Source organism: Nonomuraea sp. NPDC049378 (assembly GCF_055586745.1).
Window position 1 is genome coordinate 227273 of sequence record NZ_JBVJHP010000011.1, and the last position, 55889, is coordinate 283161.

Consider the following 55889-nt stretch of genomic DNA (forward strand, 5'->3'; position numbering starts at 1 on the left):
CCTGTTCCTATCACCGGGGTCTGACAGATTCCCATTGTTTTTCGTCGCGCTTGACATAAACCTACAACTGTAGTTACATGTTTTATAAAGCCACACATAGAAGAATCGACCTACATGTACGGAGGTGGCAGACGATGCGGCTCGCGTCGATCGGCTCGGCTCTCCGCGAGCTGGAGCGGCAGTTCGGCCGGCTGACCCGGCCCGCGCCAGGCGCGTGGGCGGCGATGCCGATGGGCGCCGTCCGACGCCGGGACGAGATCGTGCTCCGCTTCGACCTTCCCGGCATCGACCCGGACTCGATCGAGGTCACGGCCGGCCGCGGCGTCCTGGCGGTGCACGCCAGGCGCGAGGAGACGTACACCGAGGACGAGAGCGCGTTCGTCCAGGGGCACTCGACCGGCACCTGCACCCGGCAGATCCGCCTGCCCGACCGTTTCGACGCCGACGGCGCCCGGGCGGCATACGACGACGGCGTGCTCACCGTGCGCGTGCCGGCGCGGGAGCCGGCCCGGCCGCGCAGGGTCGAGATCGCCAGGGCGCCCACGAAGTGACCCGTGGGCGTGGCGGTTTCGCCAGGCCCACCACGGAGAAAGGGGAACCACGATGTTCAAGACGGCACCGACGGTCATCCTGCCGGCAGCGGAAGACCGCCCGGTGATCGGCACCTACACCACCGCCGAGCAGGCCAAGAAGGCCGTCGGCTTCCTGGCCGCGAACGGTTTCCCCGTGGAACGATCCGCGATCGTCGGCCACGATCTGCGCCTGGTCGAAACCGTCATGGGCCGCGCCACCGCGGGACGCGCCGCGGCCGCGGGCGCCGCGACCGGCCTCTGGTTCGGCCTCATGATCGGCCTGCTCATGCCGCTCTTCACCAACTCGGCGGGCTCGACGGGGACGCTCGTGCTCGGCGGCATCGCGTACGGCGCTCTCTTCGGCGGCGTCTTCGGACTGGTCTCCTACCTGGTCAACAAGGGCCCCGGGTTCGTCTCCCAGCAGGCCGTCATCGCCGACCGTTACGACGTCGTGGCCGACGCGGCGGTCGCCGACGACGCCCGCAACCTGCTGATCAAACACAACTGGCGCTCGTAGCCGGAATCTGGGCGACAGCGACATATCACCACAAAGAGTATCCTTCCATGTGCCCACAGCTACATGTCAGTGAGCATGATGTGGGCGTGGGCCAGGAGGCGGCGATGCTTGACGAGGAGCTTTCCGAAAATCGTCGAGAACCTTCGCACCTTGGGTCGTGACGTCTCGGATATCGAGGTCAAGAAAGCCCACCGTGAGTTGCCAAAGGCGGTCCCAGGCTTTCGCAGGCCGGCTGCGCGTGAGCAGGCCATACGCCTTCAAGGACTGTGATCGCGATGACATGCTCAGGCGAGCCAGAACGCTCGTGACCGGACACGACGGCGCGGAAACACTTTCCCTGGCTGCGCTTCTTGCGCTCGGCTCCTACCCGCGGGAGCACTTCGTTTTCTCCTCCCAAGGCGCACGGGAACGGCTTGGGGGCGCTCATACGGCATGGCCGTGTCCCAGTGCCGGTGCGGTTGTCGTATTCATGACATGGCGTGATGTTGCCTCAGGTTGTGCTTGAAGGTCGCGCAGGTCGTGGGCCAGGCTGCTCGACGGCGTTCGTGGCGCTCGTCGACATCGATGGCCGGGCGCCGCGAGTGGAGGCTCCCCGTTGCGACAGCACGTCTTTCCCGCCCGGCCACCGCGCCGCACCGCCGCCGCGATCTCGGTCGCGATGACGGCGCTGCTCGTCCTGACCGGGATGACGGTCCCCGCGCAGGCTCAGGCCGAACCGGCTCGGACCCCGTTCCGCCAGGCGGCGGCCGGCGACACGCCTGGTGACCCCCTTGGTGACAGGGCCGGCGACCCACCTGGTGACACTGGCGGCGACACTGGCGGCGACACTGGCGGCGACACTGGCGGTACGAAGATCGAGGCGGAGCTGGCCGGACGGCTGGCGGGTGGGGACTCCGCGTTCTGGGTGGAGTTCAAGGCACGGGCAGCGCTGAAACGGGCCCCGGCGATCAAGGACTGGACCGCGCGCGGGGCCGCCGTGGTGGACGAGCTGCGCTCGACCGCGGAGTCCAGCCAGGCCAGGGCGCGGGAGCTGCTGAAGCGGTCGGGGGCGCGGTACACCTCCCTGTTCATCGACAACTCGATCTACGTGCACAGCGGCTCGGCCGCGCTGGCGCGTGAGCTGGCGCAGGATCCGGCGGTCGAGCGCGTACGGACGCCGCGCACCTACCGGCTGCCCGAGCGGAAGCCGGGCGAGCGCGTGGCCGCCGCGGGGGCGGTGGAGTGGGGTGTGGCCGCCGTCCACGCCGACAAGGTGTGGAGCGACTACGGCAGCGACGGGCACGGCGTCGTGGTGGGCAACATCGACTCGGGCGTGGACGTGGCCCACCCGGCGCTGGCCGGGGCGTACCGGGGCGCGGGCGGGACGCACGACCACAACTGGTACGACCCCACGAACCTGTGCGCCGAGCCCGGCCCGTGCGACTCCTACGGCCACGGCACGCACACCATGGGGACCATGGTGGGCTCCGGGGGCATCGGCGTCGCGCCCGGCGCCCGGTGGATCGCGGCGAGGGGCTGCCAGGACTACCGGTGCGGCGAGCTGACGCTGGCGCTGTCCGCGCAGTGGATGCTGGCCCCCACGGCGGCCGACGGTTCCGCGCCCGACCCGGCCAAGCGGCCGAACATCCTCAACAACTCCTGGTCCTCGGCGCCGGGTGACGAGTGGTACCGCGACTACGTGCGCCAGTGGGTGGCGGCCGGCATCTTCCCGGCCTTCGCGGTGGGTAACGACGGGTCCGACTGCGGCACCCAGCACTCCCCCGGCGAGTACCCGGAGTCGTACGCCGTCGGAGCCGTCGACCAGAACGGCGCGGTGGCCTGGTTCTCCTCGCGCGGCGCGGAAGGGGCCGACGACAGCAAGCCGGACATCGCCGCGCCCGGCCAGAACGTACGGTCCAGCGCTCCCGGCGGCGGCTTCGAGGTGCAGAGCGGCACGTCGATGGCCGCGCCGCACGTGAGCGGCGCGGTGGCGCTCATGTGGTCCGCCGCGCCGGAGCTGGCCGGGAACATCGCCGCGACCAGGGACATCCTCGACCGCACCGCGCAGGACCGCGCCGACACGACCTGCGGCGGCACCGCGGGCGACAACAACGTGTACGGCGAGGGCATGCTGGACGCCTACCGGGCCGTCGGCGCGTCGCCGAGAAAGGGGGCCGGCACGCTGACCGGCACGGTCACCGACGAGCGCACCGGCGAGCCGGTGGCGGGCGTGCGGGTGTCCGCCACCGGGCCGCGCACGCTGGACACCACGACCGCCGCCGACGGGACGTACCGGCTCTATCTGGACGAGGGCGGCTACGACGTCAGCCTGTCGTTCTTCGGCTACCGGACGCACGACCTCAAGGACGTGCAGGTGAGCGGCGGCGAGACGCGGACCCTCGACATCGGGCTCTCAGCCGCGCCCACGGGGCGCGTGACGGTCCGGGTCGTGGACGGGTCGGGGCAGGGCTGGCCGGTGTACGCGGCGGTCACCGTGGCCGGGGCAGGGCGCACGTGGTTCGGCGACCCCGGCGACGGGCGGGCGGTTCTCGACCTGCCCCTGGACGGCACGTACGAGATCACCGCCACCCCGCGCCACCCCGGCTACGCCCCGGTGACCGGCCAGGTCACGGTCGGCGGCGACGTCACGCTGGACCTGTCCGCGCGGATCGACGCGACCGCCTGCGCCGCCCCCGGCTACGCCGCCGCGAACGGCGTGTGCGCGCCGGTGCCCGGCACGCTCGTGTACGGCGCCGTCACCGACGCGAACACCGGCGACCCGGTCGACACCGCCACCGTCACGAGCGGGGCGATGGAGAGCGAGACGGCGCCCACCCCTGACGACGACGCTCTGCCTGACGGCTTCTACTGGGTGTTCGCGCCCATGTCGGGCGAGCGTTTGCTCACCGCCGCCCAGCGCGGTTACCGGCCGGCCTCCGCCCGCGTGACCGCGAAGGCCGGCGAGGTGGCGAGGACCGACTTCACGCTGAAGGCCGGCCGGCTCTCGGTCAAGGAGGACGACGTCTCGGAGCGGGCCAGGCTCGGCCAGAAGGTCAGAACCCGCCTGACCCTCACCAACCGGGGCACCGCGCCGCTGACCTACGACCTCGCCGACTCGCGTCGGGACGTCGGGCCCGCGCTGCGGGGCGCGCCCGTGCGCCGGGTCGAGACGGACGGCCTCAGCCCTGCCGCGATCACCACGGCCGCGCCCGGACCAGCCACCACCGAGCAGGCCGCGGCTGCGGGGCCGTGGACGGGCGTCGCCGACTACCCGACCACGATCAGGGACAACGCCGCCGGATTCCACGACGGCAAGGTGTACTCCTTCGGCGGCTCCCTGCGCGGCGAGGGCGGCACGCCCGCCTCGTACGTCTATGACCCGATCACGACCTCCTGGACCCCTGTCGCGGACATGCCGGAAGCCCGGCAGAAGGCCGCCTCGGGGTTCGTGGACGGCAGGTTCTACGTCGTCACCGGCTGGGACGCGCAGGGCGAGCCGGCCGCGCGTACCCTCATCTACGACCCCGCGACCGACGGCTGGAGCACCGGCGCGGACAACCCGCACCCGTGGGGCGCGGTCGGCTCGGCCGTGCTCGACGGCAGGATCTACGCCGTCGGCGGCTGCGCCGGCGAGTGCCAGACGGCGACGACCCAGGTCACGGTCTACGACGTGGCGGGCGACCGCTTCACCACCGCCGCCCCCTACCCCGAGCCGATCTCGTGGGCGGCCTGCGGCGGCCTGGACGGCAAGGTCTACTGCGCGGGCGGGCTGGCCGAGGGACCGCGCGGCACGCAGCGCTCCTACGTGTACGACCCGGCCGGCGACGCCTGGGACCGGATCGCCGACCTGCCGTTCGACCTGTGGGGCAGCAGCTACGCGGTGGCGAACGGCAGGCTGGTCGTCGCCGGCGGGGTCACGAAGGGCGGCACCACCCTCACCAACGAGGCGTTCGCGTACGACCCCGACGCCGACACCTGGACGCCGCTGCCGAACTCCCGCTACGCCCTCTTCCGGGGCGCCGCCGCCTGCGGCCTCTACAAGGTGGGCGGCGCGGACGGCCCGCGTGTCACCCCGTTCACGGAGTTGCTGCCCGGCCATGACGGTTGCGACGCGGCCGGCACGGACGCTCCCTGGCTGAGCGCGAAGCCGGCGCGCGGCACGCTCGCTCCCGGCGCCAGCGCCCGGGTCACCCTCACGCTGGACGCCCGCGAGCTCTCCAGGCCGGGTACGTACGAGGCGGACCTGGTGGTGAACGAGGACACGCCGTACCCGGCGCCGCGCCTCGGCGTGACCCTGGAGGCGCGGGCGCCGTGGCACTGGGCGCGGCTGTCCGGCCAGGTGCGCTCGAAGGCGTGCGACGGGACGGTGACCCCGCTGGCGGGGGCGACGGTCACGGTCGAGCGCCACCGCGAGTCGTGGACCGTGGGCACCGGCTCCGAGGGCCGCTACGAGCAGTGGCTGGGAGGCGGTCTGCCGAAGGCGAGGATCACCGTCACCGCCGGCGGGCACAGGACGTCCGCCTTCGACGTCCGGCCGCTGCCGCACGCCGACGTGCGGCGCGACGTCACGCTGGCCCGCGAGGGCTGTTGACCGCCTGGTTCGGATCACCGTTCGCCGTGGAGTCCCGCCCATTCGGGGCAGAGATGATGGTGTGAAGAACCTCAAGCTTGGTCGGGAGCCCCTGTGGGGGCTGGTGCCGCCGCTGCTGGCCAGGATGGCCGCGTGGAGCGCGTGCCTGATCCTCATCGGCGTGGTGGCCAACTACCTGATCGGCGTGGTGGCGGCGATGCGCCTCATCGCGCTGCCCGTGGCGGTCGCGCTGCTGCTCACGGCGCTGCTCTTCCCGCTGACCAAGCGCCTGGGCGAGGCGGGCATGCGACCGATCTACGCCACGTGGGTGACGATGCTCGTCGCGCTCGCCGTGCTGGCCGCGACGGGCTGGATCATCGGTGTACGCGGCAACGAGGAGTTCCCCGGCCTGGTCAGGCAGGTCCAGGAGACCGCGAAGACCGTGGAGGGCTGGCTCTACAGCGGCCCGCTGCGCCTGGAGCCCAACCAGCTCAGCCAGTGGGTCGAGGACGTCGCGGCCCTGATCAGGGCGCAGCAGCAGCAGATCACCACCACGGTGCTCCAGGGCACCATGGTGGTGCTCGAGGTGCTGGCCTCCATCGTGCTGCTGCTGTTCGTGACGTTCTTCCTGCTGAAGGACGGCGACCGGATCTGGGGCTGGTTCCTCAAGGGGTTCGGTACGGCGGCGCCGCGGGTCGACAGGGCGGGACGGACGGCCTGGGCGACGCTCTCGCATTACGTGCACGGCACGGTGGCCGTGGCGGCGGTGCACGGCATCGTCATGGGCATCGTGCTGGCGGTCATGAGGGTTCCGCTCTGGCCGGCGCTCGCCCTGCTGATCTTCCTGGCGAGCTTCGTCCCCATCGTCGGCATCTTCTTCGCCGGGGCGGTCGCGACGCTGGTCACGCTCGGATCCAGGGGCCCCGTCTATGCGCTGATCTTCGTCGGCATCCTGGTGGTGGAGCAGCAGCTCGAGAACCACGTGCTGCAGCCGCTGATCGTCGGCAGGGTGCTGCGCTTCCACCCGCTGGCCATCATCATCGTGCTGGCCGTCGGCGGCATCCTGGCGGGCATCGCGGGCGCGGTCGTCGCCGTGCCGATCGCCGCGATCCTCTACCGGTCGGTACCCGAGCTCTTCCGTGACCCGCCGCCCGAGCCGCCGCCTCCCAAGCCGGAGGGGAAGGAGCCGTCGCATCTCAGGCCTGCCGTGCCGGGGGACGGCGAACCGCCCGCCGGCAAGAACTAGGGTCTACCGCGTGATCGCCGACATCTGGTTCGACCCGTCCTGCCCCTACACCTGGGTGACCTCCCGCTGGTTGCTGGAGGTGCGGAAGGTCCGGCAAGTCGAGGTGCGCTGGCACGTCATGAGCCTGTCCGTGCTCAACGAGGGCCGCGACGACGACCCCGAGGGCGACCCCGAGGGTTACCTGTGGGTCCCGGTGCGCGTGTGCGCGGCGGTCCGGCGGCATCACGGCCAGGAGGCGCTGGGCCGGTTCTACACCGCGCTGTGGACCACCGGCGACGGCGGCGACTGGATCGGCGACCTGCGCGCGGCGCTGGAGAGCGCGGGGCTTCCGGCCGGGCTGGCCGAAGCCGGCTTGTCCACCGACTACGACGACGACGTGCGGGCCTCGCACGCCGAGGGCATCGCCCTGGTCGGCGAGCACGTGGGCACGCCGATCGTGGCCGTCACGGGCACGGGCGACGGCCCGGGCGGCGGCGGGCGGATCGCGTTCTTCGGCCCGGTCGTGTCGCGCGTCCCGCGCGGCGAGGACGCCGGCCGGCTGTGGGACGGCACGCTGCTGGTGGCGGGCACCCCGGGCTTCCACGAGCTGAAGGGCGGGCCGCACCAGGAGCCGGTGCTCGGCTGAAGCCTCCGCGGGCCCTGTGATCAGGGTTGATAACGTGTGTCTCCGGCGGTCCTGTCACCGACTCTGGAGTTCGTTTGACCGTTACGGCCTGGGTGGCGGTGGCCGCGTTCCTGTGTGCGTACACGTTGATCGCCACCGAGAAGGTGCACCGGGTCACGGCGGCGCTCGGCGGCGCGGCGATCATGCTGGCGATCCACGCCACCGACGCGGGCTCGGCGTTCTTCAGCGAACATTCCGGCATCGACTGGAACGTGATCTTCCTGCTCCTCGGCATGATGATCATCGTTGGGGTGCTGAAACAGACCGGCGTCTTCGAGTTCCTGGCCATCTGGGCGGCCAAACGGGCCAAGGGCCGGCCGTTCCGCCTCATGGCGCTGCTGATCGTGATCACGGCGTGCGCGTCGGCGCTGCTCGACAACGTGACCACCGTGCTGCTGATCGCGCCCGTGACGTTCCTGGTGTGCGAGCGGCTGGCGCTGCCCGTGGCCCCCTACCTGATCGCCGAGGCGCTGGCGTCGAACATCGGGGGCGCGTCCACGCTCGTCGGCGACCCGCCGAACATCATCATCGCCAGCCGCGGCGGCCTGACCTTCAACGACTTCCTCGTCCACATGGCGCCGCTCATCGTGGTGCTGGTGGCGGTGTTCATCGGGCTGTGCAGGTGGTTGTTCAGGTCGGCGTTCACGTACGACCCCGAGCGGGCCGCGGAGATCATGACGTTGAACGAGCGGGAGGCCATCGCCGACCACCGGCTCCTGCGGCAGTCGCTGGCCGTGCTGGTGCTGGTGATGGCGGCGTTCGTGCTCCATCCCGTGCTGCACTACGAGCCGTCCGTGGTCGCGTTGCTCGGCGCGGGCGTGCTGGTCGCGGCCACCCGGGTGACGACCGAGGAGGCCATCCGCGAGGTCGAGTGGCCGACGCTGGTGTTCTTCGCGGGGTTGTTCGTCATGGTCGGGGCCCTGGTGGAGACCGGGGTCATCGGGATGGTCTCGGAGGCGGCGGCGCAGGCCACCGGCGGGCGGCTGGCGCTGTCGGCGATGGTGCTGCTGTGGGGTTCGGCCGTGCTGTCGGCCGTCGTGGACAACATCCCGTACGTCGCCACCATGAGCCCCATCGTGGCCGAGCTCGTCCAGGCCGCGGGCGGCGGCGAGTCGGCGCAGGTGTTGTGGTGGGCCCTGGCCATCGGCGCCGACCTGGGCGGCAACGCGACGGCCGTCGGGGCGGCGGCCAACGTCGTCATCCTCGGCATCGCCGCCCGCAACGGCACCCCGATCAGCTTCTGGCAGTTCACGAAGTACGGGCTGGTCGTCACGTTCGTGACCGTGGCGCTGTCGACGCCGTACCTGTGGCTGCGTTACCTCACCTGAGCGGGCCTCGCCCGCGCGGGCCCTCACCTGCGCGGGCGCGCCCTCACTGGAGCGGCAGGACGTCCACGCCGTGCTCGGCCTCGCCGCGCGGGCCGAAGATGCGCCGCTCGGCCTCCGTGATGCGCACGTCGTTGATGCTGGCCTCCCTGCGCCGCATCAGGCCCGACGCGTCGAACTCCCACTGCTCGTTGCCGTAGCTGCGCCACCACTGCCCGGTGGCGTCGCGCGACTCGTACTGGAAGCGCACCGCGATGCGGTCGCCCAGCACCGCCCACAACTCCTTGCGCAGCGCGTAGTCGAGCTCCCTCGCCCACTTGCGGCGCAGGAACTCGACGATCTGGTCGCGGCCGGTCACGAACTCGTCGCGGTTGCGCCACACCGAGTCCTCGGTGTAGGCGCCCGCGACCTTCTCGGGGTCGCGGGTGTTCCAGGCGTCCTCGGCGGCCTGCACCTTGACGCGGGCGCTCTCCTCGGTGAACGGCGGGACGGGCGGGCGGGACATGGGCGCCTCCTTCTCCACGGAAGCCTAGCCTGGGCGGCCCGGCGAACCGTGGACCTCCAGCAGCTTGTCGAGGGTGATGGGCAGGTCGACGACCCGCCTGCCGGTGGCGTGCCTGACGGCGTTCGCGACCGCGGCGGCGACCCCGGTGATGCCCACCTCCCCGATCCCGAGCAGCCCCAGAGGCGTCGTCGGGTCGGGCACGTCCAGCCACTGCACGTCGATGCGGGGGATGTCGGCGTGCACGGGCACGAGGTACTCGGACAGGCTCGGGTTCATGACGCGGCCGGTGCGCGGGTCCACCTGGGTCGCCTCCGACAGCGCCATGCCGATGCCCATCACGATGCCGCCGCGCAGCTGCGCCGCCGCGGTCTTCGCGTTGATCACCCGGCCGACGTCGAACACTCCCAGCCAGCGCGACACGCGTACCTCTCCGGTGTCCCGGTCGACGCGCACCTCGCAGAAGTGGGCGCCGCTCGCGCCCTTCACCCAGCGCCTGCGCTCGTTCAGGGTCCTCGCCAGGAACTTCAGCATGCCCGTCCCCCCACCCGCCTCCAGGTGGTCGCGTCCCGCGCGGGCCAGGATCGCCGTGTACGTCTCGCCGCGCCCGCCGTGGTGGAGACCGCCGTCGCGGGCCTCCAGCTCGGCCAGCCTGCGCCCGCGCAACGGCGAGTCGGGGGCCCGCCGCGCCAGGGCGAGCGCCGACTCCTTGAGCTTGCGGCAGGCGTCCAGCACCCCGGCCGCGGCGCTGGCCGTCTGCGCCGACCCGCCCGCCCCCGGCCCGGCGGGCAGCTCGGAGTCGCCGATCTCCACGCGTACCGCCTCCAGCGGAACGCCCAGCTCGTCCGCGGCGATCTGGGCCTGCACGGTGGCCGCGCCGACGCCGATCTCCTGGAGGGCGCACCGCACCACGACCGTGCCGTCCGCGGCGAGCCGCACTGTGACACTGGCCGGCATCGTCAACGACGAGTGGTACGCCGTGGCGACCCCCATGCCGACCAGCCAGCGGCCGTCCCGCATGGAGCCCGGCCGGGGGTCGCGCTCCCGCCACCCGAACCGCTCCGCCCCCAGCTCGTACGCCTCGCGCAACATCCGGTGCGTGAACCGCTTGCCGTCCATCGGGTTGCGCGCGGGCTCGTTGCGCCTGCGCAGCTCGATCGGGTCGATGCCCAGCTCGCAGGCCAGCTCGTCCATGGCCGACTCCAGCGCGAAGGAGCCGACGGAGTCGCCGGGGGCGCGCATGGCCGTGTTGGCGAGCAGATCGAGCTGGACGATGCGCTGCCGCAGGTGGATGGTGGCGGCGTCGTAGAGGTGCTGGGAGGACGAGATCACCCCTTCCGGCATGCCGCCGATCCGTCCGGTCGTGGCGACGCTGGTGTGGATCAGCGCGGTCAGGTCACCGTTGGCGCCGGCCCCCAGCGCGACCCGCTGCACGGTGGGGGTGCGGCCGCCCACCGTGCGGTAGACGCCCTCCCTGGTGAGGGCGAGCCGTACGGGGCGGGCGGTCGCGCGGGCGGCCAGCACGGCGAGCAGCGTGCCCGCCCACACGAAGCCCTTGCCGCCGAACCCGCCGCCCACGTAGGGGGAGAGCACCCTGATCGCCCGCTCGGGGATGCCGAACCTCAGCGCAAGGTGGGCGCGCAGCCAGGCGATGTTCTGCGTGCTCTCGTGCACCGTCAGGTGGTCGCCGTCCCACACGGCGATCGTGGCGTGCGGCTCCATCGCGTTGTGGTGCTCCGGCGGCGTGGTGAAGCGCAGGTCCACCGAGACCGGGGCGGCGGCGAGCGCGGCCACCGCGTCGCCCTTGTCGCCGCCGGCCGGCTGCAGCACGTTGCCCTTCTGCGGCTGCGCGTTCGGCTCCTCGGCCGCGAAGTCCACCACGGCGGGCAGCTCGCGGTACGCGACCCGCACCAGGGACGCCGCGTGCCTGGCGGTCTCGGGCGTCTCGGCCACCACGACCGCCACCGGCTGGCCGTTCCAGTGCACCTCGTCCGTGCCCAGGTAGGGGACCGACGTGCCGGAGGCCAGCGAGCTGGGGTTCATCAGGCTGGTCTTCGGCGCCGGCTTCATGGGCGGGGCGTTCTCGTGGGTGAGCACCTCGATGACGCCGGGCACGGCCCGCGCGGCCTCGGTGTCGATGGCCTCGATGCGGCCCCTGGCGATCGTGGCGTGGACGAGCGCGGCGTGGGCCATTCCCGGATAGCGGTGCTCGGCCGCGTAGCGGGCCTCGCCGGTGGTCTTGGCCCGGCCGTCGACCCGGTCGACCGGGCGTCCGACGTGCTTGACGGTGTCCTGCCGCTGCTCGGTCTCGGCGAATTTCGTGGTCATGCCCTGTCCTTTCCCGGGCCCTCTCCGGTGTTCAGCTCGCGCAGCGTGGCCACGATCGTGGCGCGCGCCAGGTGGACCTTGAACGCGTTGCCCGGCCGGACGTCGGCCCCGGCGAGCTCGGCCTCGGCCGCGCGGGTGAAGGACTCCTCGCTCGCCGGCCCGCCGAGCAGGATCCGCTCCGCCTCGTGCGCCCGCCACGGCTTGGCCGCGAGCCCGCCCAGCGCCAGCCGCGCCGCCGTCACCGTGCCGTCCCGCACCTCCAGCGCCGCCGCCACGGAGACCAGGGCGAACGCGTACGACGCCCGGTCGCGCACCTTGCGGTAACGGGAGCGGGCCGCGACCGGGGCGGGCGGCAGCTCCACCGCCGTGACCAGCTCGTCGGGGGCCAGCTCCGTCTCGATCTCCGGTGTGTCACCGGGCAACCGGTGGAAGTCCGTCATGGGGATGCGCCGCGTCCCGCGTACGCTCTCCACCTCGATCACGGCGTCGAGCGCGGCCAGCGCCACGCACATGTCGGAGGGGTGCGCGGCGATGCAGCTGCCGCTGACGCCGAGGACGGCGTGCGACCGGTTGAACCCGCCGAGCGCGTCGCAGCCGCCGCCCGGCTCGCGCTTGTTGCAGGCGGCGGCGTGGTCGTAGAAGTAGGGGCAGCGGGTGCGCTGGAGCAGGTTGCCGCCGACGGTCGCCATGTTGCGGAGCTGGGCCGAGGCCCCGGAGAGGAGCGCCTGTGACAACACCGGGAAGCGGGCGCGCACCCGCTCGTCGGCCGCGAGCGTGCTGTTGCGCACCAGCGCGCCGATCCGCAGCCCGCCGCCGGGCAGCTCACCGACCGTGTCGAGGGGCAGGCCGGTGACGTCGACGACGGTGTCCGGCTGCTCGACGCCCTCGCGCATGAGGTCGACCAGGTTGGTGCCGCCGCCGAGGAACTTCGCGCCCGGCTCGTCGGAGATCGCGCGGACGGCGCCGGTGACGTCGGCGGGCTTGACGTACGCGAACGGCTTCACCGTGCCTCCTGACCCGCGACGTCCTTGATGGCGTCGACGATGCCGTTGTAGGCGCCGCAGCGGCACAGGTTGCCGCTCATGCGCTCCCTGATCTCGGCCTCGCTGAGCTCTCCCGGCCGCTCGGTCACGGCGCTGGGCATGCCCGCGCGGTGTTCGGCCAGCATGGCGACCGCCGAGCAGATCTGGCCGGGTGTGCAGTAGCCGCACTGGAGCCCGTCGTGCCGGATGAACGCCGCCTGCATCGGGTGCAGGTCATCGCCGGTCGCCAGGCCCTCGATCGTGGTGATCTCCTTGCCGTCGTATTGGACGGCCAGGGCCAGGCAGGCGTTGATGCGCACGCCGTCGGCGAGCACCGTGCAGGCGCCGCAGGCGCCCTGGTCGCAGCCCTTCTTGGGGCCGGTGACGCCGAGCCGGTCGCGCAGGGCGTCGAGCAGGCTGACCCACGGCTCGACGTCGAGGGACTCGGCGGCGCCGTTCACCCGCATCCGTATCTCGGTCACGCGCTTCCTTCCGTCGGAACCGTTGTCCCGGCGACGCTAACAGAACGACGTTTCGTTAACAAGAGAACGACGTTCTTTTAAGCAGGCGTATGCTGGGCGACGATGACGCGGACCTTCATGCGGGCCAGGCGGCCGGAGCACAAGCAGCAGCGGCGCGAGGCGATCCTCGCCGCCGCGCGCGAGCTCGCCGCCGCGTCCGGCGTGCGCAACGTCAGCCTGGGGGCGGTCGCGGAGGCGGTCGGGCTGGCCAAGTCCAACGTCGTACGCTATTTCGGCACCCGGGAGGAGATCTACCTCGTCCTCGCCTGCGAGGAGTGGCAGCGGTGGGCGGACGCGGCCACCGACCGGCTGCGCACGGCCCGCGACACGGCCGACGTGGCGGCGGCGCTGGCCGACACCATCATCGACCAGCCGCTCTTCTGCGACCTGCTCAGCCATTCGAGCACCAGCCTGGAGCACAACGTGTCGGTCGCCGCGGCCCGCGAGTTCAAGATCACGGCGCTGCGCACGGCCGCCGACCTGGGCGCGCAGGTCGGCCGCGCCACGGGGCTGACCGACCGCGAGGGCATGGAGCTCGTCTCCGCCGCCGCGGGGCTGGCCGGCATGCTCTATCCCGCCGCCAACCCGCCCCCCACGATGGCCGAGCTCTACGCCCAGGATCCCGAGCTCGCCGCGCACTGCCCCCAGCTGCGGCCCAGCCTCCTCCGCGCCCTCATGGCGCTGGCCGCCGGGCTGCCCACGCTCAGATGAAACTTTCAGCCCAGGACCGCCGGCGCGCGCCGGGCCGGGCGCGGCGTCTTCCCATGTAGGGGCCCTTCCCCCGCGCCCGGGAGTGCGTGCCGCCTCCCGGCCACCGCTGTACACGAGGACCGGATCCGCAGACCATGCCGGTTACATAACCGGTTAACCCCAGCGGAAAGGCACCCTCATGACCAACCGGCTCGGGCTCGTGGCCGCGGCGTTCCTGTCGCTCCTCGTCTCGATGATCGTCGCCCCCGTTCCCGCGCACGCCGCGACCGGGCTCCGGGTCAGCGGCACCAGGATCGTGGAGGCCAACGGGAACCCGTTCGTCATGCGCGGCGTCAGCCACGCGCACACCTGGTTCACCAGCCAGACCGGCTCCTTCGCCGGCATCAAGTCGCTGCGGGCCAACACGGTCCGGGTGGTGCTGAGCGGCGGCAGATGGACCCCCAACGACGCCACCGACGTGGCCAACGTCGTCTCCCTGTGCAGACAGAACCGGTTAATATGCGTGCTCGAAAACCACGACACGACCGGCTACGGCGAGCAGGGCGGCGCGTACACGCTCAGCCAGGCCGTCGACTACTGGAGCAGCGTCAGGAGCGCGCTCACCGGGACCGAAGACTTCATCGTCATCAACATCGGCAACGAGCCCTACGGCAACTCCAACGTCTCCGCCTGGACCAGCGCGACCACCGACGCGATCACCCGGATGCGCGGCCTCGGCTTCGACCACCTGCTCATGGTGGACGCGCCCAACTGGGGCCAGGACTGGCAGTTCACCATGCGTGACAACGCCGCGACCGTCGCCGCCGCCGACCCCCAGGACAACACGGTCTTCTCCATCCACATGTACGGCGTCTTCGACACGGCCGCCGAGATCACCGCCTACCTCGGCGCCTTCCAGTCGGCCGGCCTGCCGCTGGTGATCGGCGAGTTCGGGCACGACCACTCCGACGGCAACCCGGACGAGGACACGATCATGTCCGAGGCCCGGTCGCGCGGCGTCGGCTACATCGGCTGGTCGTGGAGCGGCAACGGCGGCGGCGTCGAATACCTCGACATGGTGAACAACTTCAACGCCTCCAGCCTGACCTCCTGGGGCGAGCGCATCTTCAACGGCGCCGACGGCATCGGGCAGACCTCACGCGAGGCGACGTTCTTCGGCGGCGGCACCGGCGACGACACCACCGCGCCGACCACCCCCGGCACCCCGTCGGCCACGAACGTGACCGCGAGCGGCGCCACCCTCCGCTGGACGGCCGCCACCGACTCCGGCGGCTCCGGCCTGGCCGGCTACGACGTCTACCGCGAGCAGGGCGGCACCGACGCCCTGCTCGGCAGGACCACCACGAACACGATCACGCTGACCGGGCTCAGCGCCGCGACGGAGTACCAGGTGTACGTGCGCGCCCGCGACGGCGCGGGCAACCTGTCCGGCAACTCCCCCACGACCACGTTCACCACGTCGTCCGGCGGCGGCCCCGGCGGCGGCTGCACGGCCACCGGCACCGTCCAGAGCCAGTGGGGCGGCGGCTACGTCACGCAGGTCGCCGTCACCAACGGCGGCTCCTCCGCCATCAGCGGCTGGGCCGTCACCTTCACGCTGCCCGCCGGGCACACCGTCACCGGCTCGTGGAACGCCACGCTGAGCGTCAGCGGGCAGACCGTCACGGCGCGGAACGCCGGCTACAACGGCAGCCTGGCCGCCGGCGGCTCCACCAGCTTCGGCTTCCAGGCCGGCCGTCCCGGCGGCGACACGGCCACGGCGGGCTCCTACACCTGCACCGCCTCCTGACCGCCGACCGCGCCCTCTTCCCGTCGCCGATCGTGTCCCCGCCGCGTTTCCGCCCGGCGGGGACACGATCGGCGACACCGCGATTGACGAACCATTCAACAATGCAAAGATAATTGAAATTTCGCGATGTATCACTATTGTATCGGCGGTCGCTAGCATGCCGAATCCACCCGCACATCGGGTTTCGAGTTCAATACCGCTGGCAACCCCTCACACACGAGAGACATCTTTATGGATGCTGCGCTCGCCGATATCACTGACGGCTTGTGGACATATTTTCTCATTCCCGTGGTCGTCCTCCTGGGGCTTTTCTTCACCATCCAGTCCAAGGGTGTGCAGTTCCGTATGTTCCCGGAGATGTTCCGGGCGGTCGCGCGAAAATCGGCGCCAGACCGGGAAGGCGCAAAACCGGTGTCGTCCTTCGGCGCCTTCACCATCTCCGCGGCGAGCTCGAGCGCGGCCAGCGGGCTGCCGCGCCACAGGTCGTCCGCAAGGCGGAACAGCTTCAGGGCGATCTCCGGGCGGCGCCGCTCAAGTGAGGACTCCGCCTGCCGTATCAGCTCGGTGAAGGTCAGCATGTCCAGCTCGTGCGGGCTGACCCTGTCGTTTTCCCGCGGCCAGCCGGACGGCCCGTCCACCCGCCCGTATGATCAGCGGCCCGAGGATGCCGAAACGCAATCCATCATCCCACATAAGGCAAAGACTACATAAACCTTGACAATTCCTATGTTCACGTGTCAGTTCTCCACATCCAGCACATCTCCAGGTCAGATCGGTAGCCAGACCCGCATGGTCGCGGGGCCGCGGTTGCCCCACCGGTGGTAGGGCACGAGCCGCAGCGTGACGTACGCGCCGCCCGCCCGGCCGCCGGCGACCGGCGCGTACGGCCAGCCGCCGTCGCCCCCCGAGCCGAGCGCCGCCGCCACCTCCAGCTCGACCACGCCGTCCATCTCGCGCTCCACGGGCGGCCCGACCCGCGCGGCCAGGTCGCCGAGCGGCGGCTCGTCGGCCACCGACTCCGCGCAGTAGACCAGTGGCCCTCGCTCGACCGCGGCGCTCCCCCGCAGCGCGTCGATCCGCCGGTCGGGGAACGTCCACCGGGGCGCCATCGGCAGCTCCAGCCGGATCTCGTCGCCGGCCCGGCACGGCCCCTCCACGGAGACGTAGCCGGGAGAGGCCGGCCTGACCGCGGGGTCGCCGGGAGGCGGCGCTCCGGGAGCCGGCGCGGGCACGTGCACGATCGTCGCGCCCGAAGCCCAGGCCGGCACGCGCAGCGTGATGCCTCCAGGACCGCCCTCCAGCACCCGCACGCGCACCGAGCCGGTCCACGGGTAGCCGGTCTCGACCCTGACCGCCAGCCGCCCGTGCCGGATCTCCGACGGCGTGAGGTGGTGGATCTGGATCCCGCCGGCCGAGGAGGTCGCGATGTAGGCGGGCAACGACGCCATCGTGCGGGCGATGTTGTTCGGGCAGCAGGACACGTCGAACCACGGCGAGCGCAGCCCGCCTTCGGGAGCGTGGTTGACGCCCTCCAGCGGTACCGCGGGCACCCGCACCTGCAGCGGGTTGGCGTAGAAGAACGACCGGCCGTCCAGGGCGACCCCCGTGGCCAGCATGTTGTACAGCGTGCGCTCGGCCAGGTCGGCGTACCGGGCGTCGCCGGTGGCCAGCAGCAGCCGGTGCGACAGCATGATGGAGGCGATGCTCGCGCACGTCTCGTTGTAGGCCCGGTCCGGCGGCAGCTCGTAGTCCTCGCCGAACGACTCGTCGGCGTGCCGCGACCCCATCCCGCCGGTCAGGTGGGTGCGCCGCGCGACCGTGCGCTCCCACTGCGCCTCGACCGCCTTGAGCAGCTCCTCGTCGCCGGTCTCGACGGCCACGTCCACCACGCCCGAGGCGAGGTAGAGCGCGCGGACCGCATGGCCGCGGAACACCTGCGCCCGCCTGACGGGCAGGTCGTCCTGGTAGTAGGCGCGGCCGAAGGGGATGTCCGCCAGCGAGGGCAGGCCGCGCCGCTCGACGAAGCGGCGGGCCATCTCCAGGTAACGCTCGGTCCCGGTCGCGCGGTAGAGCTCGACGAGGGCCATCTCGATCACGGGGTGCCCGCACGTCTCCGTGCCCTCCATGAAGCGGCGGCACACGTGGTCGGCGGCCCTGACGGCGACCTCCGTGAGCCGGTCCTCGCCATGCACGCGCAGCCGGGCGACCCCGGCCTGGATGAGGTGGCCGTAGCAGTAGAGCTCGTGCCCCCACGCGAAGTCGGTGTAGCGGCTGCCGGACCAGCGGGTGTTGAGGTAGCCGTCGCCCTCCTGGGCCCGGGCCACGGTCTCCGCCAGCGCGGGCAGCCCCGGATGGTCCGCCCAGGCCATGGCCTCCAGCAGCTTGTAGATCTCCGAGTCGCTGAACTCCCGGCCCCGGCGGGGGCGCTCGCCGCGGAAGTTGCCGATCCAGCCTTCGCGTTCCTCCCATTCCTGGCAGTGGGCGATGGTGACCTCGCGGTTCAGCGCGACCCGGTCACCCCAGAAACCGGGCGACAGCCGAACCGCGTCGAGGCCGAGCGGGGAGAGGACGCCCGATGAGGGCACGACGGGGTCAGCCACGCAGAGCTCCTGACATGAATCCGCGCACGTAGTGGCGCTGCAGCACGATGAAGAGGATGAGACAGGGGATCGCCATGACCATGACGCCCGACTGGAGCATGCCGTAGTCGATCGCGCCCATGGTCTGCGACGTCATGCTGACCACGGCCACCGGCAGGGTGAACGACGCGCCGTCGTTCAGCAGGATGAGCGGTGCGAAGAAGTCGTTCCACGAGGCGAGGAACGCGAACAGGCCCACCGTGACCAGCGCGGGCCGCACGGCGTGCAGCAGAATTCTGGAGAAGGCCGTGAACGTGCCGCAGCCGTCCACCAGCGCGGCCTCCTCCAGCTCGCGCGGCACCGCCTCGAACGCGTTGCGCATCATGAACAGCGCGAACGGCAGCTGGAACATCACGAAGACCAGCGAGAGCCCGGCCAGGGAGTTCTGCAGGCCGAGATAGCCGAGCAGGACGTAGAGCGGGATCAGGATCGTCGCGTACGGCACCATGAGGATCGCCAGCGTGGCCAGGAACAACAGGTTCTTGCCCGGGAAGTCGAAGCGGGCGAAACCGTAGCCGCCGAGCGCCGAGACGGCCAGCGTGCCCGCCACCGTCATGAACGACACCAGCACGCTGTTGGTCGCGTACGTGCCGACGCCCTCGCCGAAGCGGGCCATCTCCAGGTAGTTGGACGGCTCCTCCAGCGACGCGTACCCGCTCCACACCAGCGGGAACAGGAACAGCACCGCCAGGGCGGACAGCGTGAGATACCGGCTCACCGAAGCCTCCGCATCATCAGCGTGTTGAGCCCGACGAGGGCCACGAGCAGCACGACCGACATCGCCGCCGCGCCGCCGAGGTCGAAGCGGAAGAACGCGGCCCGGTAGATGACCATGACCATGGAGACCGTGCTGTTGTCGGGGCCGCCGTTGGTGAAGACGAAGAACTGGTCGAAGGCCAGCAGCGAGCCCGTGACGCTGAGGATCAGCATGAGCGCCAGCGTCGGGCGCAGCAGCGGCAGGGTGATCTTGGTGAAGATCTGCCCGCGGCCGGCCCCGTCGCTCCTCGCGGCCTCGTAGACCTCGACGGGGATCGCCTGCAGGCCGGTCAGCAGGATGAGCATGTTGAACCCGGCGAAGCGCCAGAGCACCAGCGCGATCGTGGAGAACAGCGCCATGTCGGGCGTGCCGATCCACCTGACGGGCTCGCTGGTGATGCCCAGCGCCTGCAGCATGGGGTCGATGGGGCCGAAGTCGTTGTTCAGCATGCCGTAGAACAGCAGCCCGGCGGCGGCGAAGCCGACGGCCCCCGGCAGGAAGAACGCGGTCCTGAAGAAGCCGATGCCCGGCCCGCGCTCCTGCACGAGCAGGGCGAGGCCGAGCGCGACGGCCGACAGCAGGACCGTGGTGATCGCGGTGTACTTGAGCGTGAAGAACACCGCGTCGACGAAGAGCGCGTTGTCGGCGATCTTGAGGTAGTTGCCGGGGGCGTTGAACCGGGCAGGGCCGAGCAGCGGCCAGCGGTTCAGCGACATCCAGACGACCAGCACCAGGGGGGCGACGAACAGCACGCCCACGATGGCGGCGGTCGGGGCCGCGTAGAGCCAGCCCTGCGCCTTCCTGCTCCGCCACCGTGCGGGCGGAGCCGGGCGGGCCGGCCGCCGCAGGGATCGGGCGCTCGTCAACGTCATTGTTGCAGCGACTTCGTGATCTCGGCGTTGAGCTGGGAGATCTTCGAGGCGTCACCGAACACCGCCTCGCGGGCCAGCCGCAGCCACGGCCCCTGCGGGTCGTTGAAGGTCTGGCCGAAGCGCAGCGCGTACGGCGTCCGGCCCTTGGCGACCAGCGAGTTGATCAGCTCCACGCGCGGGTCCTCGGCGGAGTACTTGTTGCCGGCCAGGTCCGTGCGGGCGACCACGTCCTTGTTCTTGGCCATGATCTCGACCTGCGCCTCGTCGGAGACCGTCCAGGACAGGAACTCCCAGGCCGCGTCCGCGTGCTCGGAGGTGGCGGAGACGCCGATGGAGTCGCCGCCGACGAACGTCGACTCGCCGCCGTCGGGCCCGGCGATCGCGGTGACGCCGATCTTCATGTCCTCGGGCATCAGGCCGAGCATGGTCGAGGGCATCGGCATGACGCCTATCTCGCCCTTGGGGAAGAAGCCGGTCCAGGTCGGCCCCTGCTCCTCCTTGGTCGTCGGGCCCGTGACCTTGTTCTCGTACAGCTCGCGGTAGATCTTGAAGACCTCGGTCATGGCCGGCCGGTCGTTGAGGGAGGTGGTGCCCTCGGGGTTCATGACCTGCCCGCCTGCCGCCCACACCGACGGCCAGAACGTGAACACGTAGCAGCCGCCGCAGTTGCCGCCGAAGAAGGTGCCGTGCACCTTGCCGTCCTTGCCGAGCTTGTCCTGGATGGTGGTGGCGTGCTCGGCGAACTCCTTCAGGGTCGCGGGCCCCTTCTCCGGATCGAGCCCGGCCTTGGTGTAGAGGTCCTTGTTCCAGAACCAGACCGACAGGTCGAGCGTGTGCGGGAGGGTGTACTGCCGGCCGTCGAGGGTGCCGAGCCTCATGTGCGAGGGCGCGAGATCGTCCTTGTAGGGCAGGGCCGCGATCCTGTCGGTGACGTCCATGAACAGGCCCTGGGAGGTGTAGTTCGGGACGAAGATGACGTCGGCCGCGAAGACGTCGGGAAGCTGCTTGGCGCCGGCCGCGGCGGCGATGCGTGGCTGGTAGTTGTCGGTCGGTATGACGGTGAGCTTGACCTGGTTCTTGTGACTGCTGTTGTAGGCCTTGACCAGGCGCTCGCTCTGCGCCTGGGTGGCCGCGCGGGTCCACATGGTGATCGTCACGGGACCGTCCGCCGGTTGCGAGCCGCCGCCGCTGCCGCAGGCCGCTGCTGTGAGCGCTAACACGCCGAGGAGTGAGATCCCGGCCAGCCTTCGTCTCATGATGTGCTCCTGGACTTAAAGGTTTTCGGAAACGTAGAAGAAACATGACCCCATGTCAATGGGTGTTAGGGTGCTATGCAGTTCACAGGTGACGAAAAGGGTTTCGAAACATGGCGGGTAAGCGGGCGACCATCAATGATGTGGCCTCGCTGGCGGGGGTTTCGATCGCCACGGCGTCCAAGGCGCTCAACGGGCGCCAGGATGTGCGGGCGGCGACGCGCGAGCGCGTGCTCGCCGCCGCGGCGGAGCTCTCCTTCCAGCCGAACGCCCTGGCCAGAGGGCTGCTGTCCGGGCAGACCCGCACGGTCGGGCTGCTGACCTCCGACAGCGTCGGACGGTTCGGCATCCCGGTGCTGCTCGGCGCGGAGGACGCGTTCGGGGCCGGCGAGATGGCCGTGCTGCTCTGCGACGCGCGCGGCGACGCGATCAGGGAGCAGCACCACGTGCGCGCGCTGCTGTCACGCCGGGTCGACGGGCTGATCGTGGTGGGCGAGAGCACCGACCCGCGCCCCTCGGTGAGCAAGGACCTGCCGGTCCCCGTCGTCTACGCCTACGGCCCGTCGGAGGACCCCGCCGACGTGTCGTTCGTGCCCGACGACGTGGGGGCGGCGGCGATGGCCGTCAACCACCTGCTGGCACTGGGCCGCCGCCGCATCGCGCACGTCACGGGCCCCGCGCACTACAAGGCGGCCCGCGACCGCGAGGAGGGGCTGCGCCTGGCGCTCGCGGAGGCCGGCCTTGAGCAGGCCGGGCAGACGCTGTCCGGGGCGTGGTCCCAGCGGTGGGGGCGGCACGCGGCCGAGATGTTGCTGATGGCCGAGCCGGAGATCGACGCGGTGTTCTGCGGCAGCGACCAGATCGCGGCCGGCTTCGTGGAGACCGCCCGCGAGCGCGGGCGGCGGGTGCCCGACGACATCGCGGTGGTGGGCTACGACAACTGGGAGGTGTTGTCCACGGAGACCCGGCCGGCGCTGACGACGGTCGACATGAATCTGGAGCTGCTCGGGCGGACGGCGGCGCAGCACCTGTTCGCGGCCATCGACGGCAGGGCCACGCCCGGGGTGCACAAGATGCCCTGCCAGCTCGTGATCAGAGACTCCACCTCCCCGCCCGGCGTCTCCTGACCTCCGCCGGCGACAGCGCATGTGACGTACCTGGCTTAAACGGTTAATGTCTCCTCCGGAGGCACACAGGGCAGCTGGATGCCGGTGGCCTACAGTGGAGAGGGTTATCCGGTTCAGGAGAGGACGTCCGTGAAGCGACCGACGATCGCCGACATCGCCAGCCGGGCGGGAGTGTCCAAGGTGGCGGTCTCCTACGCGCTCAACGGGCAGCCCGGGGTGTCGGAGGCGACGCGGGCCAGGATCATCGCCATCGCCGACGAGATCGGCTGGCGGCCCAACAGCGCGGCCCGGGCGCTCAACGGCGCCAGGGCCAACTGCGTCGGCCTCGCGCTCTGCAGGCCCGCCCGCATCCTGGGCGTCGAGCCGTTCTTCATGGAGCTGATCTCCGGCATCGAGGGCGTGCTCGCCGACCGCTCCTACGCGCTGCTGCTCCAGGTCGTCACCAGCCACCAGCAGGAAAGCGAGGTCTACCGGCACTGGTGGGGCGAGAGCCGCATCGACGGCGCGTTCCTCGTCGACCTGCACTATGCCGACACCCGCGTGGCCGAGCTCGAGCGGCTCGGCATGCCGGTCGTGGTGATCGGCCACCCCTCGGAGTCCGGCTCGCTGTCGGCCGTCTGGTCCGACGACGGCGAGGCCGTCCGCGAGACCGTGGGCTACCTGCGGGCGCTCGGCCACCACCGCCTCGCGCGGGTCGCCGGGCTGCCCGAGCTCGTCCACACGACCGTGCGCGACCAGGCGTTCGCGCAGGCCTGCGAGGGCGTGGCCGAGCACGTCGTCGTGCACACCGACTACACCGGCGAGGAGGGCGCCAGGGCCACCAGGCGGCTGCTCAGCTCGCCCGACCGGCCGACGGCGATCGTCTACGACAACGACATCATGGCCGTGGCCGGCCTGTCGGTGGCGCAGGAGATGCGGGTGGAGGTGCCGCGCGACCTGTCCATCGTGGCCTGGGACGACTCGCCGCTGGCGCAGGTCGTCCGGCCGCCGCTGACCGCGCTCACCCGCGACATCCCCGCCTACGGCGCACACGCCGCCCAGCGGCTGCTCGCCCTCATCTCCGGCGAGAGCGTGCCCCCCTACCAGGATCAGGCGGCCGCGCTCACGCCGCGCGGCAGCACCGGGCCCGCGCGCGCCTGACCGGCGCGAGTCCCATTCCCGCGATCCGGCGCGCCCGTCCCGCACGCCCCTGATCCGGACGCGCGGGCCCGCGCTCTCCGGCGCGGGCCCTCGTGCGCTTCCTGCCTGCGCGGGCCCCGTGCGCGCAGGTCCGCGGCGCGTGCCGCGGGTGCCAGGTGCGTGGCTGGCAGACCGCGCATTCCCGCCGCGGCACGCGCCGTCCCCTCCTTCGCGGCACATCCCGTCCGTACGGAGCGCCGGGCGGCGTTCCTGAATACGCCCGTGCCCGACCGAGATACGACCGTGACCTGCCTTGACAAATTTTTTTGTCGGCTCTACGTTCGACGCATGAGCACAGCACGTTCGGCCGACGGCACCACCATCGCCTACACCCGCGCCGGCCAGGGCCCCGCCGTCATCCTCGTGGACGGCGCGCTCAGCTTCCGCGCGCAGAGCATCAACACCGGCCTGGCCACCGCCCTGGCCGGCGACTTCACGGTCTACACCTACGACAGGCGCGGGCGAGGCGAGAGCGGCGACACCCCGCCGTACACGACGGAGCGCGAGATCGAGGACCTCGCCGCGCTCGCCGAGCTCGCCGCAGGGACGGGCGGCCCGGTGCGGCTGTACGGCACGTCGTCAGGGGCCGCCCTCGCGCTGGCCGCCGCCGACGCGGGAGTGCCGGTCGAGAAGCTGGCGCTGTACGAACCGCCCTTCATCGTCGACGGCACCCGCCCCGCCATCCCCGCCGGCTACGAGCGCACGCTGAACGATCTGGTGGCCGCCGGCCGCCGCGCCGACGCGGTGCGCTACTTCATGCGCACGGGCGTCGGGCTGCCGGGCATGGTCGTGACCATGATGCGGTTCATGCCGGCCTGGTCCACGCTCAAGTCGGTGGCGCACACGCTGCCGTACGACGCGGCGTTCGTGGCGCCGTACGAGAAGGGCGAGCCCTACCCCGAGTCGAGCTGGGCCGCGGTCAAGACGCCCACGCTCGTCATGGACGGCGGCAAGAGCAAGCCGTGGATCCGCAACGCCGCCAGGTCGCTGGCCGACCTGCTGCCCAGCGCCGAGCACCGCACGCTCGACGGCCAGACCCACATCGTCAAGCCGGCGGCGCTGGCGCCCGTGTTGACGGAGTTCTTCCGCTGACCTGCTCCCCCGCCCCTTTTCCGGAGGTATGTGATGAGGTTCCGCACCAGGATCGAGCTGGCCGGCAAGACCGCCACGGGCTTCGAGGTCCCGGCCGAGGTCGTCGAAGAACTCGGCGGCGGCCGGCGGCCCGCCGTGACCGTCACCATCGGCTCCCACTCCTACCGCAGCACGGTGGCGACGATGGGCGGGCGGTTCATGGTGCCCCTGAGCGCCGAGAACCGGCAGGGCGCCGGGCTGTCCGCCGGCGACGAGGCCGAGGTGGACATCGCGCTCGACACCGCGCCCAGGCAGGTGTCGGTGCCGGCCGACCTGGCGGAGGCGCTCGGCCGAGCTCCCGAGGCCAGGGCGTTCTTCGAAAGCCTGTCGTACTCACGGCAGAGGCGTTACGTGCTCCTCGTCGAGGGCGCGAAGAAGCCGGAGACCCGGCGGAGGCGCGTGGCCGACTCCGTCGCCAGGCTCGCCGACGGGGTGGCGTGACCGCACTCCCACGGGCCGCATGACCACCGCCCGACAGTGGCCTTGAGCAGGGGCGTAACGCGCGGGCTCGCGGGTAGGCGGGGCTCCATGACTGAGGGTTTCGACACCGAGATGTTGTGGGAAGAGTTCCACCGGACGGTCAACATGAACTCCGAGGAACTGCGCGCGCATCTGCTCGCCGACGCCTCCGACGAGGAGGGCTTCCCGCCCGACCCTGACCTGGGCATCGACGAGCTCGGCCGGGGTGTGCTGCACGTCCTGAGCAAGCGCAAGGGCGACCTGACCAGCGCCGATCTCGACGTGATGCGGCAGGTCGTCGACCTCGTCGAGACGATGGGTGACCGGACGGACGACGAGTCGCGGCGCGAGCTCATGTCCGTGGGTCACGATCCGTTGAGGGGATAGCACATGGTCGCGCCGCGCGCGTGGATCGAGGGGTACGTACGAGCCTGGAACTCCAACGATCCCGGCGACATCTCCGCGCTGTTCACCGAGGACGCCGTCTACTACACCGAGCCGTACAGCTCGCCCTGGCAGGGGCACGACGCGATCGTCTCGGGATGGCTGGCGCAGCAGGACAAGCCGGGCGATGCCACGTTCGAGTGGCATCCGGTGTGCGTGACGGACGACATGAGCATCATCCAAGGAGTCACGACATATCCGGATAAAACGTATAGCAACCTCTGGGTCATCCGTTTCGCGCCGGACGGGCGGTGCCGGGAATTCACCGAATGGTGGATGCTGCACGATGTCAAATGATGCAATGGCCCGAGCCGCCTTCACCCGAGGAGATCCGTTGAAAGACAACCTCGACCTCGCCGCGAGCGCCCAGCAGCTGGCCGACGCCGCCCCGACGGGATCGATCGACCGCGCCGCCGCCTCGTCCGTGGCCATCACACTCGCCACGACCCGCGACATCACCGACGCCAGGAAGACGCTGGACGGGCTCACCCCGGCAGAGGTGCGCACGGCGGCGCTCGCGATCTTCGACCGGTTGTCGGCGGACTAGTCCGGCAGGTTCACCACCCGAGGCCGGCCGTCGAGAGGACACCGGCCCGCGATGCCCGCTGCCCCCGTCCGCAGCCGGGCCCCGGTCGAAGCCCTTCGTGTCGCTCCGCGGAGGCGGGAGCTATAGTCCGCCCCATGACTGGATCACGACTCGTCGCCACAGGTCACTACCAGCCCGCACAAATCCTTACTAATGGGGATCTAGCGACCATGGTGGACACCAACGACGAGTGGATCACCCAGCGGGTGGGGATCCGCACCAGGCACGTCGCCGGTCCCGACGAGAGCGTGTCCGACCTCGCCGCCCACGCCGCCGCCAAAGCCCTGGCCGGCAGCGGGCTCGACGCGTCCGACATCGACCTCGTACTCGTCGCCACCTGCACGCAGACCGAGCGCGCCCCCAACGTCGCCTCCCGCGTCGCCGCCGCGCTGGGAGTGCCCTCCCCCGCCCTGATGGACGTCGGCGTCTCGTGCTCGGGCTTCACCCACGCCCTGGCCGTCGCCGACCACACGATCCGCGCGGGCGCCGCGACGAACGCCCTGGTCGTGGGCGCCGAGAAGATGACCGCGGTCACCGACTGGACCGACAGGACCACGTGCGTGCTGACGGGTGACGGCGCGGGCGCGGCCGTGGTCAGCGCCGCTCCCGACGCGGAGATCGGACCGGTCGTGTGGGGGTCGGTCCCGGAGCTCGGCAGGTCCGTACGGATCGAGGGCACGCCCACACGCTTCTCCCAGGACGGCCAGAGCGTCTACCGCTGGGCCACCACCCGGCTCCCCGCGATCGCGCGGCAGGCGTGCGAACGCGGCGGCGTGACCCCCGAGGAACTGGCCGCTGTGGTGCTGCACCAGGCGAACCTGCGCATCATCGAGCCCATCGCCAAGAAGCTCGGCGCGGTCAACGCGATCATCGCGCGTGACGTGGTGGAATCGGGCAACACCTCTGCCGCGAGCGTACCGCTGGCGCTGTCGAAGCTCCTCGAACGCGGTGAGGTCCGCCGCGGGGCGCCGATCTTGCTGTTCGGCTTCGGCGGCAACCTGTCCTATGCGGGAATGATCGTCCGCTGCCCCTGACCTCACCCCGGCCTCGGCCGCACCCGCACACCCGGCGCCTGAGCGATGTGCCCGTCGAGCCGGTGAGAGGATCATCGATCCACCGCCCGCGCGCGGCGAGGGTCTTATGGAGCGGGAACGGTGCGCAGGTGGCCGACCAGTTTCCGGATCTCCCGCGCGTAACGCTCGGCGAACTCCGGTGAGGCCGGGTCGTCGTCCCAGACGGCGCGGATGAGCTGGGGGAAGGAGATGCCGGCCGCGGCCATGGAGAACAGCGCAACCAGGACGGCACCGGGGTCCAGGTCTGCGGGGAACTCGCCGTCCTGCTGGCGCCGGCGCAGGTGCTCGAGGTCGCGGCGGACGTCGGCCACGAACGCCGGGTCGGGCGGGCCGTCGTCCGTGAGCCCCTGCCAGAGCATCAGCCTGCCGTAGTCGCGGCGGGAGGAGTTGGCCCGCACGTAGCCGGCGACCAGTTCGGCGAGCTCGGACGCGGGGTCCGCGAAGGTGCTCTCCTCCACGTGCCATCGTGCGTTCAGCGCCTGGTAGAGGCCCTCTTTGCCGCCGAAATAGTACGAGATCAGCTGCTTGTTGACGCCGGCTCTGGCGGCGATCTCGCCGACCCGCGCCCCCGCGAACCCCTTCGCGGCGAACTCCTCGAGCGCCGCCTGCAGGATGCGGGCCTTCGTGCGCTCGGGGTCGCGCTGCTTCTCCTCCGGTGCTCGTCTCATGGTCGGCAGATTATCATCCATCCGTTTGGTTGACAGAATCAGCCAAACGGATGACTATTGCTCGCATGACACCTCACATCGCGATCATCGGTGGCGGGATCGGCGGGCTCTGCCTGGCCCAGGGGCTGCGCAAAGCCGGTCTCGACGTGACCGTTCACGAGCGGGACCGCACCCCCTCCGACCGGCTGCAGGGCTACCGCGTGCACATCGACCCGCACGGCGCCCGCGCGCTGCATGACTGCCTGCCCTCCCACCTGTGGGAGGCCTTTCTGGCCACGACCGGACGGGGCGGCCAGGACTTCGGCTTCCTCACCGAACGGCTGAACCTGGTCGCACTGCTCGAAACGCCCAAGGCCGGCGACCCCGCCGACGACCACCACTCGGTCAGCCGCATCACGCTCAGGCAGGTGCTGCTGTCCGGCCTGGACGACGTCGTACGGTTCGGGAAGACGTACGAGCGGTACGAAAGGCTGCCTGACGGGCGGATCCGGCTCTTCTTCGCCGACGGCACCAGCGAGGACGCGGACATCGTGGTCGCCGCGGACGGCGGCAACTCGCGGGTCCGTGAGCAGCACCTGCCGCACGCCAGACGGGTGGACACCGGGATCACCACGGTCGCGGGCAAGTTCCCGCTCACCGACGCGACCAGGAGGCTCGTGGCCCCGCGACTGGCCGACGGGCCGAACACCGTCATCCCGCCCAGGGGCATGGGCCTGTTCACGGCCCCGCACGACCTGGGCGAGGCCGTGACGTACGGCGGGATCGGGGTGACCGAGCAGGAGAGCGCGCTGATGGACAACACCAGCAGCTACATCCTGTGGGCGTTCGGCGCGACCGCCGGCCGCTTCCCGATGGATATTACGGAGATGTCGGGCTCACAACTTCAGGGCACCGTAGCCGGCATGATCAGCTCCTGGCACCCCGACCTGCGCAGGCTGGTCGACATGACCGACCCCGGCACCGTCACCCTCCTGCCGATCCGCACCTCGATCCCGATCGACCCGTGGCCGGCCTCCACCATCACCCTCATCGGCGACGCCATCCACAGCATGACCCCGATGCGTGGCATCGGCGCGAACACCGCCCTCCGCGACGCCCGCCTGCTCCGCGCCGAGCTGACGCGCGCGCTCGCGGGCTCGCGCACGGGCGCGACCTCCCGCGGGCCCACGAGCGGTGGCGACCCTGTCGCGGCCATCGCCCGCTACGAGGCCCGAATGCGCGAGTACGGCTTCGCCGCCGTACGCGACTCGTTGCGCTCGGCCGAGCAGTTCATCGGCGACAGCCGGGTGGCGCGCATGGGGTTCAAGGGCTTCCTGCGCCTGGTCCAGCGATTCCCCTCGCTCAAGGCCAAGGTCTTCTCCTGACCGCTGTTGCGCGGACGGGCCGGTGCGCGGAATGTGGAGGCATGCCCGGCATCGACACGCTGGAAGGCCTGCTGAAGGCCGTGACCGAGTTCGACACGGACGCGTACGAGCTGGCCGTCGACACCCCCGCGCTCGACCGGGCCAGGCGCTCGATCGACGAGGCCGGGCTGCTGCTGCTCGGCGAGATGCACGGCGTCAAGGAGAACCCGCTGATCATCCTCGGTCTCATGCGGGCCCTCGGCCTGACCGATCTGGCCCTGGAATGGCCGGCCGGCCTGCAACCGCAGCTCAACGCCTTTCTCAGCAGCGGGACGGGGCTCGACCATCCGCTGTGGTGGATCGGCGACGGGCGCGTGACGGCCGGGCACTTCGCGACGTTCATGGCGATCCCGGGGCTGCGGGTCACGCTCTTCGACGGGGGGATGTTCACCGGCGACTGGTCGCAGCGGGACGCCTCGATGGCGCGGGGGGTGCTGGAGGCGCGCGTCGAGCCCGCGCTCGTCGTGGCGGGCCACGCCCACACGAGGACGTCATGGACCGACCTGGGGCTGCCCATGGGAGCGTGCCTGGCCAGCGCGCGGCCATCGCTGGAGAGCGTGCGGATCGACTACGGCACCGGCACGTTCTACACCATCGGGCCGCGGCGCAGCAGGGGCTATTCGGAGCGGGCAGGGCTGCGGATCGCCGAGGGCGAGCTGGTCGTGGGGCTGCCGGAGTTCGGCGAGGCCACGGTGCCGCACCTGTCCGTCGAGCTGCTGCGGGAGCGGCTGGGCCCTTGAGCCCGCCGCTGTCAGGGGCGCAGGCGGTGGAACAGCTCGACCCTGGCGCGGTGGTAGTCGAGATCGTCCTGGTCGTGCTCGACCCCGGAGCGGGCGGCCTTGTGGAAGTAGGCGTACTCCCTGCGCAGTTTGTGGCGGACGAGCTGGGCCAGCGACTCCCCGTCGAGCCGGGAGGCCGTGCCGCCCGCCTCGTGGTAGGCGTCGACGAACTCCTTGCTCGGACCCGCCAGGTCGTCTCCCCATTCGAGCGCGGCCGCCGCCAGGTCGATCTCGGGTGCCCCGACGAAGCACTCGTCCCAGTCGAGCACCGCCACGATCGTGCCGTCTCTGGCGAGCGTGTTGCCGGCGTAGAAGTCGCCGTGCAGCGGGTGGCGCAGCGGATGCCGGGCGTGGAAGCCGGCCAGCCAGCGGTCGAGCTGCGGGTCGTCCAGCCCGGCGGCGTCGTGGGGCGGGTCGCCGTACAGGCCGGACTCCTGAAAGGCGGGCACCGGGCGCGGGCCGGGCCGGCAGCCGGCCAGCGACCGGTGCAGCCGGGCCAGCAGGCGGGCGCCGGCCACGCGCTGCGCGGGCACCCCGGAGTCGGGCCAGGCCCCGTCGACGTGCGGCCAGCAGGAGATCGGGCGGCCCTCGACCGTGATGACCGTCGTCCCGCCGGGGGTGGGAACGGGGGCGAGCGCCTCCCGCAGCGTGGCGGCGGCATGCCTGGCGATCGCGTGGCACCACTCGGATTCGGCGGGGTCGCGCCCGGCGGGGCCGACCCTGATCACATGGCCGTCGAGGCGGTAGGCGGCGGACTCCTCGCCACCGTGCAGTCGCTCGCCCTCACCGGTTAAGCCCCAGGTCAGGGCCACGGCTTCGCGTATTGCGGGGGTCAGTGGCGCAGTGGCGTAGATCACCTCTCCAGGCTACGGCAACGTCACGCTTCCGGTTTGGCGGCGGATGCGCGATGGTTTAGGCAACTTGCACCGCGAGGTAAGGAGACCTGTGGTCAGTCCTGGCACGCTCGACACTCGGGGCAGCGATTTCGCCCGACTCGCCCATCGGATCATGGACGCGGGTCTCCTTGACCGGCGTCCCCTTTATTACGCCGTCAGGATGAGCATCGCAGCCGTGATCTATCTCGGCTGCTGGGCACTGTTCGCCTGGGTGGGCGACTCCTGGTTGCAGCTTCTGGTCGCGGCCGCGATGGCCGTGGTCTTCGCGCAACTCGGCTTTCTCGCCCACGACCTCGGGCACCGGCAGGTCTTCAAGAAGCGGCGACCGAGCGACGTCGCCGGGCTGGTGATCGGCAATTTCGGCCTCGGGCTCGGCTGGGGATGGTGGACCAGCAAGCACAACCGGCACCACGCCAACCCCAACCACGAGGACCACGATCCGGACGTGTCGCCCGCCGTGATCGTCTGGTCGGAGGACCAGGTCGCCAAAAGCAGCGGCCTTCCCCGTTTTGTGGCGAAATATCAGGCTTTCTGGTTTCTTCCGCTGCTCACCCTGGAGGCCTGGCACCTGCACGTGGCCAGCGTCAAGGCGCTGCTCAAGCCGGGCGCCAAGCGGCGTACGACCGAGCTCAGCCTGATCGTCGTGCACTTCGTGCTCTATTTCGGCCTGGTCTTCACCGTCCTGCCGCTCGGCAAGGCGCTGGCGTTCCTGATCGTGCACCAGGGGCTGTTCGGGATCTATCTGGGCCTCTCGTTCGCGCCCAACCACAAGGGCATGCCCGTGCTGACCAAGGAGGACAAGCTCGACTTCCTCCGCAAGCAGGTGCTGACCTCGCGCAACGTCAAGGGCGGCTGGTTCACCGACGTGGCACTCGGCCAGCTCAACTACCAGATCGAGCACCATCTGTTCCCGAACATGCCGGCGCCCAACCTGCGCAGGGCGCAGCCGATCGTCCAGGCGTACTGCGCCGAGATCGGCGTCGACTACCTGCAGACCGGGCTCGTCACGTCGTACGGGCAGGCGCTTCGGCACCTGCACGAGGTCGGGGCCGCGCTGCGATGACCGGCCGGGCGCCCGGAGAGGGCGCCCGGTCAGCCCTCGCCCTCCTCCAGCCGCCTGCGCAGGTTGTCGCGGCGGCGTTCGAGCCCGGCGATGAGCTCGACCTGCTCGTCCGCCTGGCTGATCATGGCGGAGATCTCCACCTGGTCGGTCGCGCCCATGTCGCGGATCTGGTCGCGGATGTCCTGGTTCTCGGCGCGCAACCGGGCCAGATCCTCTTCGACCTGCCGGAGCTCGTCCTTAGTGCTCATTCACCGGCTCTACCCACAGGAACGGCGGCGATTACCCGGCTTTGACGGGGACGTACAGAATGGAAGCCATGCGGAGGCCGTCGAAGAGCACACTCGTGTCGCTCGCCATGATCGCCGCGGTGCTGGCAGGAGTCGTCCTCACCCTGCTGCTGAGCGGCTCCGGCCGGCTCAACGCTTCCGACGTCGTGCTGCCGGTCATCGCCTCGGCCGGCCTGCTGCTGCGGGAGCGTTACCCCGTCGCGGCGCTGATCATCGTGATCGCGGCGACGGGCGCCTACTACCCGTGGGCGTCGGCAGACGGGCCGCTCATCGCGCTGCCGCTGTTCGCCCTCTACACCGCCGCGGACAAGGGGCATCTCACCGCGGCCATCGTCGCGGGGGCGGCGGCGCTGCTCGGCATGGGGCTCGGCGAGACCGGCGGGGTCAGGCACGTGGACGACGGCGCGTTCCTGATGATCACCGGATGGGTGGTGGCGGCCATCGCCTTCGGCGGCGTCACCCGCAACCGGCGCGCCTACCTCATGGAGGCGCGCCGGCACGCGCTCGACGCCCTGCGCAGCAGGGACGAGGAGGCCAGGCGGCGGGCGGGAGAAGAACGCCTGCGCATCGCCAGAGAGCTGCACGACGTGCTCGGCCACAACATCTCCATGATCAACGTGCAGGCCGCGGCGGCGCTGCACGGGCTGAGGAAGCGGCCCGAGGACGCCGAGACGGCACTGCGGACGATCAAGGACACCAGCAAGGAGACGCTGCGCGAGCTGCGCACCACCCTGGGCGTGCTGCGCCAGGTCGACGAGGACGCGCCGACCGCGCCGGCCGACAGCCTGGCGCGGGTGGACGCGCTGGTCGAGGCGTCCGGGCTGAAGGTACGCACCGAGCTGTCCGGGCCGCTCGACGCGCTCCCGACCGAGGTCGACCTGGCGGCCGCCCGCATCGTCAGGGAAGCCCTGACGAACGTATCCCGCCATTCAGGCACGAACGAGGCAAACTTGAAGATCAGCAATAGATTCGGAAAGATCGAGATCTGCGTGGAGGATGACGGGCCGGGCGCCTCCTACGACGGTGGCAGCGGCTTCGGCCTGACGGGCATGCGCGAGCGCGCGACCGTGCTGGGCGGCACCCTGGAGGCGGGGCCACGATCCGAAGGCGGCTTCCGCGTCCTCGCCCGGCTGCCGGCGAAGGGGCTGTGATGATCCGCGTGCTGCTCGCCGACGACCAGACCCTGGTGCGTGCCGGGTTCCGGTCGATACTCAGCGACGAGGACGACATCGAGGTCGTGGGCGAGGCGCCCAACGGCACGGCGGCCGTCCATGGCGCCCGCGAGCTCCAGCCCGACGTGGTCCTCATGGACATCCGCATGCCCGAACTCGACGGCCTGGAAGCCACCCGCCGGATCGCCGGCGACCCCCGGCTCGAAGGCGTCAAGGTGATCATCCTGACCACGTTCGACCTGGACGACTACGTCTACGGCGCGCTGCGGGCCGGCGCGAGCGGCTTCCTCGTCAAGGACACCGAGCCGGCCGAGCTGATCCACGCCGTCCGGGTCGTGGCCAGGGGCGACGCGCTGATCGCACCGTCCATCACGCGGCGGCTGATCGCCGAGTTCGCCGGCCGGGTCAAGCGCCCCGAGCCCGGCCCCGAGCTCAACGCGCTCACCGATCGCGAGCGCGAGGTCATGGGGCTGGTGGCGGCCGGGCTGTCCAACGACGAGATCGCCGCCCGGCTCGTGCTCAGCCCCGCCACGGCGAAGACGCACGTCAGCCGCATCATGACCAAGCTGTCCGTACGCGACAGGGCCCAGCTCGTCATCATCGCGTACGAAGCCGGCATGATCACCCCGGGCTGGCTCACCTCCTGACCCTGCGGGGACACCCCGATACCCCCGAGCGGCGGAGGTGGCTTACGCCCTGAGGGGTACGCCCGGCGGGTCCATGCGACCCGGGGTGTAAACCAGGTGCCCGCCGCAGCATGACGCCGCCGCCCAGGCCGTACGCGCAGGCTTTCGGCATGGACACCGTTGACCTCGCCCGCCTGCAGTTCGCGATCACCGCGGGCTCGCACTTCCTCTTCGTGGCGCTGACCCTCGGCCTGGCGACCCTGCTGGCGGTCGTCCAGACGCGGGCCACCTTCGGCAACAGCCCCGTACACCTGCGGATGACGCGGTTCTGGGGCCAGCTCTACATCATCAACTACGCGATGGGCATCGTCACCGGCCTGGTGATGGAGTTCCAGCTCGGGCTGTCCTGGAGCGGGCTGACGGAGTACGCGGGTGACGTGTTCGGCTCGGCTCTGGCGATCGAGACGCTGGTGGCGTTCTTCATCGAGTCCACGTTCCTGGGATTGTGGATCTTCGGCTGGAACAAGCTGAACCGGTGGGCGCACCTGGCGCTGATCTGGGTCGTGACGCTGACCGCGTACGCGTCGGCTTTCTGGATCATGGTGGCGAACGGTTTCCTGCAGAACCCGGTGGGCCACGTGCTGGAGGGCGGCAGGATGCGGCTGGCGGACTTCGGGGCGATGGTGGCCAACCCGGCGGCGCAGGTGGCGTTCTGGCACGTCGTCAGCGCCGGGATGGTCGTCGGCGGGTTCTTCATGGCCGGGGTGAGCGCGTACCACCTGCGCAGGCGCACCGCCGAGCAGGACGTCTTCCGCAAGTCGCTGCGGATCGGGATGGGGGTGGCGCTGCCGGCCGTCTTCGTCACCGCGACGTTCGGCGGGCTGGGCTTCGAGACGATGCAGCCGGCCAAGCTGGCGGCCTGGTCGGGCGACGACTCGCGGCTCGCGGAAGCCCAGGCGGAGATGGTGGCCGCGCACGGGCCCGGCGACTACCTGCCTCCGGTGGAGTGGGTGCAGACGAGCGGCACGACGATGATGCTGCTGTTCGCGCTGATGATGTTCTTCGCGGGGCTGAGCTGCCTGCTGATGCTCTTCCGTCCGGTCGTACGCGGGTTCAGGCTCTGGCACTGGCTGATGACGCTGATGATCCCCGTCCCGTTCCTCGCCATGCTCGCCGGCTGGGCCTTCCGCGAGTTCGGACGCCAGCCGTGGACGGTGTACGGGCTGCTGAGGACGTCGGAGGCGATGTCTCCGGTGTCGGCCGGGCAGATGCGGTTCTCCGTGGTCGCCTTCCTCACGGTGTTCGCCGTGCTGATCGCCGTCAACTACTGGCTGCTGGCGCGGCACGCCCGGCGCGGGCCGGACGCCGTGCTGCTCGGCGACCGCCCGATCGAGGCGCCCGTTCCCGCCCCTACCTTCTGAGGAGCCGTCATGGAGATCTTCATCCTGGCCTTCTTCGCGCTGGGCTACCTGGTGCTGGCCGGCGCCGACATCGGGGTCGGCATGGCGCTGCCGTACCTGGGCAGATCCGCGGCGGAACGGCGCGAGGTGATCGCCGCGATCGCGCCGTTCTTCCTCGGCAACGAGGTGTGGCTGGTGGCCACGGCGGGCGTGCTCGCGGGGCTCTTCCCCGAGCTGGAGGGCGAGCTGCTGAGCGGCAACCACACGGTGGTCGTGGTGCTGCTGCTGGCGTGGGTGGTCCGCGACATGGGCCTGTGGCTGCGGGGGCGCGTGCCGGGGGCGCGCTGGCAGGCGTTCTGGGACGGCGCGATCGTCGCCGGCAGCTGGGGGCTGGCGCTGAGCTGGGGCCTGCTGCTCGGGCACGTGCTGCTCGGCATCACCGGGCCGTTCGCGCTGTTGCCGGCGCTGGTGGTGGCCGCGCTGTTCGGCACGCACGGCATGGCCTTCGCGTCGCTGCGGCTCCGCGGCGGGCTCCGGGCGCGGGCGGCCGTGTTGTCCGGCGGGGCCGGGGAGGCGCGCACGTACGCGCTGACCTCGGCGGCGCTGGTCACGGTCGGGGTGCTGGCCGGGCTGCGGCTCCCGCTGGATCCGGGCAGCGCGGGCGTGGTGCTGGTGCCTGTCGTGCTCACCATGATGCCGCTGCTCGTGGCGGCGCAGGCATGGGTGTGGTGGACGTTCCGGCACCGGGTCACCGGGCCGTCCTACCTGTGACCGTCAGCGGGGCCGGCCCGGCGGCTCACATGGCCTTGGCCGAGGCATTCTCCGGCGACGCTCCCGGAGCGAAGGCCCGCAACCAGCGGCAGCCGTGCGGGTCGAGGGCCACCCGCACCGTGCCCTCCCCCGAGATCTCGAGCGTGCCGTCCACCAGCAGGTCGGTGAGCCGGGAGCCCTCCAGCCCCGGCAGCGTCAGCTCCACGTCGCACGCCGTGTCGCCGAGGTTGTGCACGATCACCATCGTCGCCCCGCCGGCGTCGCACCGGTGCGCGAAGACTCGGAGGTGTACGTCAGTCGCATCCAAGCCCGCTACCCCCGGCGGCCGCGGAGTCACGAACCCCGACGAGCGCTCACCCCCGTGCCGGGTCAGCGGCCAGATGAGCCTGCAGTTCGGAGTGGCGGAACTGGTAGAAGGGCCCGACGGTCCGCAGCACGCCCAGCTGGTGCAGATCATGCAGGAAGCGCATCAAGCGGAACGGCAGCCGGCGCGAGGGCCCGAGGTGTGCCAGGGCGATGGTGGACATCAGCCACATGTGCTGGCGCTTGTTCACCAGGCCGAACGCTATGCCGAAGACGATGCCCATCCCCGCGTGCACGGATGCGGACGAGGAGGGCGGCACGATGGACGCCTCGTTCATGAAGTCGACGGCGAAGCCGACGATCGCTCCGAGGAGCAGGGCGTTCATCAGTTGCACACCCACGAGGCTTCGGTTGACCCGCCAGGTGGACTGGGGGGTGAGTGCCGCGGTGAACGGCGGGAGCCGGTTCTCGTCCGCCCGGGCGGGCGTCTTGTCCCGCTGCTGCAGGACCCGCACGGTCACCCACCCGATGCCGAGCGCCGCGAAAAGGGAGGCCAGTCCCATCTTCCAGCCGTGCGCCCACGTGTTGTAGACGACCGCAGGCAGGCCGATGCCCGCCGGCAGGAGGAACAGCATCATCCGCGCGTCGGACACCAGTCCACCGGTGAAGTCACGCAGCCGTTGCCGTACGCGCAGCGGAGCGAAGTCGGGGGTGCGGGCGGCCTCCACCGCGGACAGGCCGAAGCAGATGCCGAAGGCGGAGCCGAAGACCGGCCCGTAGGTCAGCGTGGCGGTCAACGCTGCGGGGATCGCGAACGCCAGACCGCTCAACCAGCCGATCCAGGTACGGGCGAGCGCGCGCCGTACCCGGGAGGCGGGCAGCGCCTGGTCGGTCAGCCGCCACCAGGCCAGGTCGTGCCCGCCGGATCCGGCCTGCAGGCGTGCCAGCCGTTTCGTCCACTCGGTGAGGCCGACCGGGTCCCAGGTTGCGGGCCTGATCGTGGCGCGCGCGTTCAGCAGCGCGCCGAGGAGGTTGTCGAGCAGGTGGGCGCGCAGGGCCTGCACGTCGTCGGCGTACTCGGTGACCAGCGGAGCCGGGTCGGCGTCCGGCTGGTCGATGTAGACGGCCCGGACCAGCCACAGCCCCAGGGCGGTGGAGGTGACCCCGGCCAGCGCCGGCGCGGCGCCCTCCCTGAGGGCGCGCAGGACCTTGGTCCACTCCGGGGACGAGGACAGCGCGGGCAGGTGGGCGCTCAGGAAGTCCGCCACGATGTCGGGGTGCAGCGCCTTGGGCGCGATGACGGCGGTGGCCTTGAGCGGGCGCCGTGCGGCGGTGACCGCGTTTCCGTATTCGGTGGTACGCGACGTGATGATCACCTGATCGCGTTCCATGAGCGTTTCGGACAGTTTCTCGATCACCTTGGCGCGGGCGGGCTCAGGCAGCTCGTCGAGACCGTCGAGAACGGCCAGGATCGCGCCACGGGCCGCCAGGACGTCGGCGCCGTCCTGCCGCCTGCCCGGCGTGCGCAGGGCGGCGTAGTCGGTGCGCACGCGCTCGGCCACCCAGTCCTGGAAGCGGGGGTGGGCCTCGATGTCCCAGTCGGCGACGGGCAGGAGCACCGGGACCGGGTCGTCGTCGGCACGCGTGCGGATCAGTTCCAGCATCAACTGGATGGCCAGGGTGGTCTTGCCCGTGCCCGGGCCTCCGGTGATGACCAGGCGGCGCCGGCGCAGCGCGCGGAAGGCGACGGCGAGCGCGGCGATGTCGTCGGATCGGCCCGACACCGCCGGCTCGCGGTCGGCGATCAGGTGCGGGTGATCCATGAGTTTGGTCCGGCGGGTCATGTGCCAGGAGATCGGGATGGGTGGATCTCCCAGGGAACGCGTCACCACCTCGTCGCTCCACCGGTCGTGGACCAGCTGGGCGAGCTCCCGCATCGTATCGGTGACGGTCCCGGGGGCGGGGGCGAGCACGCGCCCGGCCCGTTCGGCGACGAGGCCGGCCAGCACCGCCGCCACGATGGTGCCGGCGGCCCAAGGGGCGCTCCACACGCCGTCGTTGAGCACCTGGTTGGCGGCCACGGACACCACGACAGGCAGGAGCACCATGGACAGCCATAACAGCCGGGCCCGCCACCTCTGCTCGCCCACCATGGCGCCATGGTAGTCGTGGCCCGCAGCCGATGACCTTGGATCGCGTCGAAGAGGGCCGAATCTCCGGTGACCACCCCGCTACGGCGTCGATCCGGGCGGCCGCCGTTCGTGTAGGGGAAGGAAACGTGTACGGAAAGGAAGGACGCACATGTCTTTCACCGACGAGGAGATCGCCTACCTGCGGTCCCAGCCGCTCGCCCGGCTCGCGACCCTGTCGCGCGACGATCAGCCGGACGTGGTGCCGGTCGCCTTCGAGTTCGACGGGACGTGCTTCTGGGTCGGCGGCTCGGGCCAGGACGTCCTGCGCACCCGGAAGTTCCGCAACCTCGAGGCGGGGCACCTCAAGGTGGCCCTGGTCGTGGACGACATGGTGTCGTTCGACCCGTTCGTCGCCCGAGGCGTGCGCGTCTACGGCGAGGCCGAGCGGCCGGTGGAGCGGATGGGGATGGTCGGCCCCGGCCTCTACGCACGCATCACACCGACCGTCTCGTGGAGCTGGAACATGGCCGGCGAGCCCGTCGGCGGCGCGTGGTACCCGTCGAGACGGGCCGTCCACTAGTCAGGCCCTGACCGCCTGCCGGGCCCTGAGGGCGATCTCCAGCTCGAAGCGGATGTCGGGGTCGGTGAGCTGGTCGCCGTAAAGCTCTTCGAGCTGCCGCAGCCGGTAGCGCACGGTCTGCGGGTGCACGTGCAGCCGGGCGGCCACCTCGCCGGCGCCCCTGCCGTGCCGCAGCCAGGCGAGCAGCGTCTCCGCCAGCCGGTCCTGCTGGGTGGGCCGCAGGTGGGCCAGGGGCGCCAGCCGCACCTCGGCCAGCGCGCTGACGAGCTCCTCGTCCTTGAAGACCACCAGCGTGGCCATGTGGTCGGCGCACCGCACCAGCCCGCCGGGCAGGACGCCGCGGCGCGACAGGCCGAGCGCCTGCCTGGCCCACCGCAACGACGTCGCGGCGGCGGTCAGGGGCACGGCGGGGCCGATGGCGGCCCGGCGCCCGCGCAGGGCCTGGCCGAGCATCCTGGCCTGGCCGGGGCCGTTGGGGTCGGGCGCCAGCAGGCACGGCTCCGGCCGGTCCATGGCGGTGAGCACGTCGGAGGGGAACGCGAGCGCGGGGCACGGGCCGAGCCCGTCGTCGAGCGCCACGCAGGCCACCGTCCTCGGCAGCCGCCACCCGGCGGCCCTGGCGAGGTCGGCGATGGCCTCGGCGCTGGCGGGCGGCCGGCTGAGCAGGAGGTCGAGCAGGCGGGCGCGGCGGCGCTCGGTCTCGCCGGCGGCGTGTGACCTGGCCTCGGCGAAGCCCTCGGCCGCCGCGTCGGCGAGCTGGTCGAGGTGGACGAAGATGGCTTCGCCCAGGTCGTACAGGTTCTGCGGGGACAGCGCGCACGGACCGGCGAGCTCGGTCAGCCGCCGCCAGCCCACTCTGGCGCCGAGCCGCATCGCCGCCTGCAGCGGCTCCAGGTTGCGGCCCTCGGCCGCCTCTCCCCTGCCGATCATGCGGAACGGCTCGGGGTCCCACGGGGCGTCCGGGTCCTCGACGCGGTCGAGGAAACCCTCGACGGCCTGCTCGACCGCGATCCTGATGACCTTGATATAGAGCTCGTCCGACGGCCTCGCGTATTCGGGGATCCGGGTCTGGATCTCCTCGATCACCTCGTCGGAGACCCGCCCGATCCCCGGCCTGAGCGCTTTCGCGATGTCCGCGGTGGTACGGCTTTCGCTGCTGTCACTCTTGATGACCATCGTCCCTCCTGACACCCATTGTGACCCAGGCGACAAGAGATGTGTAGCAAGAGCTTGTTTGTTATCACTTCTGGAGGAAGGCGGCGAACTCCTCCACGTCGATCAGGCCGTCGCCGTCCTTGTCGAGCTGCCGCACACCGGCCTGCGCGGCCTCCAGCGTCACCGGCCGGCCGAGCACCTCCATCAGCCGTACGAGCTCGACGGCGGAGATGCGCCCGTCCTTGTCGGCGTCGATCAGTTCGAAGGTGGTCGCGTAGTCGCTCATGGGTCGCCCTTCTGCCGGGATCCGCTGTCGCGTCAGACCTTAGTAGCGACTTGTCGTAGTGCGTCGATGAATGCCGTGACTTGCGGTCTCCTGTCGCCTTCTCGCCACGCGATGGCGAGTTCGCCTGGAGGCAGCCCGGCGACCGGCCGGTAGGCCAGCCCCGGCCTGCTGTAGAGCTCGGCGTTGCCCTCGGCCACGAGCACCACGCCCAGCCCGCCGGTCACGGCCTCGAACACCTCCTCGGGCGTGTTGGCGATGACCCCGACGACCGGCTCGTCGTCGCGCGCGTCGAGCCCGAGCCAGAAGTCGCGCAGCGGCCCCGCCACCGCGGGCAGCGCGATGAACGGCTCGCCGCGCAGAGCCGGGAACGGCACCTCCGCCAGCCCGGCGAGCCGGTGATCGGCCGGCATGGCCACCCCACGCCTTTCCGTGGCCACCACGTACGTCCGCACCCCCGGCGGCACCGGCAGCCAGATGAACGCCACGTCGGAGCTCCCGTCGGCCAGGCCGCCGCTGGGGTCGCCCCATCCGACCAGTCGCAGCGCGACCTCCCAGCCCGGCAGCCGCTCGCGGAAGCGGCGCAGGGCCGCCTGATGCAGCCCTCTGCCCACGGCCGTCTGCATGCCGATCACCAGCGTCCCCGGCGGCGCAGCGGCGCGCGCCTCCGCCACGCCGGCGGCCCACCGTCCGAGCAGGTCGCGGGCGACCGGAAGCAGCGCCTCGCCCTGCCTGGTCAGCGCCATCCCGCTGGGCGCCCGCTCGAACAGCGCGAACCCGAGCTGCCGCTCCAGCACCCTGAGCTGCTTGGACAGGGCCGGCTGGGAGACGAACAGCCGCTCGGCGGCCCGCGTCACGTTGAGCTCCTCGGCCACCGCCACGAAGTAGCGCAACTCCCGCAGATGCACCTCCATAGCCACTGGTTATAGCAAAGGGTCTTGGACCTGCGTCCCAGCCGCCCGGCAGGCTGGCGGTCATGAAGACCCGCACTCTTGGAAACCTGCAGGTGACCGCCATCGGCTTCGGCGCCATGGTGCTCTCCCCCGGCATGTACGGCGACATCGACGACGACCGTGCCGAGACGGCGCTCAGGACGGCGCTGGACGCGGGCGGCACCCACGTGGACACCAGCGACGCCTACGGCCCGGACGGACACAACGAGCGGCTCGTGGGCCGCGCGATCAAGGGGCGCCGCGACGAGGTGGTGGTCGCGACCAAGTTCGGCCTGGCGATCCCGGAGGGCGAGCCCAGCAGGGCGCACCCGGTCGGCTACGCCTTCAACGAGCTCCGGGTGAACGCCGAGCCGCGCCTGGTGCGCCGCTACGCCGAGCGCAGCCTGCGCAACCTCGGCACGGACGTGATCGACCTCTACTACGCGCACTACCCCGACCCCGGCGTGCCGATCGAGGAGACCGTCGGCGCGATGGCCGGCCTGGTGCGCGACGGGTTGATCAGGCATGTCGGCCTGTCCAACGTGACGGCCGCCCAGCTGCGCGCGGCGCACGCCGTCCATCCGGTGTCGGCCGTGCAGAACGAGTGGTCGATGTGGCGGCACGTGGACCCGGACCTCCTGGCCACCGCACGCGAGCTGGGCGTGGGCATCGTGGCGTGGAGCCCTCTCGGCAGCGGCTTCCTGACGGGCACGGTCCAGTCGCTCGGCGAGGACGACTTCCGCCACAACGCCCCGCGCTTCGACGCGGGCAACCTGGCGAGCAACAACGACCGCTACGCCCCGATCAGGGCCATGGCCGCCCAGCTCGGCGTCACCCCCGCCCAGCTGGCCCTGGCCTGGCTGCTGCACCAGGACGAGCACGTGGTGACCATCCCGGGCAGCCGCACCCCCGCCCACATCGAGGAGAACCTGGCGGCGGCCGACCTCACCCTCCACCCGGACACGCTGGACGCGATCGGCAAGGCGCTGGCCGCGTTCGAGGTGTCCGGCGGGACCCTCCTCTAGTCAGAGGAGCTCGGGCCTGCCGCGTACGCCGGCCGCCACCCAGACCGTGGCCAGGCAGGCGTACACGCCGAGCAGCGCCACGCCCGCCACGGCGAAGAACGCCGACACGACGACGGCCACGGCGAGCAGGACCGCCCAGGCGTAGAGAATCATGCGCCGGCGCTCCGAGCCGGTGTGCGCGGCCTCCTGAGCGGGGGTGACCATGGCCATGGCCCCGACACCCACCATGCCGAGCGGCTCGCTGCCGAACACGATCCCGAGCCCGAGCACCACCGCGCCCACGGCCACCAGGCCGCAGCAGAGCACCGCCATGCGGGACTCGACGGCCTCGAAGAGCAGCTGGGTGGTCCTGCCACGGGCCAGCCGCAGCGTCGTGACCGCCTCGGCGACCCAGGCCGCCCAGTGCAGCAGCGCCACGACGACGAAGACCAGGATGACCGGCGGGATCGTGGGCAGGAGGAACACCAGCCACCACCTGCCACGGTACCTGCCGCGCACCCCCGACAACCACCGGTACAGGGGGTTGCGCTGTTTGAGCGCCGTCACCAGCAGGTCCCGGGCCTGGCCGTAGCCGGGATCCAGGCGGAGCACCTCGCGGAAGGCCTCCGCGGCCTGCCGGGGCTCGCCGAAGGCCAGCTCCGCGCGGCCGTAGGCGAGGTGCGCGATGGCGCTCTCCGGATCCAGCCGTACGGCGTGCGCGGCGGCGGCCCTGGCCTGCTGCGCGTCCCCGAGCACCGTGCAGGCCACCGCCAGCAGGCTCACCAGGTCGCAGTCCTCCGGGTCGATGGCCAGCCCGCGCCGCGCCGCCTCGGCCGCCTCACGCCGCTGGCCGGCCAGCAGGTGCGTACGGGCGAGCTGGTTCCAGATCGGCGGATGCTCGGGATTGAGCCGCAGCGCGGTGGTGGCGGCGGCCAGCGCGGCGGCGGGGCGGCGGGCCCGGTGGTGCACCTGCGCGGCCGCGTAGTGGGTGAACCAGTGGTCGGGCGCGAGGCGTACCGCCTCGTCGGACTCCTCGACGGCCTCGGCCGCGTTGCCCTGCAGCACCAGGGCGAGGGCCAGGAAGGCGTGCGCGGTGGCGTACTGCGGCTGCTGGGCGAGCACCCCTCGCAGCTCGCGCTCGGCGTCGGCGGGCCTGCGCAGCCGCAGCAGGGTCCGCGCCCGCTCCAGGGGGTCGCCCGTGGTCGTCACCGCTTGCCTTTGACCCAGGGCAGCAGCTCGTCCCACGCGCCCGAGTCGTTCGCGTGCATGACGTAGTTGCGCGCCGTGGCCATCCACTCGTGCACCGCCGTGGGGCGGATGGTCTGCGCGGCGGCCAGCAGGTCGGGCGTCGTCAGCGGGATGGGACGGCCGGCGCTGATCGACTGCCGCAGCTTGGCCTCCACCGCCCGGTCCACCAGGCCCTTGAGGTCGGCGCCGACGAAGTGGTCGGTGACCCGGGCGACCGCGTCGTAGTCCATCTCGGCCAGGGGCTTGTCACGGCACAGGATGCGCAGGATGGCCGCGCGGGCCGCGGCGTCCGGCGGCGGGACGAGCACGGGCTGGTCGAAGCGGCCGGGCCGGCGGAAGGCAGGGTCCACGTACCAGGGGGCGTTGGTGGCCGCCAGCACGAGGACGCCCTCGTTGGCGTGCTCGTCCACGCCGTCGAGCTCGGCCAGGAACTGGTTGACCAGCTGCCGCGTGTGCGCCTGGCGCATGTCGGAGCGGCGGGCGGCCAGCGCGTCGACCTCGTCGAAGAAGAGCACGCACGGCCGGTTGCGCCGGGCCAGGTCGAACGTGGCCCGCAGGTTGCGCTCGCTGGAACCGATGTACATGTCCAGGATGTCGGCCAGGCCGACGTTGACGAACTTCGCGCCGAGCTCCCCGGCGGCGGCCCTGGCGAGGTGGGTCTTGCCCGCGCCGGGAGGGCCGTACAGCAGCACGCCGCCACCCGCGCGCTTGCCGAACGCGGCGAACATCTCCGGCTGCTGGAGCGGGAGCAGCAGCTTGACGCGCAGCGCCTCCTTGACCGCCTCCATTCCCGCCACGTCGGCGAAACTCACCTGGGAGTGCTCGACCTCGGCGGTGGCCCGGTCCGAGGGTCCCGGGGAGGGCGCGTGGTAGGCGGGGGCAGGTGCGGCGTGCGGCCCGGCATGGGGTGCGGCGTACGGCGGGGCCGGGGGCGCCGCCTGCGGCGGGGGCGGGGGCGGGGGCGGGGGCGGGGGCGCCAGGCGGGCGGCGAGGGCGGCGTCGCCCACGGACGGGTCGCGGGCAACCGCCTCCTGGTAGCGGCGGGCCGCCTGCGCGGTGTCGCCCTCGCCGAGCAGCGCCCTGGCCGCCAGCACCCCGAGTACGGGCGGGTGGCCGGGCGTGTCGAGCAGCGGCTCCAGCGCGGCCAGAGCGGCCCCGTGGGCGCTCTGCCTGATGAACGCCTCCGCCAGCCCGGCCGTGAGCTCGGCGTCCCTCGGGGCGAGCGCGAGCGCCCCGCGGAACTCGGCCTCGGCGTCGGCGAGGTAGCCGCCGGCGAGGAGCTGACCGGCGAGGAGCCGGCGCAGCGGAAGGTTGTCCGGTGATAGACGCGCCGCCTCGCGGAGCGCCTTAAGGCCGGCGTCGTCCGACACGTGCCGTTCCCTTCTGTCGGGGTTTGGGTGGTTCAAGGTTCGTAACATACCGAAACCAGCCCCTGGACATCCGGAATGTGCACCCGGGACAGAAAGCCGGGCACCGCCTCAGGGAGGCGATGCCCGGCTTCCCGGTCGGACGATCAGGCGGCGTGCAGGTAGATCTGGCCGAAGACCTCGGACAGGTTCTTCAGGTCCGTGACCATGTCCACCTCGGGGTTGGCCGGGTCGTAGACGGTGGCCAGGCGGGCGCGGACCGTGCCCAGCTTCTTGAGCTGATCCCAGGTGGTGTTGGCGGCCCACTTCTCGCCGTACACGCGGTTGACCTGGCCCTGGTCGTCCTGCCAGCGGGTCCACAGGGTGACCGTCTCGGCGGCGTCGTCCTGCAGCGGGGCGGCGATGCGGTCGGTGATGGCCTGGGTGGCCTGCTCCTCGTTCAGCTGGGCGCTGCCGGCGGCGGCGAAGGAGGCGTCCTCGGCGGCGATCTGGCCGTAGGCGTCCCAGGCGCGGGCCCTGACCTGGATCCACTGGTTACGCTGGGCCTCGGCGGCGTCGATCTTCCAGGTGGCGTACTCCGTGGCCAGGTGGCCGCTGTCCAGGGCGAGCTGGTCGATGAGGCCCTTGGCGAGCCAGCCGCCGATGCGCTCCGGGTCGAGCAGCGGATACTTCTTGGTCATCTCGGCCTTGCAGGCGTCGTTCGAGCCGCAGCCGAAGAGCGGCACCACCGTGTGCGCGGCCAGCTTCTTGCCCGGGAGCAGCCCGCGCAGCGTGGTCGTGGCCTCGCTGACGAACGCGTCCAGCTCGTCGGCAGTGCCGAACGCCTGGTCGTCGGCGCCGAGCTTCGAGGTGAACCTGACACCCACCACCCCCGGCTGGGCGGCGGCCAGCGCGGCGACCTTCTTGGCGGCCTCGGCGAGCTTGCCCGCCTTGTAGTCGTCGGCGAGCTCGGTGTCGATCCAGATCCGCATGTTCGTCTGGGAGACGGTCTGCGCGGCCTGGCCCGCCGGGGTCTGCTTGGCGGCGGCCTTCTGCTCGGGGGTGATGCCGCTGCCGTCGACGTAGCACTGCTCGCCGTTCTGGCACTCGGGCGTGCCGCCGTCCTCGGCGCCCGGGACGTCCGGCGAGCCGGCGTCGTGCACCTCGCCGTCACCCTCCGAGTCCGTCGCGCACTCGTTGCCCGCCTGGGTGCAGTCGACCGTGACCGGGTCCATCGGGCCGGCCTCGACCATGTGCTCGCCGTCGTTGTCGAGCCAGAACTTCGCGATGTCGGCGGCCTCTTCCGGGGTGGCCATCCACCGGCACACGACGTACGCGGGGGTGTCCTCGGAGAGGAGGTCGTTGCAGCTCCTCGGGTCGTCCTCCGACCACGCGGGAACGCCGATGCCCAAAAGGGAGAGGGCCAGTCCGATGACGAAGAGCTGCCGCAGTCGCATGGCACCTTACTTCCAGGGGGTGATCGTGGGCATTCGCACAATATCCGGACGATCAACAACGTTCAATGAAATCTAGGCCTTTACTTCACGGCTATGCCGACGCGAAGTAGGCGTTTCCGTCATGTTCACCTGGATCACTCCTCCACCTCGGCCCACGTCCATCCTTCTCGGGTGGCCCGGACCACCCTCGTACGCCCGGCCGTCACCCTGACCCACGCGGGCCGCTCCGACAGCTCGCGATCCTCCTGGGCAAGCGGCACCGGATCGGTGTCCGCCCCGAAGACCGCCGGGCGGCCCTTCACGGTCACCGGCAGCACCCCTGCGCCGCTCCCGAACCGTACGACCGGCAGATCCGCCGACCCGTCCCGCCTTCCCCTTCCGGCGCCGACCGGCCGAGGCGCGACAGCCGGCGCCCCGGAGGAGCGGATCGGCTCCTCGAAGGGGCGCGTCCGACGAGCGGAAGGGCGGGCGGCCGCCGCGGAAGGGGCGGCCGGAGGAGTGGAGGGGCGGGCGGGCGCTCGGGAAGGGCGCGTCAGGAGCGCTGAGCGGCGGCGGAGACGGGTGAGGGCCAGGAGGGCGTACGGCAGCGCGCAGACCACCAGCGCCGCCCACGGCAGCGACCCCGCGTAAGCCGCCAGCAGGTCCGTCCGAGCCGCCGCAGGACCGCCGGCCACCACCTCGCGCACCTTGGGCCCCGGATCCGCCGACCTGATCGAGGCGACCAGTTCCCCCGCGGCGGCGGACACGGGGTCGAGGGCGTGGTGGACGGACAGCCGGACCGCGCCGTGCTCCTGGGAGAGCCCGGCCACGGAGACCCCCGTGACGTGCGGCAGCCGTTCGAGACGGCGGGCGAGGGACCGTACGTCGGAGGCGGTCACCCGCGTGACGGCGCTGATCGGCGTGTGGCCCTGGCCGAGCGGCCCGGGTTCGCGGGGCTCGCCCGAGAAGGAGCGCTCGACGAGTACGTGCACGTCGAGCGCCCCGAGCGGGTTCCCGGGGAAACCCCGCTCGACGATCTCGGCGACCCTGCGGCTCTCCGCGCCGGCGGGCAGCGCACGACGGTCCACGCCGCCGAGCTGAGCCTGCGCGTACGGCACCGCCAGCGCCGCCAGCACGGCGGCCGTCGCGACCAGGTGCGGCACGACCGGGCGTGGCCGCCACCAGAGTCCGGGGACGATCCGCAACGCGGCCACGCCCCGGCCGAGCACACCGAGCAGGGCGGCGGGCACGACCAGCGCGACGCCGGTGGCGAGGAGCGCCACGGCCGCCGCCACGGGCCCGAACGCGCTCAGGGACGCCCTCGGGAACAGCAGCAGCCCGAGCAGGGACACGGCCACCGCCGTCCCGGACAGGGCCACGGTACGTCCGGCCGCGCCCAGAGCCCGTTCGCAGGACACCTCGCCGCCGGGCGTGCCCCCGGTCCCGAGCGTGTCCGTGAACGCCTTGACCATGAACACGGCGTACCCGGCGGTCAGCGCGAACCCGAGCACGGCGGCGGCGTACAGCGAGGTGATGGAGATCTCGACCACCTCGGTGAGCAGCCGCAGCAGCATCACCGTGCCCCCGACGGCGAGCAGCCCGGCGAGCACCGGCACCGCGGCGGCCACCAGGCTCCCTGAGAGCAGGACGAGCAGCGCGAGGAGCACCGGCGCGGCGACGGCCGCGGCGCGGGCCAGGTCGGCGGCGGCCCGCGCGTTGCGCTCCGCAAGCAGCGGCACCGGCCCGCCGACCACGACGTGCAGGTTCTGGACGCTCCTGAGCCGGTCCGCGATCGCCGCGTAGCGTTCCAGCTCGGCGCCGTCCCGGAGGGTGACCAGCGCGTACGTCGCGTGCCCGTCGCCGGACACCATCGCCTTCGACCCGGTCGTCCAGTACGTGGCCAGCCCGCTCACGTGCGCCGCCGGCAGCCGCCGCAGCGAGTCGTGCACCGCCTTCTTGTACCGGGGATCGCGCACCTTGACCGACGGGTGCCGGTAGAGGACCACCACGTCGGGGGCGGCGTACCACTGCTCGCCCCAGCGGGCGGCGGTCGCCGAGCCGGACAGCGGGTCCTCGGCGCCGCCCGTCATCCGCCCGAACAGCTCCAGCCCCAGCGGGGCGGCGAGGACCGCCCCCACCAGGCTCAGAAGTAGCAGCACGCGGGCGATCCGCGTGTACCGCATGGCCCGATCCCGTCGCCGACTGCAGGGACCTAGCAAATTACGGGACGGGCAGGCTCGATTCTTGCCCGCCGCCGGCACATTCCGGGGGTTGCTCTTGTCACCGGCGTGACAAGAAATATTCGCGCGACAACAGCGGGACGCCCCTGGAGAATGGTGGGGTTTGACCTTTACAGGGGGCCGCGGGTGCACAGTTTCATGAACGATCTCGGGCTGCTCCGCGACCGCCGGTTCGCGCTGCTGCTGGCCGCGCGGACGATCTCCGTGCTGGGCAGCGCGTTCGCGCCGGTGGCCCTGGCGTTCGGCGTGCTCAACCTGCCCGGCGCCACCGCCTCGACGTTGTCGGTCGTGCTCACCGCCGAGGCGCTGCCGATGGTCGTGTTCACCCTGGTCGGCGGCGTCATCGCGGACCGGCTGCCGCGGAATCGGGTGCTGACGGCCGCCGAGTTCCTGATGGCCGCGGGTTTCTTCGCGCTGGCGGTGATGATGCTCACCGGCTGGACCCCGCTGCCCGCGCTGAGCGCGGCGGCGGCGCTGAGCGGCGTGGCCACGGCCGTCGCGTTCCCCGCGCTGACCGGCATCATCCCCGAGGTCGTGCCTGAGGACCGTCTGCAGACCGGCAACGCGCTGCTCGGCCTCGGCATGAACGTCTCCCGCGTGGCAGGCGCGGTGCTGGGCGGCGGCGCCGTGGTGTTGTTCGGCGGCGGCTGGGCGCTGGCGGTGAGCGGCGCGATGTTCGCGGTGGCCGGCGTGCTGGTCGCGCTGCTGCGCATGAAGCCGGGCGAGCGCCCGAGGGGCGAGCGGCACTCGGTGCTGGCCGACCTGCGTGACGGGTGGCGGGAGTTCAGCTCGCGGCAGTGGATCTGGGTGGTGGTCGCGCAGTTCTCGCTGATGATCATGGCCATTCAGGCCTCGCACGGAGTGCTCGGCCCGCTGCTGGCCAAGGAGAGCCTGGGCGGTCCCGCGGCATGGTCGGCGTTCCTGGCGGGCGAGGCCGTGGGCACGATCGCCGGGGTGCTGGTGTCGCTGCGGCTGCGGCCGAAGCGGCCGATCCTGGTGGCCGTGCTGCTCTGCCTGCCGGGCGCGCTGCCGACCGCGCTGCTCGGGCTCGACGCCCCGCTCTGGGGCATCGTGGCCGGGGCGTTCGTGCTCGGCGTGTGTTTCGACGTGTTCGGCGTGTTGTGGATGACCACGATGCAGCGCGAGATCCCGGCCGAGTCGCTGTCGCGGGTCAGCTCGTACGACATGCTCGGGTCCCTGATGTTCGGCCCGCTCGGCCTGTTGCTGGCGGGGCCGGCGGCGAGCCTGTTCGGCATCGAGGCGGCGTTGCTGGGGTGCGCGGTCATCGTCGTGCTGTCGACGCTGGCGGCGCTGCTCTCCCCAGGGGTGCGCAACCTGCGCGCCCCGGAGCCGAAGGCGCCGCTGGAGCCGGCCTCACCCTGACCGGAGAGAGGCCCGGAAATAGGCGTTGGCCCGCGGCTGGAACATCAGGGCCAGCGCGCCGATCACGGCCCCCAGGTGGAGGATCCTCGCGGCGGCCCCTACCACGCCCATCAGGTCCATCCCGGCCACGGCCTGGCTGATCGAGCCGCCCGCGAGCAGCCATTCGACCGGTTCGATCAGCAGCGAGATCGTGCCGAACACGCCCAGCGTCCCGGCCAGCGCCCAACGCCACCGCCGCCAGCCAGAGCGTGGCGGCCGTCCGCACGACGGTGCGATCATGCCGCCGTCCCCCGAATCCCCGGTGAGGCAGGCCCTACCACGCCCTCCCCCCGGGCCCGGCCCTACAGGACGTTGCCGCTGGTCCTCAGCCCGCGCGACGGGATCCGCTCGTGCAGCCCGAAGCGCGGCTCGGGCGCGTGGTGGCCGTCGAGCACGCCCGCCACGTAGCCGGCCAGCGCGGGCGCGTGCTTGAACCCGTGCCCCGAGTCCCCGCCGAACAGCCACACCCCCGGCGACACCTCGTTGACGATCCACTCGGCGTCCGGCGTGAGCGCGTACTGGCACACCTGGCTGAACAGCACCGGCGCCTGCGCCAGCGAGGGGAACCTGCGCCGGAGGTACGCGCGTGCCCGCTCGACGCCGGCCGCGTCCACCTCCCGCGAGCCGTGCTCCGGCTCGTACGGCTCCCCTTCCGCGTCGGAGGTGGCCTTCATCCCCACCCCGTCCACGTCGCCGTGACCGTAGGCGGAGGCCCCGTGGTCCACCCACGCGGGCGTCTCGGGGACGGACCACGCGGACGGCACCGCGAAGTGCAGAGTGTCCTGCTTCGTCACGGCAACCGGCACGTCGTCGAAGAGCGCGGGCAACCACGCGCCGCACGCCCACACCACCCGGTCGGCGTGCCGCACCTCGCCGTCGATCTCGACCGCGGCCTGGTACGGCGCCGCGTCGCCCGCTGTGCCCCCCGCTGTGCCGCCCCCTACGGGCACCGCCCGCGCCCTGACCAGCCGGACCCCGGACGCCACCGCCAGGCCGGCGGTCACCTGGGTCGCCCGCCTGGCCCTCAGCACGCCCGCGTACGGCTCCCAGAGCAGGAAGCTGAGGTCGTCGGCGCGCAGGTCGGGGAAGAAGCGGCCGCCGTCGGACGGGTCCAGCACCTCACACGGGATGTCCAGATTTTTCAGCACCTGAGCGCTCTTGTGCTCCCACCCGTCGGGCGTCCTCGCGAACCAGACCATGCCGGCCTCGTGGTACAGCTCCTCGCCGGCCCGTTCCTCCAGCCTGCGCCAGCCGTCCCTGGCCTGCCAGGCGAGCTGGGCGTACCAGGCGTCGTCGCCGTGCGAGCAGCGCAGCAGCCGGGTCTCACCGGCGCTGGACTGCCGGACGTGCCCCGGCCTGTGCTGCTCGACGAGCGTCACCTGCCAGCCGGTTTCGGCCAGCCGCAACGCCAGCGATGACCCCCATATGCCCGCTCCGACCACGATGACCGATTTCATGACACCAGGTGACCGCAAAAGGCACGTGCCCGCAAGGCTCAGCCGACGATGATCCGGACCACCACGCCGGCGCAGTTGCCCGCCACGCAGATCCGCACCGGGACCTCGAAGACGCCCGGAGCCGAGGGGACGCCGCCCACCTGGCCGTCGGGCCCGATGCTCACGCCCGCGGGCAGCCTGGCCTGGTCGGTCACCGTGAACGTCGGGAGCACGCCGGCCGGGCCGCCCTCGACGCCGATCTCGCCGTCGAGCGGGACTCCCACCTTGCCGGGAAAGGTCAGGTCACGCGGCTCCCACGGCTCGTAGCCGAGCACCACGAGGGTCAGCTCCTGCTCCCGGCACGACCCTTCCGAGCAGATCCCGACGGGGGCGACGAAGGTGCCGGAGCGCTGCGGCGTGCCGTGCAGCAGGCCGCTCGCGTCGACCCGGACCCCGACCGCGACGTGGCCGGGGCGGAACGTGACGCCCCCGGCGGTGGGCAGCAGGCGCCGGCGCACCTCGATGCCCCGGGTGAGGTGGAAGGTGTCCTCGACCAGGCTCCCGCCGGCCCGGTCGTACGAGGTGCTGGTGGACACGGTGGACACGGTGGACACGGGGCCGGTGAGCGTCGGCGCCGCGGGGGTCAGCGCGCACATGGTCAGACCGGCAATCAGAAGCAGCGACCTGTGCCGCATCGTCACCCCCAGGTTCTTCCCGTGCGATACGTACCCGTGTAACCGCGCTACGTCACCGGCCTGGTCGCCCCGCTCCCGCGCTCCCTCGCTGGATAATCGGTCGCATGGCCGCTGAATCCGCCCAGACCCTGGAGCGCGGGCTGCGCCTGCTGCGCCTGCTCGCCGACGGCAAGAACGGCCGCACGCCGACCGAGCTGAGCGCCGAGCTGTCGCTGAGCCGTCCCGTGGTCTACCGGCTGCTGACGACGCTGATGAACGAGGGGTTCGTCCGCAGGGACGCCGGCGGCCGGGTGCATCTGGGGTTCGGGGTGCTGGTGCTGGCGCAGGCCGTGCAGCCGCTGCTGCGGGCGGCGGCGATGCCGGCGCTGCGGCGGCTGGCCGAGGAGGTGGGCGCGACCGCGCACCTGACCGTGGCCGAGGGCGACGACGGGCTGGCGGTGGCGGTGGTGGAGCCGTCCTGGACCGACATGCACGTGGCCTACCGCGAGGGCTCGCGCCATCCGCTGGCGAAAGGCGCGGCGGGGCGGGCGATCCTGGGGCTGCGCGAGGGCGGCGACGACTATTTCGTCACGGAAGGGCAGTTGCAGGAGGGTGCGCGGGGTGTCGCCGCGCCCGTCACCGGGCTGCCCTGGCTTGAGGCGTCGGTGGGGGTGGTGACGTTCGGGCCGCTGGAGGTGTCCACGGGGCCGCGGGTGGTGGCGGCGGCGGCCGAGCTGGCCGCGGCCCTGGGTTGACATCTCCAGACCGATAGCGGACGGTAGTCGCGTATAGGGGACACTGCCGTCCGGTTAACGGACACATTGGAGGGGCAGATGCCGTACTACCGGGTCGTGGGGGAGGTGCCGCGCAAGCGGCACGTGCAGTTCAGACGGCCGGACGGCGGTCTCTACGCGGAGGAGCTCATGGGCGAGGAGGGATTCTCGTCCGACTCCTCGCTGCTCTACCACCGCCACCTGCCCACCGCCATCGTCAAGGCGGAGGCGGTCACGCCCACGGCCGAGGCCCGCCTCGAGCCCAACCTGCCCCTCTCACCCCGCCACTTCCGCACGCAGGAACTGTCCAGCGCGGGCGACCTCGTCACGGGCCGCATGCTGCTGGCCGGCAACGGCGACGTCCGGTTGTCGTACGCCACCAGCGACCGGCCGAGCGAGCTCTACCGCAACTCCATGGGCGACGAGTGCGTCTACGTCCAGCGCGGCACCGTGCGCTTCGAGTCCACGTACGGCGTGATCGAGGCAGGCGAGGGCGACTACGTCGTCATCCCGACCGGCACCATCCACCGCTGGGCGCCCGAGGGCCAGGTCAGCGTGCTGGCCATCGAGGCGGGCGGGCACATCAGGCCGCCCAAGCGCTATCTGTCGCAGCACGGGCAGTTCCTGGAGCACGCGCCCTACTGCGAGCGCGACCTGCGCGCCCCGGCCGAGCCGCTCGTCGTGGAGGGCGAGGAGGTGCCGGTGCTCGTGCGCACGCGCGGCGGGCTGACCCGGCTGGTCTACCGCAACCACCCCTTCGACGTGGTCGGCTGGGACGGCTGCCTCTACCCGTTCGCGTTCAACATCAACGACTTCGAGCCGATCGTGAAGAAGACGCACGCGCCGCCGCCGGTGCACCAGACGTTCGAGGGGCCGGGGTTCGTGGTGTGCTCGTTCTGCCCGCGGCCGCTCGACTACCACCCGGAGGCCATCCCGATCCCGTACAACCACCACAACGTCGACTCCGACGAGTTCATGTTCTACGCGGGCGGCGACTACTCCGCGCGCAAGGGGTCCGGCATCGACGTCGGCTCGATCTCCCTGCATCCCGCCGGGTTCACGCACGGGCCGCAGCCCGGAGCGGTCGAAGCGGTGATCGAGGCGGTCGGGCGCGGCGTCACGACGACGAGCGAGATGGCCGTGATGGTCGACACGTTCCGCCCGCTCGACCTCGGCCCGGCCGCGCTGTCCTGCGAAGACCCCGGCTACGCCTGGACCTGGGCACGATGAGCATCTTCACGGCACTGATCGACGACGCGGGCCTGTTCCCGCCGACGTCGCTGCACATGGACGAGGCCCTGTCCCGCAACCGGCGCGACCTCGAGAGCGGCAGCCCGGTCCTCACGCAGAGGTTCCTCTGCCCGGCCAGCCGGCTCGACCGGCTGCGCGGCATGGCGTTCCGGCCGCGGCGGATCGGCCTCATCGTCGACACCGACGAGCTGCCCGCCTTCGACGACCTGCCCGTGGACATCGTCGAGATCCGCCCGCCCGCCGACACCCCGGTCGCCGCGGTCGCGGCCCGGCTGTCCCTGCCGGAGGGGGTGCGGCTCTTCGTCGAGGTCCCGCCGCACAAGGTTGCCTTCCAACCGCCCGCCGGGGTGGGGCTGAAGGTGCGCTGCGGCGGCCCGTCGCCTGAGGACTTCCCGCCGGTCGACCACCTCGCGGCGTTCATCAGGTCGTGCGTGGAGCACGGCATCCCGTTCAAGGCCACGGCCGGGCTGCACCACGCCGTACGCCACTTCGACCCCTCGCTCGGCGTCGACCGGCACGGCTTCCTCAACCTGTTGATGGCGGTCTGCGAGGCCGTGGAGGGGCGCGATCCCGGGCCGGCGCTGCGCACCACCGACGTCGGCCATCTCGTACGCCTGGCGCGGTCCGTGACGGAGGACACCGCGAAGCGCGCCCGCGAGCTGCTGGTGAGCTACGGCTCGTGCAGCACGGGTACGCCCGTCGAGGACCTGCGCGCACTCGGACTCGTGGAGGTGAACGCATGAGCTGGGGAGTCGACAACCTGCCCTACGGGGTCTTCTCCTGCCCGGGACAGGCGCCCAGGGTCGGCGTACGGTACGGCGACAAGGTGCTCGACCTGGCGCCGGCGCTGCACGACGAGGTGTTCGCCGCCCCCACGCTCAACCCGTTCATGGCCAGGGGGCGCGCCGCCTGGCACGACACCAGGACCCTGATCCAGAACAAGCTGACCGGCGACCTCTCAGTGACGGAGGCGCACCTGATCCCGCTGGAGCAGGTGCGCCTGCACCTGCCGTTCGAGGTCGCCGACTACGTCGACTTCTACGCCTCGATCGACCACGCGAGCAACCTCGGCAAGATCCTCCGCCCCGGCGACGAGCCGCTGAAGCCCAACTGGCGGCACCTGCCGGTCGGCTACCACGGCAGGTCGGGCACCGTCGTCGTGTCGGGCACACCGGTCAGGCGCCCGCACGGCCAGCTCGGCCCGGGGGTGTTCGGGCCGTGCAGGAAGCTCGACATCGAAGCCGAGCTGGGGTTCGTGGTGGGCGTGCCGTCCGATCACGGCTCGCCCGCGGGGGCGTTCGAGGAGCACGTGTTCGGGGTGACGCTGGTCAACGACTGGAGCG

Annotated in this window: 54 protein-coding genes (1 of these 54 cut by a window edge); 30 read left to right on the forward strand and 24 right to left on the reverse strand. The window is 71.7% G+C overall.

Annotation, left to right across the window (positions count from 1 at the left end; all coding sequences use genetic code 11):
* Positions 1 to 134: 134 nt before the first annotated feature.
* From ACZ6SA_RS24705 to ACZ6SA_RS24730, 6 genes are all read left to right on the forward strand, one after another.
* Positions 135 to 551 (forward strand): Hsp20/alpha crystallin family protein, encoded by a 417-nt coding sequence (locus ACZ6SA_RS24705; protein ID WP_347645672.1) that lies wholly within the window; start codon positions 135 to 137, stop codon positions 549 to 551.
* A gap of 52 nt (positions 552 to 603) precedes the next feature.
* Positions 604 to 1089, forward strand: coding sequence for a YflT domain-containing protein (locus ACZ6SA_RS24710; RefSeq protein WP_347645671.1), 486 nt, complete (start codon positions 604 to 606; stop codon positions 1087 to 1089).
* A gap of 595 nt (positions 1090 to 1684) precedes the next feature.
* Positions 1685 to 5659 (forward strand): S8 family serine peptidase, encoded by a 3975-nt coding sequence (locus ACZ6SA_RS24715; protein WP_465830673.1) that lies wholly within the window; start codon positions 1685 to 1687, stop codon positions 5657 to 5659.
* Between the two features lie 61 nt (positions 5660 to 5720).
* A complete protein-coding gene (locus ACZ6SA_RS24720; protein WP_465830675.1) occupies positions 5721 to 6884 on the forward strand; it encodes an AI-2E family transporter in 1164 nt (387 codons plus the stop codon).
* 10 nt (positions 6885 to 6894) lie between these two features.
* On the forward strand, positions 6895 to 7509 hold the full coding sequence (locus tag ACZ6SA_RS24725) for a mycothiol-dependent nitroreductase Rv2466c family protein (protein ID WP_347645667.1): 615 nt from the start codon (positions 6895 to 6897) through the stop codon (positions 7507 to 7509).
* A 74-nt stretch (positions 7510 to 7583) separates the two neighbouring features.
* On the forward strand, positions 7584 to 8876 hold the full coding sequence (locus ACZ6SA_RS24730) for an ArsB/NhaD family transporter (protein ID WP_347645666.1): 1293 nt from the start codon (positions 7584 to 7586) through the stop codon (positions 8874 to 8876).
* A 43-nt stretch (positions 8877 to 8919) separates the two neighbouring features.
* Here ACZ6SA_RS24730 and ACZ6SA_RS24735 read toward each other — a convergent pair whose 3' ends face one another.
* From ACZ6SA_RS24735 to ACZ6SA_RS24750, 4 genes are read right to left on the reverse strand one after another with little or no spacing between them, the layout of a single operon-like run.
* Positions 8920 to 9378 (reverse strand): nuclear transport factor 2 family protein, encoded by a 459-nt coding sequence (locus ACZ6SA_RS24735; RefSeq protein WP_347645665.1) that lies wholly within the window; start codon positions 9376 to 9378, stop codon positions 8920 to 8922.
* A gap of 24 nt (positions 9379 to 9402) precedes the next feature.
* A complete protein-coding gene (locus tag ACZ6SA_RS24740; RefSeq protein WP_465830678.1) occupies positions 9403 to 11703 on the reverse strand; it encodes a xanthine dehydrogenase family protein molybdopterin-binding subunit in 2301 nt (766 codons plus the stop codon).
* Positions 11700 to 12707: an FAD binding domain-containing protein gene (locus tag ACZ6SA_RS24745; protein ID WP_465830680.1), complete on the reverse strand. Its 1008-nt coding sequence runs from the start codon at positions 12705 to 12707 to the stop codon at positions 11700 to 11702. The genes ACZ6SA_RS24740 and ACZ6SA_RS24745 overlap by 4 nt, the downstream gene beginning before the upstream one ends.
* On the reverse strand, positions 12704 to 13192 hold the full coding sequence (locus ACZ6SA_RS24750; protein ID WP_347645860.1) for a (2Fe-2S)-binding protein: 489 nt from the start codon (positions 13190 to 13192) through the stop codon (positions 12704 to 12706). The genes ACZ6SA_RS24745 and ACZ6SA_RS24750 overlap by 4 nt, the downstream gene beginning before the upstream one ends.
* 117 nt (positions 13193 to 13309) lie before the next feature.
* On the opposite strand from ACZ6SA_RS24750, the gene ACZ6SA_RS24755 reads away from it, so the two are divergent.
* Positions 13310 to 13957: a TetR/AcrR family transcriptional regulator gene (locus tag ACZ6SA_RS24755; RefSeq protein WP_347645662.1), complete on the forward strand. Its 648-nt coding sequence runs from the start codon at positions 13310 to 13312 to the stop codon at positions 13955 to 13957.
* A gap of 178 nt (positions 13958 to 14135) precedes the next feature.
* Positions 14136 to 15746: a cellulase family glycosylhydrolase gene (locus ACZ6SA_RS24760; protein ID WP_465830682.1), complete on the forward strand. Its 1611-nt coding sequence runs from the start codon at positions 14136 to 14138 to the stop codon at positions 15744 to 15746.
* Between the two features lie 152 nt (positions 15747 to 15898).
* Here the strand turns inward: ACZ6SA_RS24760 and ACZ6SA_RS24765 are convergent, their stop codons facing one another.
* The 5 genes from ACZ6SA_RS24765 to ACZ6SA_RS24785 all read right to left on the reverse strand — a co-directional run bounded on the left by ACZ6SA_RS24765 (position 15899) and on the right by ACZ6SA_RS24785 (position 21270).
* Positions 15899 to 16384, reverse strand: a complete 486-nt coding sequence (locus ACZ6SA_RS24765; protein WP_465830684.1) for a BTAD domain-containing putative transcriptional regulator — start codon at positions 16382 to 16384, stop codon at positions 15899 to 15901.
* A gap of 129 nt (positions 16385 to 16513) precedes the next feature.
* The gene (locus ACZ6SA_RS24770; protein WP_465830686.1) at positions 16514 to 18346 is read right to left on the reverse strand and encodes a glycoside hydrolase family 127 protein; all 1833 of its coding nucleotides are present in this window, start codon (positions 18344 to 18346) and stop codon (positions 16514 to 16516) included.
* Positions 18339 to 19103, reverse strand: a complete 765-nt coding sequence (locus ACZ6SA_RS24775; RefSeq protein WP_347645658.1) for a carbohydrate ABC transporter permease — start codon at positions 19101 to 19103, stop codon at positions 18339 to 18341. Before ACZ6SA_RS24775 ends, ACZ6SA_RS24770 begins: the two co-directional genes overlap by 8 nt.
* Complete coding sequence (locus tag ACZ6SA_RS24780) at positions 19100 to 20014, reverse strand: carbohydrate ABC transporter permease (protein ID WP_465830689.1); 915 nt, start codon at positions 20012 to 20014, stop codon at positions 19100 to 19102. Before ACZ6SA_RS24780 ends, ACZ6SA_RS24775 begins: the two co-directional genes overlap by 4 nt.
* Complete coding sequence (locus ACZ6SA_RS24785) at positions 20011 to 21270, reverse strand: ABC transporter substrate-binding protein (protein ID WP_465830691.1); 1260 nt, start codon at positions 21268 to 21270, stop codon at positions 20011 to 20013. The genes ACZ6SA_RS24780 and ACZ6SA_RS24785 overlap by 4 nt, the downstream gene beginning before the upstream one ends.
* Before the next feature lie 110 nt (positions 21271 to 21380).
* On the opposite strand from ACZ6SA_RS24785, the gene ACZ6SA_RS24790 reads away from it, so the two are divergent.
* The 8 genes from ACZ6SA_RS24790 to ACZ6SA_RS24825 all read left to right on the forward strand — a co-directional run bounded on the left by ACZ6SA_RS24790 (position 21381) and on the right by ACZ6SA_RS24825 (position 27227).
* Positions 21381 to 22394, forward strand: a complete 1014-nt coding sequence (locus ACZ6SA_RS24790) for a LacI family DNA-binding transcriptional regulator (RefSeq protein ID WP_443152044.1) — start codon at positions 21381 to 21383, stop codon at positions 22392 to 22394.
* 129 nt (positions 22395 to 22523) lie between these two features.
* A complete protein-coding gene (locus tag ACZ6SA_RS24795; protein ID WP_347645654.1) occupies positions 22524 to 23534 on the forward strand; it encodes a LacI family DNA-binding transcriptional regulator in 1011 nt (336 codons plus the stop codon).
* Between the two features lie 327 nt (positions 23535 to 23861).
* Positions 23862 to 24665 (forward strand): alpha/beta fold hydrolase, encoded by an 804-nt coding sequence (locus ACZ6SA_RS24800; protein WP_347645653.1) that lies wholly within the window; start codon positions 23862 to 23864, stop codon positions 24663 to 24665.
* Positions 24666 to 24698: 33 nt separating this feature from the next.
* Positions 24699 to 25145, forward strand: coding sequence for a YdeI/OmpD-associated family protein (locus ACZ6SA_RS24805; RefSeq protein WP_443152041.1), 447 nt, complete (start codon positions 24699 to 24701; stop codon positions 25143 to 25145).
* Between the two features lie 87 nt (positions 25146 to 25232).
* On the forward strand, positions 25233 to 25550 hold the full coding sequence (locus ACZ6SA_RS24810) for a DUF3140 domain-containing protein (RefSeq protein ID WP_132591350.1): 318 nt from the start codon (positions 25233 to 25235) through the stop codon (positions 25548 to 25550).
* 3 nt (positions 25551 to 25553) lie between these two features.
* A complete protein-coding gene (locus ACZ6SA_RS24815; RefSeq protein WP_347645651.1) occupies positions 25554 to 25904 on the forward strand; it encodes a YybH family protein in 351 nt (116 codons plus the stop codon).
* Between the two features lie 37 nt (positions 25905 to 25941).
* Positions 25942 to 26154, forward strand: a complete 213-nt coding sequence (locus ACZ6SA_RS24820) for a hypothetical protein (protein WP_347623622.1) — start codon at positions 25942 to 25944, stop codon at positions 26152 to 26154.
* Positions 26155 to 26288: 134 nt separating this feature from the next.
* Positions 26289 to 27227, forward strand: a complete 939-nt coding sequence (locus ACZ6SA_RS24825; protein ID WP_465830696.1) for a beta-ketoacyl-ACP synthase III — start codon at positions 26289 to 26291, stop codon at positions 27225 to 27227.
* 104 nt (positions 27228 to 27331) lie between these two features.
* On the opposite strand, the gene ACZ6SA_RS24830 is transcribed toward ACZ6SA_RS24825, so the two are convergent.
* Positions 27332 to 27934 carry a TetR family transcriptional regulator gene (locus tag ACZ6SA_RS24830; RefSeq protein ID WP_347645649.1) on the reverse strand — a complete coding sequence of 201 codons (603 nt, stop codon included), beginning with the start codon at positions 27932 to 27934 and terminating at the stop codon, positions 27332 to 27334.
* A 65-nt stretch (positions 27935 to 27999) separates the two neighbouring features.
* Here ACZ6SA_RS24830 and ACZ6SA_RS24835 point away from each other — a divergent pair, with 65 nt between their 5' ends.
* Positions 28000 to 29298, forward strand: a complete 1299-nt coding sequence (locus tag ACZ6SA_RS24835; protein WP_465830698.1) for an FAD-dependent oxidoreductase — start codon at positions 28000 to 28002, stop codon at positions 29296 to 29298.
* Between the two features lie 41 nt (positions 29299 to 29339).
* Positions 29340 to 30077, forward strand: coding sequence for a hypothetical protein (locus tag ACZ6SA_RS24840; protein ID WP_347645647.1), 738 nt, complete (start codon positions 29340 to 29342; stop codon positions 30075 to 30077).
* A gap of 11 nt (positions 30078 to 30088) precedes the next feature.
* Here ACZ6SA_RS24840 and ACZ6SA_RS24845 read toward each other — a convergent pair whose 3' ends face one another.
* Positions 30089 to 30973, reverse strand: coding sequence for a phosphotransferase enzyme family protein (locus ACZ6SA_RS24845; RefSeq protein WP_347645646.1), 885 nt, complete (start codon positions 30971 to 30973; stop codon positions 30089 to 30091).
* Positions 30974 to 31172: 199 nt separating this feature from the next.
* On the opposite strand from ACZ6SA_RS24845, the gene ACZ6SA_RS24850 reads away from it, so the two are divergent.
* Complete coding sequence (locus tag ACZ6SA_RS24850; RefSeq protein WP_347645645.1) at positions 31173 to 32075, forward strand: fatty acid desaturase family protein; 903 nt, start codon at positions 31173 to 31175, stop codon at positions 32073 to 32075.
* A gap of 29 nt (positions 32076 to 32104) precedes the next feature.
* Here the strand turns inward: ACZ6SA_RS24850 and ACZ6SA_RS24855 are convergent, their stop codons facing one another.
* Entirely contained in the window at positions 32105 to 32323 is a 219-nt protein-coding gene (locus ACZ6SA_RS24855) for a hypothetical protein (protein ID WP_347645644.1), read from the reverse strand.
* Between the two features lie 68 nt (positions 32324 to 32391).
* Here ACZ6SA_RS24855 and ACZ6SA_RS24860 point away from each other — a divergent pair, with 68 nt between their 5' ends.
* The 4 genes from ACZ6SA_RS24860 to ACZ6SA_RS24875 all read left to right on the forward strand — a co-directional run bounded on the left by ACZ6SA_RS24860 (position 32392) and on the right by ACZ6SA_RS24875 (position 36331).
* Positions 32392 to 33513, forward strand: a complete 1122-nt coding sequence (locus tag ACZ6SA_RS24860) for a sensor histidine kinase (RefSeq protein ID WP_465830701.1) — start codon at positions 32392 to 32394, stop codon at positions 33511 to 33513.
* Entirely contained in the window at positions 33513 to 34181 is a 669-nt protein-coding gene (locus ACZ6SA_RS24865) for a response regulator transcription factor (protein ID WP_347645642.1), read from the forward strand. Before ACZ6SA_RS24860 ends, ACZ6SA_RS24865 begins: the two co-directional genes overlap by 1 nt.
* Positions 34182 to 34330: 149 nt before the next feature.
* A complete protein-coding gene (locus ACZ6SA_RS24870; protein WP_347645641.1) occupies positions 34331 to 35581 on the forward strand; it encodes a cytochrome ubiquinol oxidase subunit I in 1251 nt (416 codons plus the stop codon).
* 9 nt (positions 35582 to 35590) lie between these two features.
* Positions 35591 to 36331: a cytochrome d ubiquinol oxidase subunit II gene (locus tag ACZ6SA_RS24875; RefSeq protein WP_347645640.1), complete on the forward strand. Its 741-nt coding sequence runs from the start codon at positions 35591 to 35593 to the stop codon at positions 36329 to 36331.
* A gap of 25 nt (positions 36332 to 36356) precedes the next feature.
* Here ACZ6SA_RS24875 and ACZ6SA_RS24880 read toward each other — a convergent pair whose 3' ends face one another.
* Together ACZ6SA_RS24880 and ACZ6SA_RS24885 are read right to left on the reverse strand one after the other, a co-directional pair.
* Positions 36357 to 36638, reverse strand: coding sequence for an alpha-glucosidase C-terminal domain-containing protein (locus ACZ6SA_RS24880; protein ID WP_465830705.1), 282 nt, complete (start codon positions 36636 to 36638; stop codon positions 36357 to 36359).
* A gap of 46 nt (positions 36639 to 36684) precedes the next feature.
* Complete coding sequence (locus ACZ6SA_RS24885) at positions 36685 to 38787, reverse strand: NACHT domain-containing protein (protein WP_465830707.1); 2103 nt, start codon at positions 38785 to 38787, stop codon at positions 36685 to 36687.
* A gap of 148 nt (positions 38788 to 38935) precedes the next feature.
* On the opposite strand from ACZ6SA_RS24885, the gene ACZ6SA_RS24890 reads away from it, so the two are divergent.
* Complete coding sequence (locus tag ACZ6SA_RS24890; RefSeq protein ID WP_347645637.1) at positions 38936 to 39346, forward strand: PPOX class F420-dependent oxidoreductase; 411 nt, start codon at positions 38936 to 38938, stop codon at positions 39344 to 39346.
* Here the strand turns inward: ACZ6SA_RS24890 and ACZ6SA_RS24895 are convergent, their stop codons facing one another.
* The 3 genes from ACZ6SA_RS24895 to ACZ6SA_RS24905 form a co-directional block, all read right to left on the reverse strand.
* Complete coding sequence (locus ACZ6SA_RS24895; protein WP_465830709.1) at positions 39347 to 40522, reverse strand: PucR family transcriptional regulator; 1176 nt, start codon at positions 40520 to 40522, stop codon at positions 39347 to 39349.
* Between the two features lie 64 nt (positions 40523 to 40586).
* Positions 40587 to 40787, reverse strand: a complete 201-nt coding sequence (locus ACZ6SA_RS24900; RefSeq protein ID WP_347645635.1) for an EF-hand domain-containing protein — start codon at positions 40785 to 40787, stop codon at positions 40587 to 40589.
* A 32-nt stretch (positions 40788 to 40819) separates the two neighbouring features.
* Positions 40820 to 41698 (reverse strand): LysR family transcriptional regulator, encoded by an 879-nt coding sequence (locus ACZ6SA_RS24905; RefSeq protein WP_465830711.1) that lies wholly within the window; start codon positions 41696 to 41698, stop codon positions 40820 to 40822.
* A gap of 62 nt (positions 41699 to 41760) precedes the next feature.
* On the opposite strand from ACZ6SA_RS24905, the gene ACZ6SA_RS24910 reads away from it, so the two are divergent.
* Complete coding sequence (locus ACZ6SA_RS24910; protein ID WP_465830713.1) at positions 41761 to 42741, forward strand: aldo/keto reductase; 981 nt, start codon at positions 41761 to 41763, stop codon at positions 42739 to 42741.
* Here the strand turns inward: ACZ6SA_RS24910 and ACZ6SA_RS24915 are convergent, their stop codons facing one another.
* From ACZ6SA_RS24915 to ACZ6SA_RS24930, 4 genes are all read right to left on the reverse strand, one after another.
* Positions 42742 to 43929 carry a tetratricopeptide repeat protein gene (locus tag ACZ6SA_RS24915; RefSeq protein WP_465830715.1) on the reverse strand — a complete coding sequence of 396 codons (1188 nt, stop codon included), beginning with the start codon at positions 43927 to 43929 and terminating at the stop codon, positions 42742 to 42744. It abuts the gene before it with no gap.
* A complete protein-coding gene (locus ACZ6SA_RS24920; RefSeq protein ID WP_465830717.1) occupies positions 43926 to 45338 on the reverse strand; it encodes an AAA family ATPase in 1413 nt (470 codons plus the stop codon). The genes ACZ6SA_RS24915 and ACZ6SA_RS24920 overlap by 4 nt, the downstream gene beginning before the upstream one ends.
* Before the next feature lie 143 nt (positions 45339 to 45481).
* Positions 45482 to 46771, reverse strand: a complete 1290-nt coding sequence (locus tag ACZ6SA_RS24925; RefSeq protein WP_465830719.1) for a hypothetical protein — start codon at positions 46769 to 46771, stop codon at positions 45482 to 45484.
* Positions 46772 to 46905: 134 nt separating this feature from the next.
* Entirely contained in the window at positions 46906 to 48933 is a 2028-nt protein-coding gene (locus tag ACZ6SA_RS24930) for an MMPL family transporter (RefSeq protein WP_465830721.1), read from the reverse strand.
* A gap of 195 nt (positions 48934 to 49128) precedes the next feature.
* Here ACZ6SA_RS24930 and ACZ6SA_RS24935 point away from each other — a divergent pair, with 195 nt between their 5' ends.
* Positions 49129 to 50373 (forward strand): MFS transporter, encoded by a 1245-nt coding sequence (locus ACZ6SA_RS24935; protein ID WP_465830723.1) that lies wholly within the window; start codon positions 49129 to 49131, stop codon positions 50371 to 50373.
* Here the strand turns inward: ACZ6SA_RS24935 and ACZ6SA_RS24940 are convergent.
* The 3 genes from ACZ6SA_RS24940 to ACZ6SA_RS24950 all read right to left on the reverse strand — a co-directional run bounded on the left by ACZ6SA_RS24940 (position 50365) and on the right by ACZ6SA_RS24950 (position 52549).
* Positions 50365 to 50652 carry a hypothetical protein gene (locus ACZ6SA_RS24940; RefSeq protein WP_465830725.1) on the reverse strand — a complete coding sequence of 96 codons (288 nt, stop codon included), beginning with the start codon at positions 50650 to 50652 and terminating at the stop codon, positions 50365 to 50367. The genes ACZ6SA_RS24935 and ACZ6SA_RS24940 overlap by 9 nt on opposite strands.
* 62 nt (positions 50653 to 50714) lie before the next feature.
* Positions 50715 to 51869 carry an NAD(P)/FAD-dependent oxidoreductase gene (locus ACZ6SA_RS24945; RefSeq protein ID WP_465830727.1) on the reverse strand — a complete coding sequence of 385 codons (1155 nt, stop codon included), beginning with the start codon at positions 51867 to 51869 and terminating at the stop codon, positions 50715 to 50717.
* 38 nt (positions 51870 to 51907) lie between these two features.
* On the reverse strand, positions 51908 to 52549 hold the full coding sequence (locus ACZ6SA_RS24950; RefSeq protein ID WP_465830729.1) for a hypothetical protein: 642 nt from the start codon (positions 52547 to 52549) through the stop codon (positions 51908 to 51910).
* Positions 52550 to 52647: 98 nt separating this feature from the next.
* Between ACZ6SA_RS24950 and ACZ6SA_RS24955 the strand changes: the two genes are divergently transcribed.
* The 4 genes from ACZ6SA_RS24955 to fahA form a co-directional block, all read left to right on the forward strand.
* A complete protein-coding gene (locus ACZ6SA_RS24955; RefSeq protein WP_347645624.1) occupies positions 52648 to 53277 on the forward strand; it encodes a helix-turn-helix domain-containing protein in 630 nt (209 codons plus the stop codon).
* Positions 53278 to 53355: 78 nt separating this feature from the next.
* Positions 53356 to 54525 carry a homogentisate 1,2-dioxygenase gene (locus tag ACZ6SA_RS24960; RefSeq protein ID WP_347645623.1) on the forward strand — a complete coding sequence of 390 codons (1170 nt, stop codon included), beginning with the start codon at positions 53356 to 53358 and terminating at the stop codon, positions 54523 to 54525.
* Positions 54522 to 55289, forward strand: a complete 768-nt coding sequence (locus ACZ6SA_RS24965; protein ID WP_465830732.1) for a hypothetical protein — start codon at positions 54522 to 54524, stop codon at positions 55287 to 55289. The genes ACZ6SA_RS24960 and ACZ6SA_RS24965 overlap by 4 nt, the downstream gene beginning before the upstream one ends.
* Positions 55286 to 55889 carry the 5' portion of a fumarylacetoacetase gene (gene fahA, locus ACZ6SA_RS24970; RefSeq protein WP_465830734.1) on the forward strand. The gene runs 500 nt beyond the window's last position, so the window shows 604 of its 1104 coding nt (coding positions 1-604); it begins with the start codon at positions 55286 to 55288; its stop codon lies off the right edge, out of view. Before ACZ6SA_RS24965 ends, fahA begins: the two co-directional genes overlap by 4 nt.

Coding starts and splice junctions, on each gene's coding strand:
- ACZ6SA_RS24965 (WP_465830732.1), top strand. CDS start 54,522: ATGAGCATCTTCACGGCACTGATCGACGACGCGGGCCTGTTCCCGCCG.
- ACZ6SA_RS24830 (WP_347645649.1), bottom strand. CDS start 27,934: ATGAGACGAGCACCGGAGGAGAAGCAGCGCGACCCCGAGCGCACGAAG.
- ACZ6SA_RS24890 (WP_347645637.1), top strand. CDS start 38,936: ATGTCTTTCACCGACGAGGAGATCGCCTACCTGCGGTCCCAGCCGCTC.
- ACZ6SA_RS24935 (WP_465830723.1), top strand. CDS start 49,129: ATGAACGATCTCGGGCTGCTCCGCGACCGCCGGTTCGCGCTGCTGCTG.
- ACZ6SA_RS24710 (WP_347645671.1), top strand. CDS start 604: ATGTTCAAGACGGCACCGACGGTCATCCTGCCGGCAGCGGAAGACCGC.
- ACZ6SA_RS24810 (WP_132591350.1), top strand. CDS start 25,233: ATGACTGAGGGTTTCGACACCGAGATGTTGTGGGAAGAGTTCCACCGG.
- ACZ6SA_RS24750 (WP_347645860.1), bottom strand. CDS start 13,192: ATGCGGGTGAACGGCGCCGCCGAGTCCCTCGACGTCGAGCCGTGGGTC.
- ACZ6SA_RS24735 (WP_347645665.1), bottom strand. CDS start 9,378: ATGTCCCGCCCGCCCGTCCCGCCGTTCACCGAGGAGAGCGCCCGCGTC.
- ACZ6SA_RS24835 (WP_465830698.1), top strand. CDS start 28,000: ATGACACCTCACATCGCGATCATCGGTGGCGGGATCGGCGGGCTCTGC.
- ACZ6SA_RS24940 (WP_465830725.1), bottom strand. CDS start 50,652: ATGATCGCACCGTCGTGCGGACGGCCGCCACGCTCTGGCTGGCGGCGG.
- ACZ6SA_RS24760 (WP_465830682.1), top strand. CDS start 14,136: ATGACCAACCGGCTCGGGCTCGTGGCCGCGGCGTTCCTGTCGCTCCTC.
- ACZ6SA_RS24905 (WP_465830711.1), bottom strand. CDS start 41,698: ATGGAGGTGCATCTGCGGGAGTTGCGCTACTTCGTGGCGGTGGCCGAG.
- ACZ6SA_RS24910 (WP_465830713.1), top strand. CDS start 41,761: ATGAAGACCCGCACTCTTGGAAACCTGCAGGTGACCGCCATCGGCTTC.
- ACZ6SA_RS24925 (WP_465830719.1), bottom strand. CDS start 46,771: ATGCGACTGCGGCAGCTCTTCGTCATCGGACTGGCCCTCTCCCTTTTG.
- ACZ6SA_RS24930 (WP_465830721.1), bottom strand. CDS start 48,933: ATGCGGTACACGCGGATCGCCCGCGTGCTGCTACTTCTGAGCCTGGTG.
- ACZ6SA_RS24840 (WP_347645647.1), top strand. CDS start 29,340: ATGCCCGGCATCGACACGCTGGAAGGCCTGCTGAAGGCCGTGACCGAG.
- ACZ6SA_RS24895 (WP_465830709.1), bottom strand. CDS start 40,522: ATGGTCATCAAGAGTGACAGCAGCGAAAGCCGTACCACCGCGGACATC.
- ACZ6SA_RS24825 (WP_465830696.1), top strand. CDS start 26,289: ATGACTGGATCACGACTCGTCGCCACAGGTCACTACCAGCCCGCACAA.
- ACZ6SA_RS24785 (WP_465830691.1), bottom strand. CDS start 21,270: ATGAGACGAAGGCTGGCCGGGATCTCACTCCTCGGCGTGTTAGCGCTC.
- ACZ6SA_RS24955 (WP_347645624.1), top strand. CDS start 52,648: ATGGCCGCTGAATCCGCCCAGACCCTGGAGCGCGGGCTGCGCCTGCTG.
- ACZ6SA_RS24780 (WP_465830689.1), bottom strand. CDS start 20,014: ATGACGTTGACGAGCGCCCGATCCCTGCGGCGGCCGGCCCGCCCGGCT.
- ACZ6SA_RS24805 (WP_443152041.1), top strand. CDS start 24,699: ATGAGGTTCCGCACCAGGATCGAGCTGGCCGGCAAGACCGCCACGGGC.
- ACZ6SA_RS24755 (WP_347645662.1), top strand. CDS start 13,310: ATGACGCGGACCTTCATGCGGGCCAGGCGGCCGGAGCACAAGCAGCAG.
- ACZ6SA_RS24740 (WP_465830678.1), bottom strand. CDS start 11,703: ATGACCACGAAATTCGCCGAGACCGAGCAGCGGCAGGACACCGTCAAG.
- ACZ6SA_RS24815 (WP_347645651.1), top strand. CDS start 25,554: ATGGTCGCGCCGCGCGCGTGGATCGAGGGGTACGTACGAGCCTGGAAC.
- ACZ6SA_RS24885 (WP_465830707.1), bottom strand. CDS start 38,787: ATGGTGGGCGAGCAGAGGTGGCGGGCCCGGCTGTTATGGCTGTCCATG.
- ACZ6SA_RS24865 (WP_347645642.1), top strand. CDS start 33,513: ATGATCCGCGTGCTGCTCGCCGACGACCAGACCCTGGTGCGTGCCGGG.
- ACZ6SA_RS24800 (WP_347645653.1), top strand. CDS start 23,862: ATGAGCACAGCACGTTCGGCCGACGGCACCACCATCGCCTACACCCGC.
- ACZ6SA_RS24855 (WP_347645644.1), bottom strand. CDS start 32,323: ATGAGCACTAAGGACGAGCTCCGGCAGGTCGAAGAGGATCTGGCCCGG.
- ACZ6SA_RS24900 (WP_347645635.1), bottom strand. CDS start 40,787: ATGAGCGACTACGCGACCACCTTCGAACTGATCGACGCCGACAAGGAC.
- ACZ6SA_RS24960 (WP_347645623.1), top strand. CDS start 53,356: ATGCCGTACTACCGGGTCGTGGGGGAGGTGCCGCGCAAGCGGCACGTG.
- ACZ6SA_RS24860 (WP_465830701.1), top strand. CDS start 32,392: ATGCGGAGGCCGTCGAAGAGCACACTCGTGTCGCTCGCCATGATCGCC.
- ACZ6SA_RS24870 (WP_347645641.1), top strand. CDS start 34,331: ATGGACACCGTTGACCTCGCCCGCCTGCAGTTCGCGATCACCGCGGGC.
- ACZ6SA_RS24705 (WP_347645672.1), top strand. CDS start 135: ATGCGGCTCGCGTCGATCGGCTCGGCTCTCCGCGAGCTGGAGCGGCAG.
- ACZ6SA_RS24875 (WP_347645640.1), top strand. CDS start 35,591: ATGGAGATCTTCATCCTGGCCTTCTTCGCGCTGGGCTACCTGGTGCTG.
- ACZ6SA_RS24850 (WP_347645645.1), top strand. CDS start 31,173: ATGAGCATCGCAGCCGTGATCTATCTCGGCTGCTGGGCACTGTTCGCC.
- ACZ6SA_RS24790 (WP_443152044.1), top strand. CDS start 21,381: ATGGCGGGTAAGCGGGCGACCATCAATGATGTGGCCTCGCTGGCGGGG.
- ACZ6SA_RS24945 (WP_465830727.1), bottom strand. CDS start 51,869: ATGAAATCGGTCATCGTGGTCGGAGCGGGCATATGGGGGTCATCGCTG.